Genomic DNA, 57671 nt, shown 5'->3' with positions numbered 1-57671 from the left:
AAGGGAGCAACATTTACTGTTGCTCCCTTTTCATATGTAGATTTAATTGTAAACGAGAATATGGTGGAGTAATTTTGTAGTGTATTTCTTGGTTGCGTTAACTTAAATTTATCTATGTATAAAAAAGCGCTGTATACAGCACTTTTTAAAAGGTGCATGAATTGTATCATTACTAACTAAATAACTATGCATGGCCAAATGTTGCTTCTTATTTAGCCAATTGTCATAAGGATCTATACAATTACTTATTTTTATTATTATTAATTTTTTCAGTGTATAGAACTTGCTCTTTATAGTGCTTCTTAATTGGGAAGTTATGTGTACCTGTGCCGTTCTTGAATTTTTTGTCAATGGGGTTCTTTAGAGGAACTGTTGTAGTTTCAGTAAATTCATATGGGTAATTTATTTTAGATTTATCTTCAAACATGAAAATGCCTCCTTTTAGGATCTCCTAAATTCTTTACTATAACATGATATGCATATAGATATTTTTTGGACTAGTTATTTATATAGGTTAATGGAATTTAATTACATAACTACTGAAACATTTTAAAGGAAAACAATTTGAGAAAGAAATGGTATGAATAGATGTTGGCTCCTATTGTTGTTTTTTGTTTGACAGCACAGTGAATTGCGCATATAAATTCATTATAGATTGTTTTTATAATATGGTTTATATGGGGTTTTCCTGATAATATAATGTGGAATATTATAGTGTTATTAGGTTATTAGGAACATTTAATGCTGTTTCATAACTGAAAGGGAATTGAAAAAAAACTGAAACTTTTCTCATAAAAATTCAATCTAACTTGAAAAATGAAAGGAAAATGAAATTTTCCAAAAGATATTCTTTGTTAAGATAAAAAGCATACATACAAAAAGCATTGACATATCTTAAAAATGTATTTTCAAGATATAGTGGGGGAAAAGATGAGATTAGAAAAACAATTAATAAAAAAGGTGTATTATGAAACATTCCTAATGGAGAATGAAACAAAGTCAATTCTTGACGTACTTGGACAAGCTTATGTAAACGAAGAACGAAATGAGATTTCTGATGGGTCTTATATTCGTTTTGCACAAGGTGAATTTTATTATCGTCATCAAGATTTTGAAGCAGCTATTTTTAAATGGGAGAAGGTTAGTAATGAATTAGCACCATGGGCACAAAAAAATATTGCGGATGCTTATTTCGAACTTAATCAATTACCATATGCTGAAAATATTTATACTTCCATTACTACTGATAATAAAATATTGATGACCGAAATTAGATTACAACTACTTTCTCTTTACATTGAGCAAAATAATTTTGATTCAGCTTTCGGTGTTATTAAAGAAGCAGTTTCTTTAAATCCTGATTATCCGAACGTCACAAAAATTGCCCGTTCCTTTTATGAGGAACAGCAAGATTTTGATAGTGCAGTAGAGCTTGCTGTGAATGAGTTAATTCGAATAGAGTCGTATCCGTGGTTTGAGGTGTTAAAAGGATATATCGATAAAGGGTTTACTAAACATATTTCACCAGACTATTTTTATGATGCATTAGCTACATTAAATAATGTAGATCAAGTACAATTTACACAAATGGTTTCATCACTTTGGAACAGTTATAAAGATGAACCAAATTATTTATTATGGCTTAATACAATAAATGAATTTTTCTTACATATTGAAATACATTCGTCCGATATATGGAACAAAGTTTCTGCTCTTTACGAAGAAACGTACTTTACATTAATTCAAGGTCAATATACGCTTAGACAATTAGACGATATCATACCAAATCTGTTAGCAAACTGGTTAAAGGTAGTCAATCCATCTTATGCTGTATTTCCATCTGCAGCTGTATTGGCATGGGATGAGATTTTCCCTTCCAAAATAGATTCAGCAAATATAGAACATGCGGAAAACTTACTGTCACATTCTATTAATCATGTAAATGGCTTAGAGTACAGCTTACACCTTTTTGAATCTATTACACAGTGGGCACAAAAGCAGAATATAGAAATAGGTCACCGATTTAAATGGTTAGTTGACGAGCTCGCAGATTTAAGAACAAATCGTATTTTAGTAACGGGAACTTCAGGGAACGGAAAAACTACATTTATTAACTCTATATTAGGAGAAAATATATTAGAAAAATCAATTTCAAATGTAGTAGTTTTAAAAAATGATGCTCATATAGAAATAAACGCTATAACAGACTCAGCAATTACAACAACGGAAGATATCACTGATTACCATAATATGATGTCTCAGCACCATCAAACATATAGAGATAGAGCGTGTGTTGAATTTAAATTACCATGCAAATTTTTAAATGAAAATAAACTTACATTTGTAGTGACACCTGGCTTTAATAGAAATAACGACACTAGAGATGAGATATTCGAATATTTAAATTCTGTAGACGAATTACTGTTCGTATTGAATGCGGATTCACCTTTTACTGATAAAGAACGTGACATTCTATTAAGTATTCAAGAACATACGCCAAATTTACAAATTCATTTCTTATTAAATAAAATCGATAACATTTACAGTGAAGCAGAAGTGAAAAGGGTATTACATGATACGGCAACGAGAATAAATACATATTTCCCGTATGCGAGAATTTCCCCTTATTCCTCGTTATATACAAGTAGTCAACAATTAAATGGTTTAATCGAGTTTATTCATTTTAACTTTAATCATAAAAATATCGATGCAGAACGTACTGAAAAGTTATTATTTTTCATTCGAAAAACAATTACATATCTTTTGGAGAAACGTGTTGAGAAAGAAAATAACCTGGTGGATGCTATTAATTGGAATGAAGATATGCTAGTGAAACTAAACGGTAGCATTAATAACCTTACTGCATTTGAAAGGGAAAAAATTCATTTCATTACACAATCATATCGTTCAATGAAGACTGAAATTACAAATGATCTTACCGAAAATATTCCGAAGATATTAAAGAGCTGTTCTAATTTAATTAGTGAAGAAAGTGATTTCGGGCACATGGATACGGAACTAAATAAAGCAATGAATGAAAGAGTGCATAAATATTTAGAACAAACTGTATTACCTAATCTTGCTCTTTCTATGCAAAATTGGATTGCAACTTCTAATAATGAGCTTCTTCAAAGTCAAACGTATTTAGAAGAACTTAGTGAAGGGCTTAATTCACTATTTGGAGAAAATAAAATACAGTTAGAATGTGACTTTAAAGTGCTTGATGACTGGCGCAGAGATACTGACAGGATGACGACTAGAATACAAATGGATGAAGTAAATATTTTACGTCGATTTACGCCAGCACAATTTTTACTAAAAAGTGCCGGTAAATTATTTGGAGTTCTTCCTAAAAATAAATCTATGCTATATAACAAATATAAACAGTATGTAGAAAATGAAGATTATACTGAAGTAACGGCTTCTATTATGAAGAAATTTTTCTTGCAATTTGAGCTGTTTGAAAACACACAAGAGAGGGATATTCATATATTCTTTAGGAATCCATTTAACTCCTTAAAGCAAGCTGTAGAAAATACGCAATTAGAAATACAAGAAAAACAAGAGATGTTACATAAAATGAAATCAAATCCTGAAGTTTATCATGATTCTATCATGCTCTTTGAATTGAGATTGCGTCAATGTGAAGTAATTTTAAATATAGGTGATGATAATACCTATACAGATGTAGCTTTAGAAACAAGTGTAGAATAAAAGTAAAAGGGAGCAACTGTAATAAGTTGCTCCTTTTTCATATAGATTATTTTTCTGTTTCTTTAATTTTAGTTTGTACTTCGCCAGTTTTAATTTTATTGCTTTCTGAGAAACGTAATAAATCGCCTTCAATAATTTTGTCAGACATTCGTAATTCATTTTGTGCACGTTTAATGAGGGCTTGAGCTTCTTTTTTTGGTAAATCTACAATTTCACCTGTTATACGGTCGTAGAAAGTGTTGTTTTTGTATGCATACTTATCTGTAACGAAGCTACCATCACGTAAAACAACAAAGCCAGTATATTCATCTGAAAACATATCATGGCCAAAACGGATATCATTCGTAGAATCAACACCTAATAAATTTAGAATCGTAGGTTTCATATCGATTTGTCCCGTAGGCTTTGAAATAGTTTGACCTTCTGTTTGTCCAGGAATATGAATATATAAAGGTGTACGTTGTAAATTTAAAGTATCAAATTCTGTTATTTGATCTTTTTCTAAAAACTGTGCCATTGCACGATTATGTTTTTCGGAAATTCCATAATGATCACCGTATAACACAATAATAGAATTATCGTAAAGCCCCTCGGCCTTTAGACGTTCAATAAATTTTTTAATGGATTCGTCTAAGTAACGTGCTGTTACGATGTAACGATCAAATACGCCATTACCAGAGTTGTATGGTTCAATGAATTTTGTATCTTCATCATACGTAAATGGATAATGGTTTGTTAAAGTAAGGAAACGAGCATAGAATGGTTGATTAACAGTTTTTAATATATCTACTGATTGATCAAAGTATTCGATATCTTTTAATCCCCAATTTAAATTTGTTTCTGGTGTGATTTTGTAATCAAGTTCATTATAGTAACGGTCATAACCAAGAGCGGAGTACATAATATTACGATTCCAAAATGTTGCGTTATTCGCATGAAATACAGAAGTGAAATAACCTTGTTGACGTAAAATTTCTGGAGTTGCAGTATAATCATTGTTACCGTGTGTGAAGAATACAGCTCCTCGATTTAATGGATACAACGACGTATCGATTAGAAATTCTGAATCGGATGTTTTCCCTTGACCAGTTTGATGGAAAAAGTTATCAAAGTAATAACTTTCATTTATGAATTCATTTAGGAATGGTGTAACTTCTTGCCCGTTCACTGATGCGCCTATTAAGAAGGTCTGCAAGGATTCAAGAGTGACGACAATTACGTTTTTTCCTTTCGCTGCACCAAACATATTAGGGTTTGGCTCGCTTTGATTTGCTTTTACGTAGTTTTCAGTTTCTTGTAATTTACTACTATCAGCAAGTGCTTTTTGTGACCCAGCTTTTACTTGCAGTGTTAAGTCATATACTTGGTGAGTATATAAGCCTAAATTTTTGACAAGCATGACTCGGTCGAATGATCTTGTTAATAATTCAGGGCGCTCTTTTTCTGCAAGATGTAGATTCGCAAAGAATACACCAATCGTTAAAAGAAAGTATAACAAGCGCGTAGAATGAGTTACACGTTCTGTTTTAAAGACCAATGATTTCTTTTTTAATAAAATAAAGAAGAAAACAATGTCTACGAATGCGAGTATAATTTTGTAGTTTAATATTTCTATAATACTGCCGCCTAATTGGCCAAAGTTTGAGGTTTGTCCAAGTACTGGTAATGTAACGAAATCACTATAAAAATCATAGAACATTACATTTCCAACAAGCACGATTGTTAATAAGAAATTAATACAGAGCGCTATATAATTTCGCTTTTCACCAGTTGCAAATAATGCTAATCCAACAAATGCTAATGATGCGGCTAGAGGGCTAATAAACAAAATGAGCTCTTGCGTTGAAGACTCGATTTTTAAATCAAAACTGAATCGCGTAATAAGATATGTTTTTAACCATACTGCTAAAGCCATTATTATAACAAAACTTATATTTTGCATTTGTAAATTTATTTTGTTCTTCATTTTTACACCTTCTTTATATAATTTATTTAACTAAAGTTATATATTATGTTTTTATAACTATTAGACTGTAATGAACCATTTAGACTTTGTTTTCTAAAGGGAATAATTTGAAGTATTCATATATATACAATGGGGATTTTTAAAGCGTAGTAGCATAAATATAACTCTTTTTTGAGAAACAGGCAGAAAAAGTCATAGTTGTAGTGAAATTGACTTATAGACATCCTACCATATTAAACACTATGATGATGTTACAAAATATCGAACAAATAAAAGTGAAAATGGATAGAGACTTTTAAAACTGTTGACATTCAATTTATTAGAATTGAATGTCAATCGTTTTAAATATACAGTTATATTACATATGTATTTTGTAAAATCCCGATTTTTTGTCGGTTAATCATTAGCAGGGAAGGATAGGGGTCTTATTAATATACTTTTACTATATATAAGTAAAGTGTTTTGAAATTGAAAATATTTGACTGATATTTTAATGATAGAAATTAAATGTCAGATAAGTACTTTCCAACATACAGACCACTTGCAGCTGCTTGAGATAATGAATGCGTAACGCCTGAACAATCTCCAATTAAAAATAGCCCATGTATACTAGTTTCAAAATGATTATTAATTTTTATCGTAGGAGCATAGAACTTTCCATCAATTCCATATAGTAAAGTATGTTGATCGATAGGCTCCTGTATAAATTGTTCTAAGCGTAATAAAAATTCTTTGAGCCCTTCAATATATAATTGAGGAATTTCTTGATTCAAATCTCCATAATCCCCCTGTAGTGTAGGCTGTATACGATTATGCTCCATGCTGTTTTCCACCGTAGGTTGTTTCTTTAGTAAGTCCTCTAAGCGCTGTATAACAATCCGATCTCGTCCTTGGTTAATGCCTTCAATAATTGAACTTGCGTATGCATTTGCTTCTTTGAGAGTTGGAAAATAGCGAGGAATAAATAAAGTGAAATTTAAGTTAGAAGTGCCAGTTCCTTGTTCCCGAAAATTTTGACCGTCAGGCATAACTAAACCTTCTTCGTACTTTCGAATGATGCGGCCTTGTGGATTCATACAGTAAGTAGTTGCTGTGAAATGCTCACCTTGATAAGAAAGTTTTGTTTCAAAAGTATCTTTTAATATAGAACGTAATTGATGTTCTTTCATTTCTACTCTAATTCCTAAATCTACACGTGTTTGCTCCTGAGAAATATTTAGGGAACTGCATATTTCTTTTAACCAATCGGCCCCAGAGCGCCCAGTTGCAAATACAAGTTGCTTAGTTTGAACTGTTCCTTGATTTGTCTCTATTGTAAAATGATCTTCCTGTTTCAGAATATGTTGTACATCTATATGAAATTGGATCTTTATTTTCGTCAGTAAAAATTCATAGAGCTGCTGAAAAATGTTACTGGAAAGTGTAGTACCAAGATGTCTTACTTCTGTTGTTAGCATTTGTAAACCACACGCTTCAGCTCTCTTAGTGAGACTTGAATTTTCAGTAGAATATTTTGAAACCGAACTTCCACCAAACTGACATAGAATTTCATCTACTTCAGCCATGAGTTGTATAAAACCCTCTTTACCGACTTTTTTCTCAAGTTCTCCGCCAAATCCGTTTGTATAATTAAATTTCCCTTCAGATTTTCCTAAACCACCAAACCCGAAATATTTATCACATGTAGTACAATTACACACTTTTCCTTCGTCTAAAGGACAATGGCGATCTTCTAGCGCTTTACCTTTATCAAGAATTAAAACTTTTTTGTTACTTTTAGCTAGTGAATAAGCCATAAAAATGCTACTTACTCCAGCGCCGATAATTGTAACATCATACATATTCTTCCACCTGCTAACGAATAGTTTGTTTTTTATTTTTCTAGTGTATAACAATTTTATGAAGTTAAGAAATAGCTTTTATTAATAAAGTGGGAGTTTTTGAACTTGATGCTTTATTAATTTCTACGAGTGGCGGAGTAAATACAAAAATTTTTATTTGAAAGAAGAAATAGTTTAAAAAATAACTATGTCATATGATTAATAACATCTTACATAGAAAAAAAACAGACCTTTTAAGTGAAGAGGTCTGTTAATGATTTTAAATCTTATTTAGCAAACACATGATTACCAATTACTGCTACTGTCTGACGTGTCGTAATCCACTTGTCTGTTGATGTTTTTGGATTGTAGAAATAAAGCCAGTCAGAATGTACTCCATTTGTGGAGATAGCCTCTTCTACAGCCATTTTTGCTTCTGCGCTTGCAGGCTGATTAATTCTTCCATCTGTAACAGGAGTAAATGCATATCCGTATTTAATAGGTTCATAAATAACGCCTGTTATTGTATTTGGAAAACCTTTTGCATTTACACGATTTAGTATAACTTTCGCTACTGCTACTTTTCCTTTATAGGATTCGCCACCTGCTTCAGCGGTAACTAAGCGTGCCATTAAGTCTTTTTCTTTTTGTGAAATACTTGAGTTGATTTTTAAATGTTGTCCTGTATAAAGCTTGTTTCCGACTGTATTGTTAATTTGTTTTATAGATTGGACAGTGACATTGTAACGCCTTGCTATCGTTTCTAATGAATCTCCCGGTTGTACTTGATAAATAATTTGTCCAGAAATGTTCGCAGGCTTGGCGTTTTGAGGAACAGTGATTTCATTTGATTTCACGGACCCTGGAATATGTAACTGTTCGCCAATAAAGGTTTGATCGTTTCCTTTATTATTAGCCTGTTTAATGGATTGTATTGAAACTCCGTATTGTTTACTAATGCCCCAAAGTGTATCGTTCTTTTTTACTGTATGAATGGTAGAAGCTTCAGCTGTGCTTTGACTACATACGAATGTAATTGCAGCTGCAGATAAAGGGATTATATGTTTTAGTTTTAGTAATTTCATTGTAAATCCTCCTAAGAAAAAATTAAGGTGAAACTATTAAGTAATGTAGTTTGAAATGTATATATGCGTAATATATTAATGTAAGTATATTAGCACATATAAAATAAATAATCACTATAAGTTTCATATTCGTGTAGTGTAGAGTCCGAATATGAAATATTGCATATGAAAATACATTGAAGTTCATATTTCTGATTACTATAATCTATTTAGTAGAAAGGGAATACGTTATAGAAACGAAATCATTATAGATTAATATAATGATTAATTATTAATAGGAGGATTAATGCAATGGAAATATTTCAAAAAATGTGTGCGTCAACTGTAATCATTACAACACTTTTAGGAACAGGGGGTACTATCAATAGTGTACATGCTGATTCTATAGAACAGCAGATTAAATCAGGGATAGAACAAGAAACAGATAAGCAAATCATTGTAAAATTTAAAGCGGATTTGGATTTGCCATATGAAGATGGTATTGAAAAACAAATACAATCTCAAACGAATGATAAAGTAATAAAAGATCTTTTGACAGAATATCCAGATGTAACATTTACTCGTTTATTCACATCTGTAAGCCCGGAACAAATACAAAACCTTGAAGTGAAAGCACCTAATCATGTATCTACAAGTTTATTAAACTACTATATTCTTCAAAATCAAAATAGTGGGTATGAAGAAGAAATAGTAGATAAGTTAAAGGCATCTTCTTTAATAGAAGATGCGTATATGAAGAAACAAGAGAAAATAATGCCACCTGAAGTGCAATCATCAAGTGTAGCTCTTAATCCTAGTAACAATCCTAGATTTAAAAAACAAGGTTATCTTGAAGCGGCCCCATACGGTATTAATGCGCCTTTCGCCTGGGGAATTCAAGGCGGTAATGGAAATGGTATCACTTTTGTTGATATGGAATACGGATGGTTATTAAATCATGAGGATTTATTACATCAAAAAATTGAGTTAATGTCTGGAAGAAATATAGATCAGCATGTCGGTCATGGGACGTCTGTACTAGGAATTGTATCCTCTGAGGACAATGAAGTTGGGAATATTGGGATTGCGCCAAAAGCGAAAGCAAAGGTTATCTCTCAAATAAGAGATAATGGACAGTATAATACGGCTGATGCAATATTAAGCGCTGTAAATCAGTTAGAAGCTGGGGATGTTTTATTGTTAGAGGCACAAGCATCTTTCGATGGATATGGTGATAAATATTTACCTGTTGAAGTACAACCAGATATCTTTGATGCAATTCGTGCTGGTACAGATAAAGGGATTGTAATTATAGAGGCCGGAGCAAATGGGTGGAATGATTTAGACCAGTTCAAAGATAGAAAAGGTAAGCAAGTCTTAAATCGTAATAGTAAAGATTTTAAAGATTCGGGTGCAATTATGGTAGGAGCTGGCTCTTCATCTTTCCCTCATGAACGTATGTGGTTTTCGAATTATGGAAGCCGTATTGATGTGTACGGATGGGGAGAAAATGTAGATACAACTACAGCCGAGCAAAGTAGAAGTGCTGTAAATCTTTATACTTCAAGCTTTAGCGGAACATCTAGTGCTTCGCCAATTATTGCTGGGGCAGCGACTTTAGTACAAAGCATTGCTAAAGAAAATTTAGGACAACCATATAGACCAAGTGAACTAAGAGCAATATTAAGTAACCAGAGCACAGGAACAAAATCTAAAGATCCATATGCAGATAAAATTGGTGTTTTACCAGATTTGAAGTCTATACTAGCAAACTTAGGCTATGAACAAAGAAAACCAAACGGTGGGAATGAATTACAAGTAACAGAAAATGAACCAAATAATGAGCCTAGACAGGCAAATAAAGTTAACTTTCATACACCGGTGAAAGGAACGCTACATAATAGTGATAGAGTAGATGTATTTACTTTCCAAATTGATTCGCCGGAAAATATTAATATTTCTCTACTAAATGAACAAAATATTGGAATGACATGGGTACTTCATCATGAATCAGATTTAAATAACTATGTAGCATATGGTGAAAATGAAGGCAATGTAGTTAAAGGAACTTATAATGCAAAGCCAGGTAAATATTATTTATACGTCTATAAATATGAGAATAAAAATGGTTCATACGTATTGAACATAAAATAATTTAGTATATGTGAATGATTTTTTAACTTTACTTCTATGCAATATTTCATATTGATGAAATGTTATTTATTTTTTCTGAGCTAGCTTATATTATATTCAATAAGTTTGATATAAAAACAGAAAGAGAGAGGGATAATAATGAGCAATAAGAAGTTAATTTTGAAATTATTCATATGTAGTACAATATTTATCACATTTGTATTTGCTTTACATGATAAGAGAGTAGTTGCAGCTAGCTCTGTTAATGAGCTTGAAAATTTGTCAAAATGGATGCAACCTATACCTGATAATATCCCGTTAGCACGAATTTCAATTCCAGGAACACACGATAGTGGGACGTTCAAGTTGCAAAATCCGATTAAGCAAGTATGGGGAATGACGCAAGAATATGATTTTCGCTATCAAATGGACCATGGAGCTCGCATTTTTGATATAAGAGGACGTTTAACAGATGATAATACGATAGTTCTTCATCATGGGCCATTATATCTTTACGTAACACTGCATGAATTCATAAATGAAGCGAAACAATTTTTAAAAGATAACCCGAGTGAAACAATTATTATGTCTTTAAAAAAAGAGTATGAGGATATGAAAGGGGCAGAAGATTCATTTAGTAGCACGTTTGAAAAAAAATATTTTGTTGATCCTATTTTTTTAAAAACAGAAGGAAATATAAAGCTTGGAGATGCTCGTGGGAAAATTGTACTACTAAAAAGATATAGTGGTAGTAATGAACCTGGAGGATATAATAATTTTTATTGGCCAGATAATGAGACGTTTACCACAACTGTAAACCAAAATGCAAATGTAACAGTACAAGATAAATATAAAGTGAGCTATGATGAGAAAGTAAAATCTATTAAAGATACGATGGATGAAACGATGAACAATAGCGAGGATTTAAATCATCTATATATTAATTTTACAAGCTTGTCTTCTGGTGGTACAGCATGGAATAGTCCATATTACTATGCCTCTTATATAAATCCTGAAATTGCAAACTATATAAAACAAAAGAATCCTTTGAGAGTGGGCTGGGTAATTCAAGACTACATAAATGAAAAGTGGTCACCATTATTGTATCAAGAAGTTATAAGAGCGAATAAGTCATTAATAAAAGAATAAAGATGATGAGAGTAAGAAGCGATAAAATATATCGCTTCTTTTTCTTTTCCAATAACCAACAATATAAATTGTACTTTTATAATAGAAAAAAATAAAAACATAAGATATAATCATACATATAAAATTTGTACCTATAAATTTTATATGTATGATTGAATTTGATTTGTTGTAATGAAATGGAGGTATATACTATGAAGTTTCCACATGATTTTTTATTCGGAGCTGCTTCAGCTTCTTATCAAGTAGAAGGTGCATGGAATGAAGATGGAAAAGGTGTTACGAATTGGGACGAGTTTTCAAAAATTCCTGGCAAAACATACAATGGAACAAATGGTGATGTAGCTGTTGATCATTATCATCGATATAAGGAAGATGTTCGCTTAATGGCTGAGATGGGATTAGAATCGTATCGTTTTTCTATTTCTTGGGCGAGAATATTGCCGACTGGAGATGGAAAGGTAAATGAAAAAGGGATTGAATTTTATAACAACTTAATTGATGAATGTTTAAAATACGGGATTGTGCCGTTTGTCACTTTATATCATTGGGATTTACCATTACCGTTAGAAAAAGATGGTGGATGGACGAATAAAAGAACAGCAGAGGCTTTCGTAAAATATGCAGAAACTTGTTTTAAGGCATTTGGTGACAGAGTTAAGCATTGGATTACTTTTAATGAGACCGTAATGTTTTGTGGATTAGGTTATTTAAAAGGTGCACATCCACCAGGAATACAAAATGATGTTCCAAAGTATTTTCAAGCTACTCATTATGTATTTTATGCACACGCGAAAACAGTTGCGGTGTACAAGCAGCTGAAACAATATGGTGAAATTGGGATTACACATGTTTTCTTACCAGCTTATAGTGTGGATGATCAAAAAGAAAATATACAAGCAGCAAATCATGCGAATGAATATGAAACGTATTGGTATTATGATCCAATTTTAAAAGGCGAGTATCCGTCTTATGTTGTACAACAATTAAAGGAAAAAGGATGGACTCCTAATTGGACGGTTGAAGAATTAGAAATCATTAAACAAAATGCAGAAGAAAATGATTTTATTGGCTTGAATTATTATCAACCAATACGAGTAGAAAGATACGATATGGATATAAAGAGTGAGGAACATTCTCGAGAAAACTCAACGCTTGCTCCAGGTAACTCTTCTTTTGATGGTTTTTATCGAACAGTTAAAATGGATGATAAAACATATACAAAATGGGGATGGGAAATATCTCCCGAAGGTTTCTTAGAGGGATTGCATATGTTGAAAGCGCGTTACGGTGACATAAAGATGTATGTAACGGAAAATGGACTTGGTGATGAAGATCCGATCATTGACGGAGAAATTGTAGATGTTCCGAGAATTAAATTTATTGAAGCGCATTTAAAAGTAATGAAGCGTGCAATTGAAGAGGGAATTAACTTAAAAGGTTATTATGCATGGTCAGTGATTGATCTTTTAAGTTGGTTAAATGGATATAAAAAGCAATATGGCTTTATTTTTGTCGATCATAATGATAACTTAAAACGTAAGAAGAAACTTTCGTTTCATTGGTATAAACGTGTGATCGAAACGAGAGGGGAAGAGTTATAACAGATAAAAGAGTATTTTAGGAGAAAGTGTATGAGTGCAAAGTATAAACAAATTGCAGATGTGTTAGAGCAAAACATTCGAGATGGGCTTTTTAATGAAACGAAAAAACTACCTACAGAAGAAGCGTTGATGAATCGATTTGAAGTAAGCCGTAATACGATACGTAAAGTAATTAGTCAGCTTGTGAATAGAGGTTATATTTTTCAAGTGCAAGGTAGTGGCATGTTTTTACGCGAAACTTCTGTAACAGATTACATTAATTTAGGAAGTTTACGTGGATTAACGAAAAATCTTGTTTCACAAAATATTGAAACGAAAGTGTTAGAGCTTGAAGTAATAGATGCGGACGAAGAGATAGCAAAGCAGATGCAATGCGAAGCTGGAACTAGGTTGTATTTTTTGAAGCGCTTAAGAATTGTAGATGCTAAACCATTCTCTATTGAAGTAAGTTATTTCAAAAAGGATATTATTCCATATTTGAACGAAGAAATAGCATTAAGCTCTGTATACAGTTATTTCATTGAAGATTTACGATTAAATATTGGTTTTGCTGATAAAGTTATTAGTTGTGAAAAAGTAAATAAAGAAAATGCACAGCTTTTAGAATTAAATGAAGGTGATCCGGCGCTTCTTATTGAAAATACAGTGTATCTTGTAAATGGAACAATTTTTGAGTTATCTCAGTCGATGTTTCATTATGAAAAGGCGAAACTTTTAAATCGAATTAATTTTAAATGAAAAATTATTGTGTGAAAAAAGCAACTGGTCCTAAGTGATCAGTTGCTTTTTATTTTTTAAGTGGATGAGCAAAAAAACACGAAAGTGGTTGGTCCGCTTTTTGCAAACATCTATTATGATAAGAGAAGAAAGGTAGTATGTTATCAACGTTTTAAAGAGGAAGGTTTTTATGTAAGTTCTTTAATTAAAATAGATGGGTCTTAGAGAGGTGAAAAGACAATGAGTTTTGCAATTTCACTAGTCGTTATTATTGTAATTGTATCGCTATTTGGGACTGTAATAGTTGCAAGAAACGTGGAGGAGAATTACGGTAAGTCTACAAAAAGAAATGTGAAAAACTTATCTGCAATCTATATTCTTCTTCTTTTTGTTCTACTAGTTGGGGTAACATGGTATGCGGTAATGATTTAATAGTTTGTAAAAGAACTGAAATGAGAGTATGAAGTTGGAATTTCAGAAGCTATTGAGTAATCAGAAAGAGAACCATTTTGGATATATCCATTTACGGATAAGAAAATGTGACTAATTAATACTATTTTTACGGTGAATACTGTTAGTAAAAAATGAGGATAGTTCGTTTTGAAAGGAGGGAACTATATGGAATGGAAACCAAATCGTGCAGATAAGACACCTGTATATAAACAAATTGCAGATTATATTGAAAGAGGCATTTCTTCAGGCGAATTTCCTTCTGATAGTAAGTTACCTTCTGAGCGTATGTTAGCAAAGGAATTACAGGTGAACCGGAGTACAATAGTAGCTGCGTATGAAGAATTAAAATCACTTGGAGTAGTAGAACGGCAAAAGGGAAGCGGAACACGGGTCAATACAGACATATGGGGTGTCTCACATAAACGAATACCGAACTGGGGTAGGTACGTGGAGGATGGATCGTTCTTACCTAACGTACCACTCGTTCAACAAATTCGAACGGAAACACAAAAAGATGATTTAATTAATTTAGCAAGTGGTGAACTGTCACCAGAATTAATTCCAAGTGACAGATTTCGAACAATTTTGTCGGAGAAAACATTTATGGAAAATCTCGGCTATGACCATCCACTTGGAAATGAGATGTTGAGAAAAACAATTGCAGCACATGTTCAGCAATATAAACAAATTGAAGCAGATTCAAGCTCTATTCTTATTACATCTGGAGCACAACAGGCACTTAATCTTATCGTTCAATGTTTATTAAAACCTGGCGATGCGATTGCGATTGAAGATCCTTCGTATTGTTTTTCGCTTCCAATGTTTAAATCGGCCGGTTTAAACATATTTCATTTACCTGTTGATGAGCATGGAATGAATCCAGATGACTTAATCGATTTGCACAAAAAGCATCGCATTCGTATGGTATTTTTGAATCCAGATTATCAGAATCCGACGGGTACTGTGCTTTCATTAGCGAGACGTAAAAAAATTTTAGAACTGTCTTCTGAGTTCGGTATACCAATTGTAGAAGATGATCCGTATAGTTTAATCTCTTTTAATGGAGAAGTGAACCCAACATTAAAATCAATGGACCAAAATGGAAATGTTCTTTATATAAGTTCACTATCAAAAATTGTTGCATCAGGATTACGTATTGGATGGGTAATTGGTCCTACACGCGTAATTGAGCGTTTAGCAGATGCAAAGCAACAAGTTGATTTTGGCCATAGTGTATTTACGCAGTGGGTAGCAAATCAATTTTTAGAATCAAAGGATTTCCATACACATATTACGATACTTCGTGGACAATTGAAGCAAAGAAGAGATGAATTAATTGCAGAGCTTGAAGGAACATTGGGAGAACGAGTTGAATGTTTCGTGCCAGAGGGTGGAATACATGTATGGTGTAAAGTAACAGGAAAGTTTGATGAATATCACTTATTAGGTGAATCTATACGGAATGGTGTCGCATTTGTTCCGGGCAGTGTTTTAGGTTCGAAAAATGAATATATACGATTTACGTTTGGTAGAGCGAATATAGAACAAATTCAACTTGGAATTAAACGGTTTGCCGACACGCTAAATGAGATTTCATAATATGGATGTGTGATAGTGAAATGAGGGAAAGAAATGAAGTACGTGACGCTTTTACTTCAAGTAGGCGTGCTATATGTATTTAGCCTAGTGGGTACGTGGATTCAGGAAATATTCCATCTATCAATACCAGGGAATTTAATAGGGATGTTAATACTGTTCCTGCTCCTTTCCACTCGCGTTTTACCGTTAAAATGGTTTGAGTTAGGTTCGGAAAAGTTAATCGTATTTTTACCGTTATTTTTAATCCCTTCGACAACAGGGCTCATGGAATACGGGTCTTTTCTTTTCAGTAAGGGAAGTATTATATTCCTTTTAGTAGTTGCAAGCACTGTAGTAACTTTGATTGTTTCAGGGTATATAAGTCAATTATTAGTCACATCAAAAAAATAAAATCGACAAGGTGCACGATTCAAATGGTCTTAATTATTATTACTGTAGCAATTTATTTCTTGGCGACAAAGCTATATAAAAAATTTACGTTTGCATTTACGTTACCAGTGTTAACAGTTACGGCAATTATGATTTGTTTATTTTTGATTTTTGGTATTTCTCATCATGAGTATAGGGAAAATGGGGGAAACATTCTTTCAAGCTTATTGAGCCCTGCAATTGTAGCATTGGCCATACCTCTATTTAAAGAGCGAAAGATACTGATGAAAAATTTTTCATCGATACTAATCGGAGTAGTGATAGGTATAGTGGCTGTAACGAGCATGAATGTAGTGATTGGCGGAATTTTAAATATAGATAAGGAACTTATATTAACTACTTTACCACAGGTAGCGACAATGCCAATTGCCCTTTCAATAGCGGATCAAATTGGTGGTATTCCATCTATGACTTCTAGTTTTGTAGTTGTTGCAGGAATAACAGGTGCTATGATCGGACCAACAGTACTTAAGTTTTTCCGTATAACAAGTACGATTGGAAAAGGAGTTGGAATGGGCTGTGCATCACATATTATCGGTGTGAGTCGTTTAGTGAAAGAAGGCGAGAAAGAAGCGACTATCGGTTCGGTAACGATGATTGTAACTGGAATACTTATTAGTATACTAATACCGTATGGAACGAAATTTATTTTTTAAATGTAATGGAGATGATAACAATGACAACATGGTTTATAGTTACATTATTTGTTTTTGGAGCTATTAAAGTATTAGTTTCTAGCATGCCCACTTCTGTTGTAGAATCAATTATTAGTAGATTTGAATTGCATCAAAAGCTTGAGGCGGAAAATACTTCTATATCGATAGATGGAAAAAATATAGAGGGAGAAATGAAACTACAAGTTATTCATGAATTTAATGAGGCGTTGTTTTTAGATAAACATTATTTCCCGCCGCACGGAGAAGGGACACCAATAGTCATTGATACGAAGAAAGGGAGTAAAGAGATTAGATTTTCGCTATATAGCTATGAGGAACATGTTGATGTCATTAAGCAATATAAGAAGAAAGTCGTTGCCTATCGTTTACGCTCTAAAAGCCTTCAAACATTGACACCATTAGTAATAACGGAAGAGTATGCTTAAGAAGAGACCTATAATGGTCTCTTTATTTTTTTATCCAATTATATACGTTCCAAATAAAAGAATGAAAAATTATATAACCAAATAAAGAATATGTATGGTTCCAATTCGCACTATGTACAAATAAACCTAAACTTTCAGCAATCTGTTCAAAAAGGCTAGCACAAATACCGATTGAAATAATAAATGAAATTCTAGAAACTTTAGATAATTTTTTTGAAATGTGTATAAAGATAACTGTTAAAATCGGCAGTACGAACAATGTAAAAGCTATATTAACCGAAAATGTGGATGAGAAGGGCCTAGCCGGAAAGGAATATATTTGTTTATGAACAAAAAAGGCATCTAAGCAAGTTGCAATAATAGAAGAGAGAAAGATTGTAACTACTAATGCTAGAAACTCATTCTTCTTCTCGGAGGAGGACATTTTTCTTTGCGAGAATGGCGATTTCAATTTTTTCGAGTGTTTTGCAGTAGTCTTCTGTAATTTGTCCATTTATATTTTCCTCCTTATCAACTAAGTAATTTACAACTTGCCAATCGGTAAACCAATCTTCACTGTCAACTTCTTCATGCTTCATATCTCGCCATGCATAGATGAGTGCAGGGCTGTATATACGATAAGCGCCATTTCGTAACTGGCATTTCTTAATTCGGCGCTTATAAAACTCACGGGAAAAAGATTCATTTACACTTGAAAATAAATGGGGCCAGTAATCTTTCCTAGATCCTGTATGTGGATGGTGTTGAGCCCAGCTTATTATTTGAGATAAAACATGTGTATCTCGAAATAATAATGAGTACAATCTTTTTCCAATTAATATCCGTTCATGTAAGGAAGTGAAATGTTTCATTGTATCACCAAATAGTAATACTTTTTGTTTCTTATCATTTTCGTAGAATGGGAAAAGGATATGATTAAACTGAAAGAAATCAAAGAGTTTAAATCCAATACTATTTAGTACAGTCTTTTTAAATTGTACATTTTGAATTACTCTTTTTTCTAAGTAGTTTTGTTCATTAATAATAGTTGCAATTGCTAAAGTTTTTTTGTTACCTGTTTTCCAAAAATGGTTCCACATCGTTTCCATAAATGTAGAAACATTTAGGTGAGGGAGAAGGTGAAATAACTTTTGTGATCTCTTTACACTTTGTTCGTAAAGTAAAAATTGAGGGTATACATCTTGGAAAATAAGCCAATTCCCTCTTTCTAAAAAAGAAAAAAATATGAATTGATCTTTCTCTGATAAAATTCTCGTATATAAATCGCCCTTTAAATCAGTCATATTCCAACCGCCGTTACGTGATACCATATGCCCAAGCAGTGCCCAATGTATTTCTGGATATTGAATGTAAAATTGGTAGTATGCGCGTGTTCTTGTAACATTATTTTTATTTAGTTGTTCTGTTTGTATTTTTATTTTGTTGATGATGAGTTGTTCTTCTTTCGTTAATTTATACATGGTGTCAGAAGGAATAAGTTTGCTTTTTTGTTTCAATTCATTTTTTACGTCGAATAGGGAGAGAGGCAGTGCTTTGGAAGGTCCGTTATATGTATGATTTGAATTGCTTCGGTCCATTCCGTTACCTCCCTTTTTCATAAATTTAAACATGATTATTGGCTATGAATCATTCTATTTATTTTATTACGAGTATAAGAAATAAATGAGCGGTGTTTTTTTACAAGGAATTTATTTATCATGCAAACAGTATAAAAAATCTTACTGTTGTGAGATGAAATGAAAAACAGAAACTACGTTTAATAGTTTCTGTTTTTTTATTTTGTCAATTAAATGTAACAAACGACGATTATGATTTGAATCAATTGAAAATAATTCAATAAATATTATTTAAATTGAGATGTTTCGTAGGAGGAAGAAGAATGTTAAATAAAATAATTTTAATTACTGGTGGTACAGGTTCGTGGGGGCATGAACTTATAAAACAACTATTAGAAAAATCACCGAAAGAAATTAGAATTTTTTCAAGAAATGAAACGGTTCAGTTTGAAATGCAGCAGCAGTTTATAAATGATGATAGGTTAAAATTTATTATTGGAGATATTCGTGATAAAGATCAACTAGTCTATGCTTGCCAAGGTGTACATTATGTGTTCCATCTTGCAGCTTTAAAACATGTTCCAGTATGTGAGTATTATCCTTATGAAGCTATAAAAACCAATATACATGGTACGCAAAATGTAATTGAAGCCTCTATACAGATGCAAGTTGAAAAAGTTATATATGTTTCAACTGATAAAGCAGCTGATCCATCAAATACGTATGGGATGACAAAAGCAATTGGTGAAAAATTAATGGTTCATGCGAATATACAAACGAAGAAAACAAAATTCATTTGTGTTCGTGGTGGAAATGTTTTAGGAACGAGTGGAAGTGTAGTACCACTTTTTAAACAACAAATTAAAAAATCTTCACAAGTAGGGATTACCGATGCGAATATGACTAGATTTTTCTTAACAGTTGAAGATGCTGTTGGGTTGTTATTTAAAGCCGTATCTCAAGGTAGAGGCGGGGAAATCTTTGTTATGAAAATGCCGGCATGTAAAATAACAGATTTAGCAGAAGTATTAATTGAAGATTCTGGAAAAGAAAATGTTAAGGTAAAAGAGGTAGGGATAAGACCGGGTGAAAAATTAAGTGAAATGCTTCTATCTGAGGTAGAGAGTAAAACAAGTATAAGTTTTGATCAAAATTATTTTGTGGTACTACCGACTATTCCTATACAAGGACTTCAACAATATTATTCAAGCTATCCTCTAGTGGATGTGAAGAGTTTTAGTTCTCAACAAGATTTACTTGCAAAACATGAGGTGAAACAAATGCTATTAAAAGGAGGGTTTTTGCGATGAAAAAAAATGCGAGCCTTTTAATAACTGGTGCAAATGGTTTCACAGGACGCCATGCTTGCCACTATTTTTTACAGCAGGGCTTTCATGTAATTCCTATGTTTCAAAATCGTGCATATGGAGAAAAAATTAGAAATGGTATTACTTGTAATTTAACTAATAAGAGCGAAGTAATGAAGGTAATGAAACAAATAAAGCCAGACTACGTATTGCATTTAGCAGGAAGGAATTCGGTTATAGAATCTTGGACAGCTGCCCTTGAATATATAGAGGTTAATGTAATAGGAACATTATATTTATTAGAAGCAATTAAGCAAGAAGCCTCGCATTGTAGAACATTAGTTATAGGATCTGCTTTGCAAGCAGATAGTATGAACGAAATAAAAATTTCAAATCCATATAGTTTAAGTAAAACGATGCAAGTTATTATTGCAGAGGCTTGGGGAGGATTAATGGATTCAAATATTATCATTGCAAAGCCCTCAAACTTAATTGGTCCAGGGGAATCGAATGGCATTTGTTCGATTCTCGCAAAGAAAATGATAGATATAGAATCAGGTAGAAGTAAAGCCATTATTGAAGTAAACAGTTTGAAAGATAGTAGAGATTTTCTAGATGTACGTGATGCGATTAAAGCGTATCATGTGTTATTACGAGATGGAATAAATGGAAAACAATATAATATCGGATCAGGAGTAAAACGATCTTTGTTAAATGTACTAGAACAATATAAAGAATTAACACAGCTAAATTTTTTTATAGAGGAAACAGAGAAAAGTGGGAGCGACTCAAATGAGAGTTTAGCAATAGAGGAAATAAAAAGGTTAGGTTGGATCCCAGAAATTGAATTTCATCAATCATTAAAAGATGTACTTGAGTATGCGAAGTGTAGTGACATCTGCATGCAATGAAAAACAAAAAAGGGTGTAAGAAATATATGAATGATTATGAAATAATAGATAATCAAAATACGCTATTTCTTTCAATTGTTGATGCGTTGGATTGGAGAGATGAAGAAGCGCATGTATTGCGTCTTTATGAGGCAATACATAAATATCAAGCGTATGTAGAAGAAAAAAGGGTTAATCAAATAAAGTCAGCATTAGAGACGGAAACTAGATATGTGATTCAAATCTTTGCTCAATACGAGTGTAGTGAGTATGGAAATGATTTTTATGAACTCATTAAAGATCTTTTACAAGATATAGAGGTGGAGTTAAAGATTTATATAAAAAATAATAATTTTATTTACATTTAAAAGGTAAATATAAAGCTAGATTTTTAATAATAAAGGTGGGTATAAGTTATGAGCAAAACGATTCTTTTTACTGGGGGCGGTACAGCCGGACACGTTATGATTAATATTGTATTAATTCCTAAATTTATAGAGAAAGGCTGGAGAGTCGAGTATATTGGATCCAAAAATGGAATTGAAAAATCATTAGTGCAAAATGTTAAATACAATAGTGTTTCAACGGGCAAGCTTAGGAGATATTGGGATTGGGAAAATTTTAAAGATCCTTTTAAAATTATACGAGGTTGTTTACAAAGTTATAAATTAATTAAGAAAACAAAGCCTGACGTTATCTTTTCAGCAGGAGGATTTGTTTCAGTTCCTGTAGCTATAGGAGCATGGTTAAATCGTGTGCCTATAATTATACGTGAACCAGATAGCACATTAGGACTTGCCAATAAAATAGCATTACCTTTTGCTACAAAGCTATGCACAACATTTCCTCAGACAGGAGAAAATGTAAGTAATGAGAAGAAGGTTTATGTAGGACCAATTGTAAGGGAAGAAATTGAGAAGGGTAACGTATTACGAGGAAGAAGATATTGTGAATTTCAGCAAGATAAACCAGTATTATTAATTATGGGTGGGAGTCAAGGTGCTAAGTGGATAAATGATATGGTAAGGGAATGTTTAGATACAATGCTATTAAACTTTAATATTATTCATATATGTGGTAAAGGGAAGGTAGACCCATCTATTGGCATGGAGGGGTATATGCAATTTGAATATATAGGCGACGAGTTGCCGCATATACTAAATATGGCAAGTGTTGTAGTTTCCAGAGCGGGTTCTACTGCTATTTCTGAATTGTTATTTTTGAAGAAACCGATGTTGCTTATCCCGTTAACTAACAGTTCCAGCAGGGGAGATCAAGTTTTAAATGCTGAATATTTTTCACGGCAAGGATATGCGGAAGTTATACTCCAAGACAGAGTAAGTACGAATACATTTATACATGCAGTAAATAAGTTGTATACAAATAAGGAGAAATATATTCAAAACATGAATGGATATAAGAAAACAAATGATGAGGGAATTCATCAAATAATAGATATAATAAATGAAGTGGTGGAGTAATAGAAATGTAAATAGAAAAACAAAAGGAAAGAAGGTATCTTCTTTCCTTTTTACTATATTTGTTCAAATTCATTATTATTTATTCTAATTAGTTATGTACTATCGGTGAATGCCGTTTTCTAATAGCTCAGTAAATGCATGAATATGAATAGGTTTACTGTAATAATAACCTTGAATAAACTGACATTTATTTTTTTGAAGGAAATTTACGTGCTCTTTCGTTTCTACACCTTCAGCAATGACAGACATTCCTAATGTATTTGCTAATGTGATGATCGTTTTAATAATTTCCATTCCATCATCACATGTTTCAGACATTGTAATAAATTCTCTCGGGATTTTTAACGTATCAATTGGATACAAAGGTAAGTAGGCTAGCGAAGAATAACCTGTACCAAAATCGTCGATAGAAATGTGAATCCCTAAACTTTTTAGTGTACGCAGTTTTATCAATGTTTCTCGCTCATCCATCATTGCAATTCGCTCTGTTAATTCAAGATCAAGAGAGCTTGCTGGTAAACCTGTATTTGTTAAAGTAGAAGAAATAGATTTTACAAAATCTTCTTGTTCAAATTCTTTAGCAGATAAATTTACACCTATTTTTAAATGTGAATATCCGAGTGCGTGCCAACGTTTCATTTGCTTGCAAGCCTGCTCTAATGTCCATTTTCCTATTGAAATAATTTGTAGTGTTTCTTCTGCAATCGGAATAAACTCGTATGGAGAAATAATACCTAATTCAGGATGATTCCACCTAATTAAAGCTTCTGCACCGATAATTTTATTAGATTCACTATCAACTTGAGGTTGATACAAAAGGAACAATTCTTCATTTTGTAGTGCGTTTGGTAAATCTTTTTCTAATCGTAATCGTCTTTCAATTTTTTTAGCGATTACATCGTCATAAATAGAGACAGAGTTAAGCTCTTTTGCTTTTGCATCATACATTGCAACATTAGCGTTTTTCAGAAGTGTAGCGGTATCGATTCCGGAATGTGGATAAATAGCGATGCCGATACTCAGTGATAAAGTTAATTTATGCTCATGTATGATAAATGACTTTTTCATGCATTCAAATAATTGGTTACATAATTGGAATAAGTAATCTTCGTCAATATAGTTTTCAATTATGATTGTAAATTCATCGCCACCGATTCTTGAAAGATGAGTATGTGATGGAAGACATGATTGGAATCGCTTTGCTACTTCTTCTAATATGTAATCTCCTGATGAATGTCCAAGTGTATCGTTAATTGCTTTAAAGCGATCTAAATCTAAATATAATAATGCAAACTCGCTTTCTGTTATTTTAGCATTTTTTATAACTCTCTTTAATTTCTTATGGAAAAAGGCACGGTTCCCAATTTTCGTTACAGTGTCATGGAATGCTAAATATTTTATTTCTTCTTGCTGTTTTTTTAGTGCAGTAATATCTTTCACCATAATATAGCTTCCTGAAATTTGTCCGTCTATTATAATAGGAATGATTGTAACGTATAAAAAATAAGTAAAGCCATCTTTATATTGAGAACTAAGTTGTAAGAATGCCGATTCTTGTTGTTTCACTTTTTCTAATGCCAATGCTAGCTTATGCTTATCTTCATCTAAAATGATCGAAAAACAAGTTTCACCTAGTAACTCATCCGTTGGTGCCCCAAGTAGTACACTCCCAGCCTTATTTACATTTAAGAATATTCCATTTAAATCAATGGTGAAGATAGGGTCAGGATGATATTCATATAATGATTTAAACTTTTGCTGTTTTTGAGAAAGAGCCTCTGATTTATGAACTAAATCAGACGTCCGTAAAGTAACTTTTTCTTCTAGTTGGGCATTAAATGCCTGCAAACGTTTTGTTAAGGAATTGTTTTGCATACGTACGATAGAATGACGAATGAGTACGAAAATAAAAGTAATACAATTTCCTGTAATGAGAGTTGAAGAGGATGTTTGTTCTTTTAATGTAAACCCGATTAGTATTGCAACAGCAAGATAGGGAAATACAACTAAAGCTTTTTTTCCTATTATAGGGTTTACAAGGAAATAATTTTTATGGCTATTATGATCTTCTGAAATAGAGCCAGCTATTGCAATAAGTAATATAGGTATTCTATATAAAAGACGTAATAATATTATAGTTTCAGTTGATAAGTGGTTATTTAAGTAAAAATAAATATAGTTAAAAGTTGCAGAACTTATTAATACAAAAATAAAGATATAAATTTTCCGTTTGGAATTAAAAATTGTTGGACGGAAAAAGAGACTAACACCTAGCAGTAGAAATAATAAATCTGCAATTGGGTATAAAAATGAAAGGAAAACATCTCCTAGTGAAAGAGCGAATATATTTAAATTTGGTTGATTAAATAAATACCATTCTAATGTGAATATGGAAGTAAGCACTATGCATATATCACAAATAAAGAACGCTTTTTCCCATTTATTGCATTCCTTTAAGATTTTATAGCAGAAAGCGATAAGACAGAAAAATAGAAAAACCATGTAAAATACATCAGAAACCGTAAAACGATGTATTGGAATTTCGAAGAAGCTATCTTGATATGTATATACTATTTTTCCTAATAAAAAACTACCAATTGCTATTGTAATACATATCCAAAACGGATTTGAACTGACTTTCTTAGAATATATAGAGTAAATCAGTGATACAAATGTAATGGCTTCAACGACAAGTGAAGCGAAGCGTACATCTGAATTTGAAAAATGAGTAGGGAACAGATAGAAAAACATAAAATAGATTGAATAGCATATCAATGTTCCGATTAATATACATAATTGTAAATTTTTATTTAATTTCAATGAAATCACCTTCTTTAATTATGCACTATGTTCGTTATATCTATACATAATAATATTATTTAAGAATTGTATCAGATTTCCTTATAAAAATCATGTTTATAAGGAAAGTGTTAAAGAGTGTAAGTATTCTTAAGGTTGAAAAAATATTGCGGTTGATAGTATAGACTGTATCAAGACTTTAAATAGAAATTGTATATTTAGTCATCCTTTGAATTGTAAAGTTTTTTTAGTGATTTGTAAGTGGAGATGCAAAATTGCATATAAAATGATGTGTATCTTTTTTTGGTGAGATTTTTATTTTTGATCTGAAAATTAACATTTGTGAAAATGTTGAGAAAGGATATAAAATAAGAACGTGTATTCTTACAGAGTGGAATAGTATTGCCACTAAATAGGGAGGCTTTTTTATGATATATCGAATTAAAGATGCAGAAATATACTATGAAATTGTGGGAGAGGGTAAACCAGTCATTATCATACATGGCTGCTCCCCTGACCATAGGTTAATGATGAAATGTATGGAATCAGTATTTCAGAAGTATGAAGGTTATAAGCGAATATATATTGATTTACCTGGTATGGGAAAATCGAATGCTCCAAATTGGATAAATAGTTCAGATCGTATAGTAGAAGTGCTTATCACATTTATTGAGGAAATCATTTCTACTGAAAAATTTTTATTGGTAGGAGAATCATATGGAGGCTATTTAGCCAAAGGTATACTTGCAAAGATGTTTGAGAGAGTTAGCGGATTATTATTAGTATGTCCTGTTGTTGTAGCGGAGCCAGAAAAAAGGATTCTTCCAGATAAACAGGTAATTGTACAAGATGAGGAATTTTTAAATACGCTCACTTCCACAGAAAGAGAGGAATTTTGTGAGTTAGCTGTAATAGCAAATGAATATACATATAAGCGATTTAAAGAAGAAATTAAGCCTGGGTTAGATGTTGCTAATGATGAATTTATTGAAAGGTTGCAAAAGAATTACTCTCTTACTATGGATTTTCAGCGTAAAAAATATGAAAATCCCGTTCTTTTACTGACTGGAAGACAAGGTATATCAGTAGGTTATCAAAATATTATAGAAATTATTGAAGAATATCCAAGGGCAACATTAGCAGTGTTAGATATGGCAGGGCATAATTTGCAAATTGAGCAGCCTGAATTATTTGAGAGTTTAGTAGGAGAATGGATTAGACGAACAAATCAGCACAGTTTATAAAGTATTTTAGTATTACGCCTAAGTGTTGAAATGGGATAAATGAACGTGATTTATTAACTTATCTCGCTATTTGCCGGGCAGTAAGACCCCCACCTCAAAATTTAGCGGAAGCAAAGAAATTAGCTGGGGGCGGGCTGCCTGTAAAAGCCCGATTAGTGAGGGCTAATTAAAGTTTCACTTTATAAAAAATTTTAAGGAGAAATTATGAGCACATATATTTATATGGTTAGACATGGTGAATCACCAAAACTAGAAGGAAATGAAAGAATGCGCGGGTTAACTGAGAGGGGACATATGGATGCCCGTAGAGTAACTGACATATTAAAAGCGGAGAGGATTGATACTTTTATTTCCAGTCCTTATAATCGGGCTATGCTAACGATAGAGGAGTCAGCTAATTTCCATGAAAAAGAAATAGTAGTATATGAAAATCTTAAAGAGTGTATGTTTTCAAGTGAGGATCAGGTTATATCAGACAAAGAGGTGTATCCACTTGTACAGAAGATGTTCTCTAATCCGGACTTTGCACGAACGGAAGGAGAGTCATATGCAGATTGCCAGAGAAGAGTAGTGAAAGTATTAAAAGAAATCTTAATGGATTTTCAAGGATGCAAAATTGTAATTGGTACACATGGGCTTGTCATGACATTAATGATGAACTATTTTGATAAACAATATGGTTTTGAATTTTTAATGAATACGTCAAAACCGGATATATATAAGATGGAGTTTAAAGAAGAACAATTAATGAATGTAGAGAGATTATGGAAAGAGGAATAAAATTAGTTGCATGGATTTTGTTGTAAAAGTTACTTTTATAGCAAAGTCTTTTGTTTTGAATAGAAAGCATCTTTATCAACTATTTTTAGAATGTTAAATAAATAAGTAATTATTCAGTCTTTGAATAAATTATGGAGAAATTGGTTTAGGGAAACAATTTTAAATGTGTCAAAACTCCAAACGTTGGATTTATATTCAATAGGAGAAAAAGATGTAGAATTTTGTCTTACAGTCCCCGTTTACTTTTCATTTCATTACATATAGGCTTTGTGGTGTAAGGGAGGACATCACCTTTACACAAAATCTATAAGGAGGTCATTGTAATGAAACAGATTAAAAAGTTTGCGGGAGTTGCTTTAGCGGGGACGATTGGATTAAGTGGACTACTGTTTTTAGAACCAAGTGTAAGCGTTGCGGAAGCACAGCAAGTGAAAGTAGAAAATTTCAATATAATTGATGTAACGATGAATCTAAATGAATTGTATGTATTAAGTGGCAGAAGTATTGATATTCTTTCTGGAGATAAAGAAGCAATTCAGTTAAATAAATACACAATTAGTTTTAATAAACCTGGGAAGTATGTGATTAAAGTAAATGGCTGTATTTATGATGATGTATATACTTTTATTGTAAATGAGTAGTATATATTCTTAAATTGCGAGATAAAAACAGAAACACCCTATTTGCGATGAGAGTCGTAAATAGGGTGAATTTATTTGTATTAAGCTGTACTTTAAATATGTTCACTAATTTTCTTTTTGTTATGTAAAATATGTAAAAGTGTTAACAATGTAAATGAAATATACATCTTCACATTCAAAAAAGTTAAAATATTTCGTTTTAAGGATTATAATGGAGGGAGAAACATAAAAGGGAGTGAATGAACTTGAAACAAGAACTTATTGAAAGATTTACGAGATATGTAAAAATTGATACGCAATCAAATGAAGAAAGCCATACAGTACCAACAACACCAGGACAAATTGAGTTTGGTAAGTTATTAGTGGAAGAGCTAAAAGAAATTGGTTTAACAGAAGTAACGATGGATGATAATGGTTATGTAATGGCAACACTTCCAGCTAATACGGACAAGGATGTTCCTGTAATTGGATTTTTAGCCCATTTAGATACAGCAACAGACTTTACAGGGAAAAACGTCAAACCACAAATTCATGAAAATTTTGATGGTAATGCAATTACGTTAAATGAAGAGCTAAATGTTGTGTTAACACCAGAGCAGTTCCCGGAATTACCATCATATAAAGGACATACCATTATTACAACTGATGGTACAACACTTCTAGGAGCAGATGATAAAGCTGGTCTTACAGAAATTATGGTTGCAATGAACCATTTAATACATAATCCGCAAATTAAGCACGGGAAAATAAGAGTAGCATTTACACCGGATGAAGAAATTGGTCGTGGGCCAGCGCATTTTGATGTAGAAGCGTTTGGTGCATCATTCGCTTATACGATGGATGGAGGCCCATTAGGTGGTTTAGAGTATGAAAGTTTTAATGCTGCAGGTGCTAAGTTAACGTTTAACGGAACGAATACACATCCTGGAACAGCGAAAAATAAAATGCGCAATGCTACTAAACTGGCTATGGAGTTTAACGGGTATTTACCAGTAGAAGAGGCGCCAGAATATACAGAAGGCTATGAAGGATTCTATCATTTACTTTCTTTAAATGGTGATGTTGAGCAAAGTAAAGCGTATTATATTATTCGAGACTTTGATCGTGAAAATTTTGAGGCGCGTAAAAATAACGTTAAAAATATTGTGAAGACTATGCAAGAAAAGTATGGCGAAGATGCAGTCGTTTTAGAAATGAATGATCAATACTATAACATGCTTGAAAAAATTGAACCGGTAAGAGAAATTGTTGATATTGCATATGAAGCAATGAAAAGTTTAGACATTGAACCAAATATTCATCCGATTCGCGGAGGCACAGATGGATCACAATTATCATATATGGGATTACCGACGCCGAATATTTTCACTGGTGGTGAAAACTATCACGGTAAATTTGAATATGTTTCGGTAGATACTATGGAAAAAGCCGTTCAAGTTATTGTGGAAATTGCAAGACGTTTTGAGGAGCAAGCTTAAAAAAGAACCAAGTAGTACGAATGTGCTACTTGGTTCTTTTTAATATAGTACTCGCCACAAATAAAAAGTCGCATAAGACTCCCAATTAGCCCAGTTTGCCGCGAAACCTTTTATTTCATTTTTAGTCGGTTTATTTTCGGAACCTGTTATAAATTTAATTGCATTATGCAGACCAACATCATCAATTGGAAAAGCTGAAGGAAATCTTAAACAACGCATTAAAACATAGTTGGCAGTCCATGGCCCTATACCATGGATAGCAGTTAATTGTTTCTCAGCAACCTTTACATCTTGTGTTTGCAGTAAATCCTCTTTTGATAGTTTTCTCTCTGTAATAAGCTTCGCAATACCGATTAAATATTCACATTTTCTAGTCGTCATTTTTAATTGTTGGAGATCTTCTACATGTAGATTTGCAATTGTTTCAGGTGATGGGAATATCCAATGCTTTCTACCGTCCCATTCTACATAACTGCCAAATTGCTCAACTAATCTTCTTTTTAGCGTATAAGCATATGTTAAGTTAATTTGTTGACCGATAATTCCCCAGGAAAGTGCCTCAAATAAGTCTGGAATACCTAAATTACGAAGGCCATAATATTGTTCAATTGGTCCTTGAAGGAGTAAATCATGTTTAGCTAATGTATAAAAGGGAGCTAAATCAGTAGCTAAATCAAACCATTCTTTTACATAGTTAGCTACAGCTTCACGTATCGATTTTTCAGATGTATATGATTCTTCTAAACAACGTATTTGAATATTGCCATCTGTATTCACACTAATTTCAACTAAAGGATTTACATCTTGAACAGGGATAACTTTATAAATTTTGTTATCTTCAATATGAAACATACATTCATTGTTAGAACGTGATAGATAACGTAAATTTTCTTGGAAACAAAATTCTTTTGGAACTGCTATAGATAATGCGCTATTATATTCTGCTGTCATATGAATTCCACCTGTAACTTTTCTAATGTAAGCAATTTTTTCTTCATTTCTAATCCACCCCTAAATCCGGTTAGTTTCCCATTCTTCCCAATAACACGGTGACAAGGAATAGTAATAAGGAGAGGGTTAGCAGCAATAGCAGAAGCAACGGCGCGCACAGCTTTAGGTTTTTGAATTTTTTCAGCAATTTCTGTATAAGAATATGTCTTTCCATAAGGAATTTCACGTACCGTATTCCAAACAGATAATTGAAAATTAGTTCCATAAGCATCGATAGGAAATGTAAAAGTTTCTCGCTTGTTTTCTAAATACTCGATAACTTCTTGCGTATATATTTGCAAGTAATCTGGACTATGAATCAATATATGTTGGGGCAGTTTTTTTCTAGCCCATATATTTAATTCTTCAAAGTTTTCGTCTTGTGATCCAATGAAACATAGTCCATTTTCAGTTGCAGCAATATGAAATCGCCAATTTTTATGTGTAAGTAGCGTCCAATATATATAATTATTTTTGTAGGAATTCATTATCGTATCCCTCTTTCATCTCGTTCTTTTTTCGATATTCAGTAGGAGTAAAGCTGGTTTTCTTTTTAAATAAAGTTGCGAAATACTCTGGGTTTTCTATCCCGACAGCAGTACTAATTTCTTTAATAGATTGATTTGTGTGTAAAAGGTATTTGGTTGCTTTAAGAATTCTGAATTGTTGTATATATTCTATAGGAGTTAGCCCTATTATTCTTTTGAAAGTACGTTGTAAATGAAAAGGGCTACCGTGACACATTCCCGCAAGCATGTCGAGAGTTAAGGATTTGTCATAATGCTTTTCGATATAGTCTTTAATTTGTTCTACCCACTCTTCATTAGGTAAAGTGATCCCATTTGGCTTACAACGTTTGCACGGGCGAAAGTTTTCACTTAATGCTTGCTCTGCATGATGAAAAATTCGTACATTGTTTCTATTTGGTATTCTTGATTTGCATGATGGCCTGCAAAAGATTCCAGTTGATTTCACAGCATAAAAGAATTTGCTATCATAGGAAGAATCGTTATGAATAATTGCTTGCCAATACTCATTTGTTAATGTAACTCCTTCATTGTGCAAAGAACATCACCTCTGAAATTAGTATAACCTGAATAAAGTGCGTATGTATGTATTCATAAATGTAAGAGCAAGATTACAAAGGTGAAAATATCGGATGGCGTTTAGATTATTTTGTTGTTTCGGAAAGAATGAAAGACCAGATAACAGAAGCGAAAATTAATAGTGAAGTGATGGGATCAGACCATTGTCCAGTTGAATTACATATAAATTTCTAAAAAAAGAAGTATCTCCCTAATATTAGGGAGATACTTCTTTTTTTAATTCAGTTTGTTAAAATTTTTCAAATCATTCTTGAAATAATTTCATATTAAATATATACTTAGTAACGATAATCATTATCAGTGAAAATGATTATCAAGTGATGAAGACGTAAAAGAATTATAGTCTAGGGGAAGTGAACGTGAATGAGTTCTGGATAAAATTATTAATCTAATGAAATATATATATGGAATAAGATTCATATAGTTAAATTCTATTGAGAATATAGTTTGAAAATTTGAGAGGAGACATATAAAGATGAACAAGAAATTATTTACTTTAGGGATGGTTACCGTTTTAAGTGTAGGTTTAGTGGCATGTAATAGTGCGGATAAAACTTCAGGCGAGCAAAAACAACAGACAAAAGCTACGGAAACGAAAAAAGATGAAAAACGAAAAATTACATATTTAGGTAAAGAATATACAGTGCCAGCAAAAGTAGATAAAATTGCGACAGCTAGTTTAGAGTCAATGGAAGATGCGGCAGTACTTGGAATTAAACCAGTTGGTGCCATTACTGTAGGTGGTAAACTACCAAAATACCTGGAAAAAGAGTTAGAAGGTGCGAAATCTGTTGGTGAGAAAATGCAACCCAATTTCGAAACATTACTACAATTAAAACCAGATGTGATTACATCAAGTACGAAATTCCCAGCAGAAACAGCTGAAAAGTTTACGAAAGTAGCTCCTACATTCCCGGTATCACACGTTTCAACAAATTGGGAAGATAACTTAAAGTTAATGGGAGAATTAACTGGTAAAAAAGATAAAGCAGAAAAAATTATTAAAGACTACAATTCAGACGCTGAAAAAGCAAAAGCAAAACTAGGAGATAAGTTAAAAGATAAAAAAGTACTTGTCATTAGACTAAGAGCAAACGAATTATTCCTATATCCAGAAGGAGTATACTTCAACCCTGTAATTTATAAAGATCTTGGACTAACTGCTCCAGAACAATTGAAAACTGTAAAAGCACAAGAGAAAATTTCATTTGAAAAACTTGCTGAACTTAACCCAGATTATATTTTCTTACAATATGAGGCAAGTGAAAATAAAAATCCAAAAGTGTTAGAAGAAATTGAAAGTAATCCAATTTGGCAAAGTATGAATGCTGCGAAGGAAAAGAAAGTATTTGTAAACGTTGTAGATCCAATGGCGCAAGGTGGTACTGCTTGGAGTAAAACTGCCTTCTTAAAAGAAGCAGTGAAAAATTTATCTAAATAATACAATAAGTAAGGTGCGTTGAATGATATGCAGAAAACAAATGCAGTACCAGTAACTATATTATGTATAGCACCCATACTCATCTTATTTACAGTTATACTTTCGATTTTGTATGGGGCGAAAAGTATTGATGCTGAAACAGTGTGGAACGCATTATTTCATTTTGATTCAAGTGATGTAAATCATAATATTATTATTACTTCACGTTTACCAAGGGTAGTTGCAGCTCTTTTAGTCGGAGCATTTCTAGCCATATCAGGAGCACTTATGCAGGGGATGACAAGAAACTATCTTGCATCCCCTTCTATTATGGGTGTGACGGATGGTGCTGCCTTTGTTATTACACTTTGTATAATTTTTCTTCCAGGAATGTCATCAATTGGTATGGTTATATGTTCAATGATTGGTTCTGCACTCGGAGCCGGTATCGTGTTTGGTTTTGGTTCGCTCCTTCAAAATGGCTTATCACCAGTTAGGTTAGCGATTATAGGAACAGTTATTGGAACATTTTTAAGCAGTGTATCGGCTGCAATGGCTTCGTATTTCCAAATTTCTCAAAATGTTAGTTTTTGGTTTAATGCAAAGTTAGATCAAGTAGATCCTAATATAATTAAAATCACGATACCGTTTGGGATAATTGGAATAATTTTAGCATTGTTAATATCAAAATCTATTACCATTCTTTCATTAGGCGAAGAGGTTTCTATTAATTTAGGACAGCGTACAAAACTAGTTAAAGCGATGGCAATTTTATCGGTAATTTTTTTAACAGGAACAGCAGTTGCTTTAGTGGGGAAAGTTGGTTTTGTAGGTTTAATTATTCCGCACATTACCCGCTTTATAATTGGGGTAGATTATAAGTGGATTTTGCCATGTGCAGGTGTTATTGGTGGCGTTTTCTTAGCGTTATGTGACGTTTTGAGTAGATTTGTAAACTATCCATTTGAAACACCTATTGGAGTCGTTACCTCCTTAATTGGAATTCCTTTCTTCCTTTATTTAATCCGTACTAGAGGAGGAGAGAGACATGCTTAAAAGTTCAAGTCAACGTTTCGGAATGACGATGGGGATTATTATATTTTTAATACTATGTGCTATCTATATTAGTTTAACAAATGGTACGTTCGACATTACGATTACAGATGTATTTAAAACACTTTTTAGAATTGATCCAGTACCAGAACATGATTTAGTTATTTTTGAGTTTCGTCTTCCGCGTATCGTAATTGCTGGATTAGTAGGATTAGGCCTTGGTGTTGCAGGTGCTGTTATTCAAGGGATTACGAGAAATGGATTGGCGGACCCAGGTATTTTAGGAGTAAATGCCGGAGCGGGAACAGCGATTGTCATTTTTATGTTTTTCTTTCAAGGACAATTAAAAACCACAGACTGGGTTTCTATTATGATGATGCCAATGTTTGGTTTAGTAGGTGGATTAGGTGCAGCTATCATCATTTATCTGTTTTCTTGGAAAAACGGTAAATTAGATTCGCAGCGACTTTTATTAACAGGGATTGCAATTGGATCGGGATTTGGAGCTTTTTCTATGTACTTATCACTCAAAATGAAGTCAACTGATTTCGAGATGGCTGCAGTGTGGGTGTCTGGAAGCATATATAGTGCGAACTGGAAGTATATTGTGGCTATGTTACCATGGCTTATTATCTTAATTCCACTTATACAAAAGAAAGCTTATTTATTAGATTTATTCCAATTGGAAGAAACGAGTATTACAAGTTTAGGTGTTTCAGTAGAAAGAGAGAAATCGATTTTATTATTAAGCAGTATCGGGCTTGTGAGTGCATGTGTTGCTGTTTCAGGGAGTATCGGTTTTATTGGCTTAATGGCACCGCATATAGCGAAAAGACTTGTTGGTATTCAACATAAGTATATAATTCCTACGTGCGGCGTAATCGGAATGTTTCTTGTAATTGCCTCAGACTTTATTGCAAAAACAGTTTTCACACCTGTAGAGTTACCAGTTGGAATCGTTATTTCTATTGTCGGTGTACCGTATTTCTTATATTTACTTTATAAGGCGAAAGCGTAAGAGGAGGAATAAAAGTGAGTATTTTAAGTGCAAAAAATTTAGAAACAAGTTATGAAAAGCTTACAGTGTTTCGCGGTTTAAATGTGGAAATACAAGAAGGAAAAGTAACGACAATTATAGGTCCAAACGGTTGCGGTAAATCGACATTGTTAAAAACAATGGGAAGAATTTTAAAACAAAAAAGCGGAAAAGTATATTTGCAAGGGCAAGATTTACATACAATTTCAACGAAAGAAATTGCGAAGCAGTTAGCTTTACTCCCGCAAACTCCAATTGCACCAGGTGAACTTAAAGTGGAAGAATTAATTTCTTATGGACGCTATCCACATCGAAATAACGTAAATAAGTTAACGACAAAAGATAAAGAAATGATTGATTGGGCATTAAATATAACGAAAACTTCTGAATTTCGAACGAGACAAATTGCAAATTTATCAGGTGGTCAAAGACAAAAGGTATGGCTAGCGATGGCATTAGCACAAGAGACAGAAGTGTTGCTATTAGATGAGCCAACTACATACCTTGATATGTCTCATCAATTAGATGTATTACAAATTGTGGAGAAGTTAAATAAAGAACATAATTGTACGGTTGTTATGGTATTACATGATATCAACCATGCAGCAAGATTTTCAGATGAAATTATTGCAATGAAGGAAGGAGAAATTGTTACAACTGGTAGCCCAGAAGAAATCATTACAAATGAAGTATTAAAAGAAGTATTTCATATTGATGCACGTGTCATGATTGATCCGTATAACGGGGCTCCTGTTTGTTTCGGTTATGATAGCGTTGTATCTCAAGAAGAAAAAATCGAAATATATGTAACAAGTTAAAAAGGGGGGGATAGGGTGAATACTACAGTTGAAAAACAGCAGATTATAATATCTAATACAGAACAATGGAAAATGTATTCAAAATTAGAAGGTAAGGAATATCAAATTCATATTTCAAAGCCGAGGCAACCAGCACCGGATTCAGGATATCCTGTCATTTACGTATTAGATGGCAATGCCTTTTTTCAAACATTTCATGAAGCAGTTAAAATACAATCAGTAAGAGCGGAAAAAACTGGTGTTTCACCAGCTGTTATAGTAGGAGTGGGTTATCCAATTGAAGGCGCATTTTCAGGGGAAGAAAGATGTTATGATTTTACGCCTAGCGTAATTTCAAAAGATGCCCCTTTAAAACCAGACGGTAAACCGTGGCCTAAAACAGGAGGAGCACATAATTTCTTTACTTTTATTGAAGAAGAACTGAAACCACAAATTGAAAAGAATTTTGAGATTGATAAAGGTAAGCAAACGTTATTTGGGCATTCTTTAGGTGGATTATTTGCTCTCCATATACTATTTACAAACTTAAATGCTTTTCAAAATTATTTTATTAGTAGTCCATCTATATGGTGGAATAATAAATCCGTACTTGAAAAAGAAGAGAACCTTATAAATGAATTAAACAATGCTAAGTTTGAAACAGGAGTGTTCCTTACAGTTGGGTCACTAGAACGAGAGCATATGGTTGTAGGTGCAAATGAATTATCAGAGCGCCTTCTCCAAGTAAACCACGATAAACTTAAATTTAAGTTTTATGAAGCTGAAGGGGAGAATCATGCATCTGTTGTGCCGACGTCTTTAAGTAAAGGGTTGAGATTTATTAGTTACATATAGGAAAAAAGGTTATGGATGAAACATTCCATAACCTTTTTTGATATGTAGAATTGTCCTTTTTGAAAGTTTTGTTTCAACTTTTCGTCTAAAGAGACAAAAAGTTGTCACAAAACGGTCACAATTAGCATAAACATAAAATAGACGAAATGAACTTATTTCCAAAAAGGCTCGGTTTATTCCGATCATGATTTGTAGAGCTGAAAAAGTATGGATTAAAAGTTCACTATATTCCCAAGGAGGTAGATCGTATGAAAACTATTCTTGCTATCGCTGGACTTATTTGGGTTCTATCGCATGGCATCCCAATTTATGAAGGAGAACAAATTCGCAGTGCTCTGAATAAAAATTTTAATGAATATCATATCATTGACCGGCAAGATAATGTTGTAACAGTTCGAGTAAATGACTGTTTTCATACGGTAACCGTTGAAGGAACTTCAGTAGTGAATGATACAAAAGTATGCGATCAGCAATAATCATATATGGAAAGAAAAAACTCTTGGATTAAATAGCTGAAAATTAAGTTTTTAATATTATAGACAAAGAATAAGCGGGGGGCGGGTAATCCCCGCTTATTCTTGTTTCATTTTATTGAACTTTGATGAGAGATATAATGATTTTTTTGAAAAAAAGAAAGGGTATACTGAAAATTGAGATTAAGAAGCTAATGCGTTGTTAAGAATAATCATAAAGCGGAAATATACTCATATGGGGTATCATACATAGATAATTAATGCTATAATTGGTATACTCGTAAAAGCAATTGTTTTATTGGATGAAGAGAAACTTTAAGAAGGTGATAATATGGGTCATAAAGAGCATGAAGCGGTAACACATAGATCAGAAAAAGAAAAAGAACAAATTATAAATAGATTAAAGAGAATTGAAGGACAGGTCCGCGGTATTCAAAATATGATTGAAAATGATCGTTATTGCGTGGATATTTTAGTGCAAATTTCAGCGATTAATGCAGCGATGAAAAAAGTAGGAATGGGTGTATTAAAAAACCATACAAGTCATTGTGTTTCAGGTGCTATTAAAGATGGCAATGGTGACGAAGCAATTGAAGAATTAATGACTGTATTTGAACGTTTTTCAAAAGCGTAAAAACAAGCTAGTATGTCACTGGCTTGTTTTTTTTTGTTTACCTTCATAATAAGGTTTCGGGGTATTGATGTGAAAAAGTGTGTGTAAAATAAACTTTTAGAAAATAATTGAAAAATCATGATACAAAACCATTGATTACCTTAGGGGGGTATGGTAAGATGTAATTGTGATTAACAAAGAATGAAGAAACAAGAGGAGGATTTTAAATGGAACAGTTAACATTACAAGTTGAAGGTATGTCTTGTGGACATTGTGTAAATGCTATCGAAAGCAGTGTGAAAGAGCTAAACGGTGTTGAACAAGTGAAGGTTCAATTAGCAGAAGGAACTGTTGAAGTTACTATCGACTCGTCTGCCGTAACATTAAAAGATATCGTTGCTGTAATCGAAGACCAAGGATACGATGTTCAATAATTATTTTTAGATATGGAAATAAATCGTACTTTAAATGAAGTACGATTTATTTTGCTAATAATTATACCTCATAAGGGTATATAGAGGTGAGAGACATGAATGAAAAAAAAGAGGCCAATCTTCAAATATCAGGAATGACATGTGCGGCATGTGCAAATAGAATTGAAAAAGGTCTAAAAAAAGTAGAAGGTGTTCATGAGGCGAATGTAAATTTTGCACTTGAAAAAACAAAAATAATGTACGATCCAACTAAAACAAATCCGCAACAGTTTAAAGAAAAAGTTGAATCGTTAGGATATGGAATTGTAAGTGATAAAGCTGAATTTACTGTTTCAGGAATGACATGTGCAGCATGTGCAAATAGAGTTGAAAAGCGTTTAAATAAGTTAGATGGTGTGAACAAAGCGACAGTAAATTTTGCTTTAGAATCAGCTACAGTAGACTTTAATCCTGATGAAGTTAATGTAAATGAAATGAAGAGTGCGATTACGAAGCTAGGATATAAATTAGAAGTGAAACCAGATGATCAAGATGCATCAACTGATCATCGATTACAAGAAATTGAAAGACAAAAGAAGAAGTTTATTATTTCGTTTATTTTATCTTTCCCATTATTGTGGGCAATGGTTAGTCATTTCTCATTTACGTCGTTTATTTATTTACCGGATATGTTAATGAACCCTTGGGTGCAACTAGCACTTGCAACCCCTGTTCAATTTATCATTGGTGGACAGTTTTATGTTGGAGCTTATAAAGCGTTACGTAATAAAAGTGCGAATATGGATGTTCTCGTGGCGCTTGGAACGTCGGCCGCGTATTTCTATAGTGTATATTTAAGTATTCAATCTATTGGTTCTTCGAAACATATGACAGATTTATATTTTGAAACGAGTGCGGTACTTATTACATTAATTATTTTAGGTAAATTATTTGAAGCGAAAGCAAAAGGGCGCTCATCAGAAGCAATTAAAAAATTGATGGGTTTACAAGCGAAGACAGCTACAGTTGTGCGAGATGGAACAGAAATAAAAATTTTGATTGAAGAAGTAGTAGCTGGTGATATCGTCTATGTAAAGCCTGGTGAAAAAATACCAGTAGATGGTGAGATTGTAGAAGGAAAGTCAGCAATTGATGAATCGATGTTAACGGGTGAAAGTATTCCTGTTGATAAGTCAATTGGGGATGTAATAATAGGTTCGACAATAAATAAAAATGGATTTTTAAAAGTGAAAGCAACTAAAGTAGGAAGAGATACTGCATTAGCTCAAATTATTAAAGTAGTAGAAGAGGCACAAGGTTCAAAAGCTCCTATTCAAAGGGTAGCAGATCAAATTTCAGGTATTTTCGTACCGGTTGTAGTTGTGATTGCGATTATCACATTTGCAGTATGGATGATATTTGTTACACCTGGTGATTTTGGCGGAGCACTTGAGAAAATGATAGCAGTACTTGTTATCGCTTGTCCATGTGCATTAGGTCTTGCAACGCCTACATCTATTATGGCAGGATCAGGAAGATCAGCAGAGTATGGTATTTTATTTAAAGGTGGAGAGCATTTAGAAGCAACGCACCGATTAGATACGGTTATTTTAGATAAAACGGGTACAGTGACAAATGGGAAGCCGGTGTTAACAGATGTAATTGTAGCAGATGGATTCAATGAAAATGAACTGCTTAGATTAGTAGGGGCAGCAGAAAGAAATTCTGAACATCCACTTGCAGAAGCGATTGTAGAAGGAATTAAAGAAAAGAAAATTGATATCCCAAGTTCAGAAACGTTTGAAGCGATTCCGGGATTTGGTATCGAATCAGTTGTAGAAGGAAAACACTTATTAATTGGTACACGTCGATTAATGAAGAAATTCAATATTGATATTGAAGAAGTTTCTAAATCAATGGAAGCGCTAGAACGAGAAGGAAAAACAGCAATGCTTATTGCAATCGATAAAGAATATGCTGGTATAGTTGCCGTTGCAGATACTGTAAAAGATACTTCAAAAGCAGCTATCGCAAGACTGAAAAAAATGGGTCTAGACGTTGTGATGATTACAGGAGATAATACACAAACTGCTCAGGCAATTGCAAAGCAAGTTGGTATTGATCACGTAATTGCAGAAGTATTGCCAGAAGGAAAAGCAGAAGAAGTGAAAAAACTGCAAGCAAATGGTAAGAAAGTAGCGATGGTTGGAGACGGGATAAATGATGCTCCTGCTCTTGCTACAGCGAACATTGGTATGGCAATTGGAACGGGAACGGATGTAGCGATGGAAGCAGCGGATATAACGTTAATCCGCGGTGACTTAAATAGTATTGCTGATGCGATCTTTATGAGTAAAATGACGATAAGAAATATTAAACAAAATTTATTCTGGGCATTAGCTTATAACGCGTTAGGAATTCCAATTGCGGCATTAGGTTTCTTAGCCCCTTGGGTTGCTGGAGCAGCGATGGCATTTAGTTCTGTATCCGTTGTATTAAATGCATTACGATTACAAAGAGTTAAATTAAAATCTTAAAGAGCTACATTAAGTAATTGAATAGAATTAAAAAACAATACTTTGAATAAGTATTGTTTTTTTGTTCGTATAGAAATTAAAACGATATAATAAAGCAGAAATATAGAATCGTATGTAGTAGAAAAGTTAAGAGGTAGTTTCGTAAGGAGACTTATATATGTTAAAAGATATTATAATTAGAACATTCCAGAAAGAAGATTTAGATCAAGTATTACAATTGTTCTATGAAACAGTTCATACGGTTAATGCAAAAGATTATAATGAGTTACAGCTACAGGCGTGGGCACCGGAGCGACTAGATAGAGAAAATTGGTTACAGTCTTTAGAAAAGAATATTAGCTATGTAGCGGATCATAAAGGTGTAATTGTGGGGTTTGGGGATTATAACGATGATCGTTACGTAGATCGTTTATTTACGCATAAAGATTATCAAGGGAAAAGAGTAGCTTCATACATACTACAGAAGTTAGAAAAAGAAGCAGTGAACCTAGGGCATAGGGAGATATATACAGAGGCGAGCATTACCGCAAAACCTTTTTTTGAAAGTAAAGGTTTTATTTGCATAAAAGAACAAAAGAAACAACATAATGGTCAGATTTTTATTAATTATGTTATGAAAAAAATATCCTTCTCATAAATGAGAAGGATATTTTTCATTATTTTACAGCTTCTTTTAGTTCTTTACCAGCTTTGAAAGCAGGTACTTTAGAAGCTGCGATTTGCATTTCTTCACCAGTTTGTGGGTTACGGCCTGTACGAGCAGCTCTTTCACGAACTTCGAATGTACCGAATCCGATAAGTTGTACTTTTTCACCAGCAGCTAAAGTGTTAGTGATTGATTCTACTACAGTTTGTACAACTACAGTAGCTTCTTTTTGAGAAATCTCAGCATTTTGTGCTACGTTTTTAATTAATTCTGTTTTGTTCATGTTTTTCACCTCATATGTAAATAATGCTATTTAAGTTGTTATTATAACGTATAAAACATTCGAGAACAAGTGTACGTACATATATTCGCAAAAAAAATGAAATTTGTAATATTTTTTAGGGCACTTTATAGACATTCCATTTAAGCGGACAGAGATTTGTTCTTCATTTCAGTCTTCTCTTGATGAGCAGGTAGTTTCTTATTATAAGATATGAAGTAAGGTAGTGCTACAAATAACATACCTCCTACTAAATTTCCAAAGAAAACAAAAATAAAGTTTGGAAAATATTCAGCCCAAGTGAAATGACCGGCAAAAATGGCGGCTGGGATGACAAACATATTGGCTACAACGTGTTGAAATCCAATCGCAACAAAAGTCATAACCGGGAACCAAATACCGATAATCTTTCCGATAAATTCTTTACTTCCCATACTGAGCCAAACAGCTAAACAAACGAGCCAATTACATCCGATTGCAGAAATAAATGCTTGCAATGGTGTATCTTGTAGTTTCGCTTGAGCGATAGAAATAGTTTTTGCTAAAAAAGCTCCTTCAGTTAAGCCAACGATATGACCGAAAAAGTAGGCTACAAATACAGCCCCTATGAAATTGCTAAATGTAACAATAACTAAATTTCGTATGAAATAAAATAAAGTAATTTTCTTTTGAAGCCAGGCCATAGAAACTGTCATCATGTTACCAGTTACTAGTTCACCGCCTGCAAGAATAACGAGAATAAGGCCAATAGGGAATACAGCAGCGCCTAGAAAACTAGTAAATGATCCCCAAGCCTTTGGCATTGTTCCAATAACATGAATATCGAGTAAATACCCTAATGCTATAAAAGCACCGCCAAAAAAACCGAGAATTAACATAGGGAGTAATGATAAATGAGCTTTTTTTCTTCCGGAATTAGCAGCAAGTTCCGTAATTTCTTCTGGTGTAAATACAGACATGAATAACCCCTCCGTAATAAAATGATGGAATGAATAGAAAAAATTTCGAAAATCTATGTATTATAAAAATATGTTATGACTTCTGTATAAAATTGTCAAAGTGAATAGAGAGGGAATTACATATTGATAACATTGTTCATGTTGTCACATGAATGTAACAATAAGGATTTAAAGTGTTTATAGAGGTGAAAACATGAATACGAATCATGTAAAAAAAGAACGAAAAAAATCAATCGTAAAGATATTTATTATTAGTTTTATAAGTATATTAATGATACCAGTAAGTTTGTATTATTATGCGACAGAAATAGAACGAAAACTAGTAACAGTTACGTGGAATGAAATAGAAGCTTCTACAATTCCTAAAGAGTTTAATAATAAAAAAATATTGCAGTTTTCAGATGTACATTTAGGACCAGAGTTTACACTGAAACAACTTGAACATTTAGTGGAGAAGATGAATGAATTACATCCAGATATAGTAGTTTTTACCGGAGATTTAATAGATAAATTTGGGTCTTATAGTGCGGAAAGAGAAGAAGCGAAGGTTATTTTGCAGAAAATTTACGCTCCCTTAGGGAAATATGCTGTGTTTGGGAATCATGATAGGGGCGGGGGCGGTAGTTTATTTTACAAAAAATATATGGAAGAAGCTGGTTTTTCTGTATTAGTAAATGAAGTGCAGAAAATTAAAGTGGAAAACGGCAAATATATTATAATATCAGGTTTGGATGATTTTCTATTAGGGAAGCCGCAAATAGATTCAACTTTAAAAAACTTGAAACAAAATGATTTCAACATGTTATTAGTACATGAGCCGGATGTTGTAACCAAAATAAATCGTTACCCAGTTGATCTTCAACTGTCAGGACATAGTCACGGAGGACAAGTCCAAATTCCTTTTGTAGGTCCGTTAATTACTACCAAACTAGCTGAGCACTACGTTGAAGGTATGTATGAAGTAGAGGGGAAGAGTAAGCCGTTATATTTATATGTAAATCGTGGCATTGGGACTACTAGGATGCCTGTTAGATTTTGTAGTGTACCTGAACTTTCAATTTTTGTGTTGAAGCAAAATAGTAACTAGAATATTTAACAATATGATTCCAAGGAACGTGCGATGTTGGTCGATGGAAAAGAGTTTCTTAAAACTTTAGATGTGACAAAGTAATTTTCATAAGTAAAAAACAACAATAGGACCTATAAAGGGACCTATTGTTGTTTTTATCCTGCATTGATTGCCCATAAATGTCCGATTGATGAGGGCTAATTATAGTTTTACTTTGTTATTTTTGCAAGGAAAGACCATCAAAATATGTTCTATAGTTACTAGAGAATTCAAAGTTGTTTTTTGCATCCCAATTAATAGACCAAGACATTAGGCCGCGGAATGCAGGATAGCCACTCTGGTTAGAAAGTTTATACTTTCCTCCGAATGGAACTCCTTTAATGATATAATTTAAAGCTTTTTTCATTTCAGTTGGCGAAATGTATCCACCACTTGGAGCTGCCGCTGGTGCTGCTGGAAGCCCAATCATGACTTGATCTGAACGAAGAGCTGGGAAAATGTTATTTGCATTACCACCTACAGGAAAACCATGTAAGAGCATATCTGCCATAGCGACCTCGTAGTCTGCAGTACCTTGATTGTAGTTATTACCGTCCATTCCAATCCCGCTACCAGCGTTGTAGTGTTGAACGTGAATGTATGTTAGTTTATCTTTCACTCCGTAAATAATTGGTAAATATGCACCCCATATGCTTCCATATGCGCTATATCCGCCTTGAACATAAGCTGTTTCAGGGGCCATGCTTAATAGAAAATCTGGACCATAATGATCTGAGATTGTTCGAATAGCTGAAATAAGATTTACGATTTGAGGGGTAGTTGGGTTTTTGAAGTTAGTGTCATTTCCGTTTAAGTAAATACCTGATTCAAGGTCAATATCTATTCCGTCAAAACCGTATTTATCGATCAGAGATTGTATGGAATTAATAAAACGATCCTTAGCGGCATTGTCAGGAAGTAAAACGACCCCATTTTGTCCACCTATTGAAAGAACTACTTTCTTTCCTTTACTTTTTAAATAAGAAATATCTGATTTGAATTCTGCATCTGTACCATACACAGGAGAAAATTCAACAGTGGAACGATCACCACCAGTTTCACCAAAAGATACATTGATTACATCCCATTTTGGTGAAACGTCTTTTAATTTAATAATGCCAGTACCGTTATCAAAATTATGCCAGTATCCAACGAGTAATTTTGAACCTAAATTGTTTGCTGCTTGTGCTTGGAAAGGGGATAACGGTAGAAGTAAGAACATTACTAAAATACAACAAAAAAATTTGAACTTGTTTAACATATCAACACTCCTATACAAAAAGTTGTCTAGATGTATAATCTTGTTTATTTAATAATATCTGAAAATTCTTTCTTTTGTAAAGGGACTATAATTTTCTCAACAATTGTGTATGGGAAAGTATTAAACCTAATGTAATAATTTTTGAAGGAGGTTGAATTTTAATTGTTGAATTCAGAATATTTTGATATATTTTAAAGTATAGGACAAAATCTTTCGCACAGTACTCTTACATAAATTTCAAAATTTAGTTTGGAAGGGGATGTACAAGATTTGGATAAAAATCTAAAGAAAGACCTCAAAATACGCCACATTACAATGATTTCAATTGGCGGTGTAATAGGGGCTGGTTTGTTTGTTGGAAGTGGTGCAGTTGTACATTCGGCAGGACCAGGTTCTATCGTTTCATATGCATTAGCAGGACTTCTAGTCATTTTCGTCATGAGAATGCTAGGAGAAATGGCAGCTGTTAATCCGACAAGTGGTTCATTTGCAACGTATGCAAGAGAAGCGATTGGTCCTTGGGCGGGTTATACAATAGGCTGGTTATACTGGTTTTTTTGGGTAATTGTTATTGCAATAGAAGCCACAGCAGGTGCTGGTATTATCCAATATTGGATTCCACAAATACCGCTTTGGTTATTAAGTTTAATATTAACAATTTTATTAACGCTGACGAACGTTTTTTCGGTGAAATCATTTGGAGAGTTTGAATATTGGTTTTCTTTTATTAAAGTAATAAGTATTGTTTTGTTCCTTTGTCTAGGTCTTGCTGTTATTTTAGGATTTATTCCAGGAACAGAAGCACCCGGCACTTCGAATTTAATTGGACAAGGTGGATTTATGCCAAACGGTATAAGTTCGGTACTGCTTGGAATTACTGTCGTTATATTTTCATTTATGGGATCAGAAATTGTAGCGGTAGCCGCAGGTGAATCTGCAGAACCTGTAAAAGCAGTAAAAACAGCAACAAACAGTGTGATTTGGCGTATTCTTGTATTTTTTATTGGGTCTATAGCGGTAGTTGTTACGCTACTGCCATGGAATTCAGCAAACATATTAAAAAGTCCATTTGTAGCTGTATTGGAACATATAGGAATACCAGCTGCGGCACAAATTATGAATTTTATCGTTTTAACAGCTGTACTCTCTTGTTTAAATTCGGGTTTATATACAAACTCAAGAATGCTTTTTTCGATGGCAGAAAGAGGAGATGCTCCAAAGGCGTTTTTGAAATTGAACAGTAGTGGTGTTCCAGTTCGGGCCGTTTTATTTGGAACTTTCTTCGCTTATATTGGCGTTGTGTTTAGTTACATTTCTCCAGATAAAGTCTTTTTGTTTTTAGTGAATGCATCTGGCGGGATTGCGTTACTAGTTTATCTCGTTATTGCAGTTTCGCATTTAAAGATGCGTAAAAAAATGGGGAAAGTGGAACAACAAAATTTGAAAGTGAAAATGTGGCTTTTTCCGTATGTAACGTATGTTACAATTGTTGCTATTATAGCAGTTTTAGTTGCGATGTTCGCAATTGATACTTTACGTTCACAAGCACTTTTAACAATGTTTGTTACTGTTCTTATCATACTTTCTTATTTTATTTTTAATAGAAATAAAAATAGCACAGTTTTGAATCCTAAAAGTAAGAATGAGGAATCTGTTCGATTCTAATTTTCTAATTTTCTAATTTTCGAAGAGAGTTACACCCAGTCATTGCTATAAAAGAATCATATATAATCATAGAAACAAGTAATTACTATTGTCATAGTGGATATAAACTTTTTTCTTGACTTTTTATACGAAGGCGAGCAAAATGGTAAAAAAGGAAGGGGGGGATGATAATGGAAGAGTACGTATTAGAGCTGTATAACCTGTTATATACGACAGAATGGCAAGATATTGTTTCGTTTCTAGGAATCGTATTTTGCATGAAAATTGTAATTGTATATATGGAAGAGCAAGGTATGTTCTATTCCTTCTCATCCCCGTTCGATATGCAGCGCGAGCCGTTGCTAAACTATGCCAATGTGAATTACGAACAAATTCCTTTTGTTATTTTCTTTATGATTCGATTTATTACAGCAATTGTAAGGAAAAAGGAAAGTGACGATGAAGAGTGCCACTCAACTTGTAATATAGCGAATGTTTTTTAAGCTAAATACAAGGAGGAGATTTATATGTGGTTTCGATTTCTTATGATTGGTTTCTTTTCATTAACAGCAATTTCTTTAATGGGATATCAAGTGTCTGAAATTTTTCAAGCATATAGCGATACATTTTTTAACAAAAACTAATCGCGTTGCTATTTGAATAATAAAGCGATAAAATCCTTCTTAAGAAGTTTTATTAAGAAGGATTTTTTCTTTGTCTTATCTTGCTGTGTCAAACTATTGTCACATTTACACTGTGAATAGTATGTTAAAATAGTGAGGTTACGTATACATATTTGAAGGAAGAGGGAGTGACCATTTTGGTGGATCAATCAACAAATCAGAAAAGCTATGCTCCTATTGTGATAACGCTTTCTGTAATTGTAAATGCGATTATTTTATTTTTGTTCTTTGGACCTGTTGGCTATGAAGGAGAATTACATTTTGATGTAACAATTTTACCAATGTTAAATGCAATTTTTAATAGCTTTACGTTCGTATTCTTATTAGCAGCTCTATACTCTATTATTAAGAAGAATGTGAAAATGCACCGTGGTTTCATCCTGGCAGCATTTACAACGACGTTGCTATTTTGTGTTTCTTATTTATCTTATCATTACTTAGCGCCAGCAACACATTTTGGCGGAGAAGGATTCATTAAATATGTGTATTTCATCATTTTAATTACACATATTATCCTGGCGGCAATTATTGTACCGCTTGCATTGTTTGCACTTGTATTTGGTTTTACAAATCAATTAACACGTCATCGTAAAATTGTACGTTGGACGATGCCGATTTGGTTATATGTAAGTTTATCTGGTGTTATTGTTTACTTAATGATCTCACCGTATTACCAATAAAAAATCTCAGCCTGTAGGCTGGGATTTTTTTATTAAGCAAATATTTTTGTGAAATGAAAAAAATATGGTATACAAAAGTATAGTTGCTTTTCATATAGAAGGGATGGTAAAGGAATATGCAAAATTTTGTATTTCGTAATCCAACGAAACTTATTTTCGGTAAAGGTCAATTAGAGCAGTTAAAAACTGAAATTCCACAGTTCGGTAAAAAAGTTCTTCTCGTATACGGGGGAGGCAGCATTAAAAGAAACGGTATTTATGATAATGTAATTTCTATTTTAAAGGATATAAATGCAGAAGTATTTGAATTGACAGGTGTTGAACCGAATCCACGTGTATCAACTGTAAAGAAAGGGATTCAAATTTGTAAAGAAAATGGTGTTGAATTTATTTTAGCAGTTGGTGGAGGAAGTGTGATCGACTGTACGAAGGCAATTGCAGCTGGTAGTAAGTACGATGGAGATGTATGGGATATTGTAACGAAAAAAACATTTGCTAATGAGGCATTACCATTTGGTACTGTACTTACTCTTGCAGCAACAGGATCTGAAATGAATGCAGGCTCGGTAATTACAAACTGGGAAACGAATGAAAAGTATGGATGGGGTAGCCCAGTTACTTTCCCGCAGTTTTCAATTTTAGATCCAGTTCATACTACTTCTGTACCGAAAGATCAAACCATTTACGGTATGGTAGATATTATGTCGCACGTATTAGAACAATATTTCCATCATGGAACGAATACAGAACTACAAGATCGTTATTGTGAAGCTGTTTTAAAAACAGTAATTGAGACAGCACCTAAGCTTTTAAGTGATTTAGAAAATTATGAGCATAGAGAAACTATTTTATATTGTGGTACTATGGCGTTAAACGGCATTTTAGCGATGGGAGTAAAAGGAGATTGGGCGACTCATAATATTGAGCATGCAGTTTCTGCTGTTCATGATATACCACACGGGGGTGGCCTTGCGATTTTATTCCCGAACTGGATGAAACATGTTGTAGAGGAAAATGTAAGTCGTTTTAAACAGTTCGCTATTCGTGTATTTGATATAGAAACAGATGGCAAAACAGATAAAGAAGTGGCTTTAGAAGGAATTAAGGCACTGCGTCAATTTTGGACTTCAATTGAAGCGCCAGCAACATTAGCTGATTACGGTATTGGAGAAAATGAAATTGATATAATGGCTAATAAAGCGATGGCGTATGGTGAATTTGGTAACTTTAAAAAATTAAATAAAGATGATGTTTTAAGTATATATAAAGCTTCTTTATAAGTGAATTTAGAAAAGAAACCTATTTGATTGTTTAATCGAATAGGTTTCTTTTTGCTGTTTATAAATGTTTATGGGTGTTTTTGATTATTTTTGATTGTTTGTGGTTGATTTTTGTGACCGTTTTCATTATACTGTAATCAAAGAAGAGGTGAATAAAATGTTAACTCCTGAACGTCATCAAATGATATTGCAACTTGTAAAAGAACAAAAAGTTGTAAAATTACAGCAATTAGTTGAAAGAACAGAAAGCTCTGAGTCGACAATTCGCCGTGATTTAGCACAATTGGAAAAGCAAAGGTTATTAAAAAGAGTTCATGGTGGTGCCGCTGTTTTAACAGGAAAAGGGCAAGAACCAACGATGGTTGAAAAATCATCCAAAAACATTCAAATAAAACAACAAATTGCTAATTATGCGGCTAGCGTTATTGAACAAGGTGATTGTATTTATTTAGATGCAGGAAGTACAACATTTGAAATGATTCCATTTTTAATAAATAAAGATGTGACTGTCGTTACAAATGGACTTATGCATATTGAAGCTTTAGTTGAAAATAATATTCGTGCGTATTTACTAGGTGGAATGATGAAGAGTAGGACGAAAGCTTTAATCGGTGCTATGGCACAGGAAAGTATGCAGAAGTATCGTTTTGATAAATGTTTTTTAGGTGCAAATGGTGTACATGAACAGCTTGGCTTTACAACGCCAGATCCAGAAGAAGCGCTCTTAAAACAAATGGCATTAACATTAGCAAACGAAGGATATTTCTTAATTGATGAAAGTAAGTTTTCAGAAGTTGCATTTGCGAAAATTGCAAATGTTGAAGAAGCAAATATTATTACAAACCATTTAGAAATTGATTTAGAAAAATATAAAAGACAAACCAATGTAATTGAGGCTGATAAACAATGATCTATACAGTTACTTTAAACCCATCTATTGATTATGTAGTACAAGTTAATTCCTTTGATTTAGGCGCAGTCAATCGAGCAGAGAAAGATATGAAGTTTCCTGGAGGAAAAGGGATTAATGTTTCTCGCGTTCTCCATCGTTTAGGTGTGGAAAATATAGCACTTGGATTTACTGGTGGATTCACCGGTCAATTTATTAAAGGTGTATTACAGGCGGAAGGCGTAATGACAAACTTCATCCAAGTAGACGGAGATTCCCGAATTAATGTGAAAATAAAAGGGCAAGAAGAGACAGAATTAAATGGGCAAGGTCCTAATGTGACAAATGAGCAATTTGAACAATTAATGAAACAAATCGAAAGTATGAAGCAGGGAGATTGCGTTGTGCTAGCTGGAAGTGTACCTGCATCTATCCCAACTACCTTTTATGAATCAATCGCAGCGCTCGGAGCTGAAAAAGGTATTCGAGTAGTAGTCGATGCGAGTGGAAGTGCACTGCAGCATGTAATTAAAAATAAGCCATTTTTAATTAAGCCAAACCATCATGAACTTGGTGAGTTGTTTGGAGTGGAGCTTTCAACAGTAGAGGACGTTTTACCTTATGGAAGAAAATTAATTGAACAAGGTATAAAACACGTTATCGTATCGATGGCTGGAGAGGGAGCTTTATTATTTACGGCAGAAGGTATATATGAAGCGACTGTTCCAAAAGGTGTTGTAATTAATTCAGTTGGGGCCGGAGATTCTCTTGTTGCAGGGTTTGTAGGCAAATATGAACAGACAAAAGATATTGAAAAGGCATTTCAATACGGCGTTGCAACAGGGAGTGCAACAGCATTTTCAGCTGATTTATGTAAGAAGGAAAAAGTAGAAGAATTATTGTCGCAAGTAATTGTAGCTAAGCGATAGGGGGAAGCAACATATGAAAATTACAGAACTATTAAAAAGAGATACAGTCATTATGGATTTGACGGCTTCAAATAAAGAAGCTGTCATAGATGAATTAGTTGAGAAATTAAATGGGGCAAATCGTTTAAGTAGTAAAATGGAATTTAAAGAAGCTATTTTAAAGCGGGAGTCCCAAAGTACGACTGGAATAGGGGAAGGTATTGCAATACCTCATGCGAAGACAAAGGCTGTTAAACAACCATCGATTTGTTTTGGTAGAAGTGTAAGCGGTATCAATTATGAGTCGCTTGACGGACAGCCAGCACACTTATTCTTTATGATTGCTGCAAGTGAAGGAGCGAATAATACTCATTTAGAAACGTTGTCTCGTTTATCGACATTATTAATGGATGAAGGATTTCGCAAGCAACTATTAGAAGCAAAGGATGAAAGTGAGCTTCTTCAACTATTTGATGAAAAAGAGAATGAAAAAGAAGAAGAGATTGAAGTCGCAAAACCAGAAGTAAATGAACCGTACGTACTTGCTGTTACAGCTTGTCCAACTGGAATCGCTCACACATATATGGCAGCGGATAGCTTAAAAGCAAAAGCGACAGAGTTAGGAATAGCGATTAAAGTTGAAACAAACGGATCGACAGGTATTAAAAACGGTTTAACGAAAGAGGATATTGAACGTGCAACAGCTATTATTGTTGCGGCGGATAAACAAGTAGAAATGAATCGTTTTGCTGGTAAACATGTCATTCAAGTACCAGTCGCTGATGGGATTAGAAAAACGGAAACACTTCTTAATCGAGCTGTAAAGCAAGATGCACCAATCTTTAAAGATGTAAAAGAAGATGGAAAGGCAGAAAGTACGGAAAAAGAAAAAGGATTAGGAATTTATAAGCATTTAATGAATGGCGTAAGTAATATGCTTCCGTTCGTTGTTGGCGGCGGGATTTTAATAGCGCTAGCGTTTTCGTTTGGTGGTATAAAGGCGGAAGGTCCTTTAGCTGAATTGTTCATGTCAATTGGTGGAGGAAAAACAGGTGCGTTTTTATTCCTTGTACCAATTTTAGCTGGATTTATTGCAAGTTCTATTGCTGATCGTCCTGGTTTTATGCCTGGTGTTGTAGGTGGATTTTTAGCGGCGAATGCGAATGCTGGCTTTTTAGGTGGATTAATTGCTGGTTTCTTAGCTGGATATGTTGTTTTAGGGTTGAAAAGATTATTTTCAGGACTACCAGTACAATTAGAAGGAATTAAACCTGTTTTGTTATATCCAGTCTTTGGATTATTGATTACAGGAGTTGTAATGCAAAAAGCAGTGATTCCGCCTGTAGTAGCATTAAATGAAATGTTGACAGGGTGGTTAAATGGTTTAAACGGTACGAATGCTATATTACTAGGTCTTATTTTAGGTGGTATGATGGCAATTGATATGGGTGGTCCAATTAATAAAGCGGCGTTTACGTTTGGTATTGCTGCAATAGAAGCACAGAATTTTGGAGTGCACTCAGCAGTTATGGCTGGTGGTATGGTACCGCCACTTGCGATTGCATTTGCAACTACATTCTTTAAATCAAAGTTTACAGAAGCGGAACGTAAATCTGGTTTAACAAATTATATTATGGGAGCATCGTTCATTACAGAAGGTGCGATTCCGTTTGCAGCTGCAGATCCGGTTCGAGTAATCGTAAGTTGTGTTGTTGGTTCAAGTATTGCAGGTGCGTTATCTATGTTATTCCAAATTACATTACCAGCACCGCATGGTGGATTATTTGTAATAGCGTTAGTAAATAAACCGTTACTATATATTTTCTCTATATTAATTGGAACGATTGTCTCGGCTATTATGCTAGGTGTTTGGAAAAAGAAAGTTCAATAACAAATGAAAAGAGAGCAGCTTTTAGTAGCTGCTCTCTTTTTATTACAAAAAAATAGGTTAACAATTAAATATTGATGTTTTTTGGTAAAAGATGTAACGAATTGTGAATTTTTTGTAACAAAAAAGTAACACTGTAATTTTTTCTGGAAAAAAGTTCTTGTGCTCGTATATGAAAAATATATGAAAACCACTGGAGATTGTATGAGAAATACATTTTATTAATATGGAAATTTATGTTACAACTCGTTAATCGTATATTACGAATGCTTTGTAATTGTGTGATTTCTAAAAATTCTAAAAATCTGTTGCTATAATGAAAATACGAAAACAAAGCAAATGGAGGCTATTCATGAAAAAATTATTAGGTATAGCAACAGCAGCAGTTTTTGGTCTTGGGATTTTTGCGGGTTCTGCTAAAGCGGAAACAATTGTAACAACAGACGTATTAAATGTTAGAGAAAACCCAAATGTAGAGTCAAAGCTTGTAGGTAAAGTGTTAAGTGGGAATACACTAGATGTTATAAATACAGAAAATGGATGGACAAAAATTAAGTTGAACGGTAAGGAAGCGTTTGTAAGTGCCGATTTTACAAAGAGCACATATTATGTAACGGCGGGCGTATTAAATGTTCGTGCTGGAGCGAATACTGATTCTGAAATTTTAGGTAAACTTAATAAAAATGATGTGATTGAAACGACGAATCAAGTTCAAAATGAATGGTTACAATTCGACTACAATGGAAAAGTTGGATATGTTCACGTGCCATTTTTAACAGGAACAGCCCCTGTAATCGAAAAGAAAGAGGTTGTAGCTCAAGAAGAAGCGCCAGCTAGAACAAATACGCCGGTTAAAAATAATACAGTAGTTAAGAATAAAGAGTCTGTTAAGAGTAACGATTCTATTAAGAATGTAGAATCAAGTAAACCTGTGGTAAAAGAAAAACCGGCTGCAAAACCAGTTGCAAAATCTACTGAAACAAGTGCGCCTACTGGTGGTCGTGAAATTACAGTAGAAGCGACGGCATATACAGCAGATCCGAGTGAGAATGGTTCGTATGGTGGTCGTGTATTAACTGCAATGGGGCATGATTTAACAGCAAATCCAAATATGAAAGTAATTGCTGTTGATCCGAAAGTAATTCCGCTTGGATCAAAAGTATGGGTAGAAGGATATGGAGAAGCGATTGCTGGAGACACTGGTGGTGCGATTAAAGGAAATCGTATTGATGTATTAGTCGGTTCAGATGGTAGTGCTAATAGCTGGGGGCGCAAATCTGTAAAAGTGAAAGTTATACAATAGGTTATCGATATTAATATAAAAAGCGGTTGCTTGAAATTATGTAAGCAGCCGCTTTTTATGGATTATTGAAATGGATAAATAGTTTTACCTGTAATAATTTTATATGCACTGCAAAATTGCGTTTGTATATATTCTGTATTTTTATTTTCTGGATGTAATGTTGTTTCATGGAGGGTAGAATGAAAAGCCCGTAGTAAACAATTTAGGGCGAAGTATAATTCCTCTTGTGAACAATTTTGTTCTTTTATAGAAGTAGCTAAAATGAGGTCTTTTGTCAAAGATGAAAAATTGATGGTGGATTGTTTCATAGTTAACTCATCCTCTCGAAACTATTTTTATCATGTATATGCAGAATTGGCCAAACTATGTTCTTTTTTCTGTATAATTTCATGTACCGAAATGAAAGAACTTGCAATCATGCCGTTAAAATTGGTAAGATTGGGTATAATCAATAGATGGAGTATATTACATAAAGAGAGTTGAATGATATGGGAGAAGTGCAACGTGAAAAAGTTGCTGTCATCATTGGACCAACTGCTGTTGGAAAGACGAATTTAAGTATCAATCTTGCCAAAGCGTTGAACGGTGAAATTATTAGTGGTGATTCCATGCAGATCTATCGAACGATGGATATTGGAACTGCAAAGGTAACAAAAGCAGAGATGGACGGAATTCCACATTATATGATCGATATAAAAAATCCGGAAGATTCATTTTCTGTCGCGGAATTTCAAGAACGTGTTCGCAAGCATATTCGAGAAATTACAGAACGTGGTAAATTACCAATTATAGTTGGTGGGACCGGTCTTTATATACAATCTGTTTTATTCGATTATCAGTTTACAGATGATGCTGGTGATGTGATATACCGAGAGCAAATGGAAAAGTTAGCTTTAGAACGCGGTGTGGAATATGTACATAAAAAATTGCAAGAAGTAGATCCAGAAATTGCGGAGCGTATTCACGCAAATAATGTACGACGTGTCATTCGGGCGTTAGAAATTTTCCACACGTCGGGTGAAAAAATGAGTGAACAAATTGAGAAACAAGAAAAAGAGTTACTCTATGATGTTTCATTAATTGGCTTGACAATGGATCGAGAAATGCTATACGATCGCATTAACTTACGAGTGGATTTGATGATGGAACAAGGCCTATTAGAGGAAGTAGAAGGGCTGTATAATAGAGGGATACGAGATTGTCAATCTATTCAAGCGATTGGATATAAAGAAATCTATGATTATTTTGAGAATCGAGTTTCTTTAGAAGATGCGGTATCACAATTAAAGACGAATTCGCGTCGTTATGCAAAGCGTCAATTAACGTGGTTCCGTAATAAAATGGATGTCACGTGGTTTGATGTTACAAACGGTGAAAAAACGTCAGAAATTTTACGATACATAGAAGGAAAGTTACAAGTAAAGTCGAATAATAGTAAGTAGAGAAAAAGAGGAGGATTCGACATGAAGCAATCAATCAATATTCAAGATCAGTTTTTAAATCAACTCCGTAAAGAAAATACGTTTGTTACGCTGTACTTATTAAATGGTTTCCAGCTTCGTGGATTAATTAAAGGATTTGATAATTTTACAGTCCTGCTGGAAACAGAAGGTAAGCAACAGCTTATTTATAAACATGCAATTTCTACATTTGTACCACAAAAAAATGTTTCAATTGAATTAGAATAGTAATGAATTATTGTACATAACAAAAAAGAGCGAGTTTCCTCGCTCTTTTTTTATTTGTCATAAACAATATATAGTGAAATTTAAGCGATTCTAAATACAGTAAGGCGGATGTTAGTATTTCCTGTTGCAGGGATCGTAATCTCATTAAGTGTAGATTGGACAGAGATTCTTGCACCAGCTGCTAATGTTTCTATTGTAGTAAATGAAAGTGAGTCGCCTATTAAATTTGAAGAGAAATTATCAGTTGCGACTGCTCCATTAATTGAAATTCCTACTCCGAGTGGAGCGCATCCTGGCGCAGTTGTAGAAATGGATACGCTAATTACATAAATACCACCGTTAATAACAGTAACTGTATCTGTGCCGTTGAAGATAATATTGTTTACGTTAATTGCAGTACTAAAAATAAAATTATTAAATTGCAGTACTGTTTGCTGAATATTGTTTGTTACAACAATTGTTGCTATAGGGAAGCTAGGTCCAGTAGGCCCAGTAGGCCCAGTAGGTCCGGTAGGTCCACCAGAAGGTCCAGTAGGTCCAGTAACTCCTATGCCAGTAGCGCCCGTGTTACCTTGAGGTCCCTGAGGTCCAGTAGCGCCAGTAGCACCTGTGTTACCTTGAGCACCTTGAGGTCCAGTAGCGCCTGTGTTACCTTGAACACCTTGAGGTCCAGTAGCACCAGTAGCACCTGTGTTACCTTGAACACCTTGAGGTCCAGTAGCACCTGTGTTACCTTGAGCGCCTTGAGGTCCAGTAGCGCCAGTAGCACCTGTGTTACCTTGAACACCTTGAGGTCCAGTGGCACCAGTAGCACCTGTGTTACCTTGAACACCTTGAGGTCCAGTAGCACCAGTAGCACCTGTGTTACCTTGAGCGCCTTGAGGTCCAGTAGCACCAGTAGCACCTGTGTTACCTTGAGGTCCCTGAGGTCCAGTAGGTCCAGGAGGCCCGCCAGAAGGTCCAGTAGGTCCGGTAACTCCTATACCAGTAGCACCCGTGTTACCTTGAGGCCCAGTGGCACCGGTAGCGCCAGTAGCGCCCGTGTTACCTTGAGGCCCAGTGGCACCGGTAGCGCCAGTAGCGCCCGTGTTACCTCGAGGCCCAGTGGCACCGGTAGCGCCAGTAGCGCCCGTGTTACCTTGAGCACCTTGAGGTCCAGTAGCGCCGGTAGCACCTGTGTTACCTTGAACACCTTGAGGTCCAGTGGCACCAGTAGCACCTGTGTTACCTTGAACACC

54 protein-coding genes and 1 pseudogene are annotated in these 57671 nt (G+C 33.7%); 40 read left to right on the top strand and 15 right to left on the bottom strand.

Going from position 1 to position 57671, the window contains the following annotated elements; genetic code table 11:
* Positions 1-241: 241 nt before the first annotated feature.
* Positions 242-427 (bottom strand): hypothetical protein, encoded by a 186-nt coding sequence (locus QO049_RS10625; protein WP_000461138.1) that lies wholly within the window; start codon positions 425-427, stop codon positions 242-244.
* Between the two features lie 503 nt (positions 428-930).
* Between QO049_RS10625 and QO049_RS10620 the strand changes: the two genes are divergently transcribed.
* The gene (locus QO049_RS10620; protein WP_246960997.1) at positions 931-3714 is read left to right on the top strand and encodes a dynamin family protein; all 2784 of its coding nucleotides are present in this window, start codon (positions 931-933) and stop codon (positions 3712-3714) included.
* Between the two features lie 46 nt (positions 3715-3760).
* Here the strand turns inward: QO049_RS10620 and QO049_RS10615 are convergent, their stop codons facing one another.
* The 3 genes from QO049_RS10615 to QO049_RS10605 all read right to left on the bottom strand — a co-directional run bounded on the left by QO049_RS10615 (position 3761) and on the right by QO049_RS10605 (position 8585).
* A complete protein-coding gene (locus QO049_RS10615; RefSeq protein WP_000791028.1) occupies positions 3761-5680 on the bottom strand; it encodes an LTA synthase family protein in 1920 nt (639 codons plus the stop codon).
* A gap of 503 nt (positions 5681-6183) precedes the next feature.
* Entirely contained in the window at positions 6184-7521 is a 1338-nt protein-coding gene (locus QO049_RS10610; RefSeq protein WP_098330807.1) for an NAD(P)/FAD-dependent oxidoreductase, read from the bottom strand.
* 266 nt (positions 7522-7787) lie between these two features.
* The gene (locus QO049_RS10605) at positions 7788-8585 is read right to left on the bottom strand and encodes a cell wall hydrolase (protein WP_000771174.1); all 798 of its coding nucleotides are present in this window, start codon (positions 8583-8585) and stop codon (positions 7788-7790) included.
* 291 nt (positions 8586-8876) lie between these two features.
* On the opposite strand from QO049_RS10605, the gene QO049_RS10600 reads away from it, so the two are divergent.
* From QO049_RS10600 to QO049_RS10560, 9 genes are all read left to right on the top strand, one after another.
* Positions 8877-10718, top strand: coding sequence for a S8 family peptidase (locus QO049_RS10600; protein ID WP_000402321.1), 1842 nt, complete (start codon positions 8877-8879; stop codon positions 10716-10718).
* Positions 10719-10856: 138 nt separating this feature from the next.
* Positions 10857-11846, top strand: coding sequence for a phosphatidylinositol diacylglycerol-lyase (gene plcA / locus QO049_RS10595; RefSeq protein ID WP_000066292.1), 990 nt, complete (start codon positions 10857-10859; stop codon positions 11844-11846).
* Between the two features lie 191 nt (positions 11847-12037).
* A complete protein-coding gene (locus QO049_RS10590; RefSeq protein WP_000671630.1) occupies positions 12038-13447 on the top strand; it encodes a glycoside hydrolase family 1 protein in 1410 nt (469 codons plus the stop codon).
* A gap of 30 nt (positions 13448-13477) precedes the next feature.
* Positions 13478-14185, top strand: coding sequence for a GntR family transcriptional regulator (locus tag QO049_RS10585; RefSeq protein WP_001274909.1), 708 nt, complete (start codon positions 13478-13480; stop codon positions 14183-14185).
* Between the two features lie 219 nt (positions 14186-14404).
* Positions 14405-14596: a hypothetical protein gene (locus QO049_RS10580; protein ID WP_246960994.1), complete on the top strand. Its 192-nt coding sequence runs from the start codon at positions 14405-14407 to the stop codon at positions 14594-14596.
* Between the two features lie 186 nt (positions 14597-14782).
* The gene (gene pdxR, locus QO049_RS10575) at positions 14783-16216 is read left to right on the top strand and encodes a MocR-like pyridoxine biosynthesis transcription factor PdxR (protein WP_000454966.1); all 1434 of its coding nucleotides are present in this window, start codon (positions 14783-14785) and stop codon (positions 16214-16216) included.
* A 33-nt stretch (positions 16217-16249) separates the two neighbouring features.
* Positions 16250-16606: a CidA/LrgA family holin-like protein gene (locus tag QO049_RS10570; protein ID WP_000878485.1), complete on the top strand. Its 357-nt coding sequence runs from the start codon at positions 16250-16252 to the stop codon at positions 16604-16606.
* A gap of 23 nt (positions 16607-16629) precedes the next feature.
* Positions 16630-17301, top strand: a complete 672-nt coding sequence (locus tag QO049_RS10565; protein WP_000242946.1) for an LrgB family protein — start codon at positions 16630-16632, stop codon at positions 17299-17301.
* 20 nt (positions 17302-17321) lie between these two features.
* Complete coding sequence (locus QO049_RS10560; RefSeq protein WP_000214645.1) at positions 17322-17747, top strand: YfmQ family protein; 426 nt, start codon at positions 17322-17324, stop codon at positions 17745-17747.
* A gap of 22 nt (positions 17748-17769) precedes the next feature.
* Here QO049_RS10560 and QO049_RS10555 read toward each other — a convergent pair whose 3' ends face one another.
* Both QO049_RS10555 and QO049_RS10550 read right to left on the bottom strand, forming a co-directional pair.
* Complete coding sequence (locus QO049_RS10555; RefSeq protein WP_033667178.1) at positions 17770-18171, bottom strand: CBO0543 family protein; 402 nt, start codon at positions 18169-18171, stop codon at positions 17770-17772.
* Positions 18146-19324, bottom strand: coding sequence for a DUF2515 domain-containing protein (locus QO049_RS10550; RefSeq protein ID WP_000376162.1), 1179 nt, complete (start codon positions 19322-19324; stop codon positions 18146-18148). The genes QO049_RS10555 and QO049_RS10550 overlap by 26 nt, the downstream gene beginning before the upstream one ends.
* 302 nt (positions 19325-19626) lie before the next feature.
* Here QO049_RS10550 and QO049_RS10545 point away from each other — a divergent pair, with 302 nt between their 5' ends.
* From QO049_RS10545 to QO049_RS10530, 4 genes are read left to right on the top strand one after another with little or no spacing between them, the layout of a single operon-like run.
* Positions 19627-20613, top strand: coding sequence for a UDP-N-acetylglucosamine 4,6-dehydratase family protein (locus tag QO049_RS10545; RefSeq protein WP_000932591.1), 987 nt, complete (start codon positions 19627-19629; stop codon positions 20611-20613).
* The gene (locus tag QO049_RS10540) at positions 20610-21521 is read left to right on the top strand and encodes an SDR family oxidoreductase (RefSeq protein WP_000739083.1); all 912 of its coding nucleotides are present in this window, start codon (positions 20610-20612) and stop codon (positions 21519-21521) included. Before QO049_RS10545 ends, QO049_RS10540 begins: the two co-directional genes overlap by 4 nt.
* The gene (locus QO049_RS10535; protein ID WP_002101267.1) at positions 21518-21868 is read left to right on the top strand and encodes a DUF6572 domain-containing protein; all 351 of its coding nucleotides are present in this window, start codon (positions 21518-21520) and stop codon (positions 21866-21868) included. The genes QO049_RS10540 and QO049_RS10535 overlap by 4 nt, the downstream gene beginning before the upstream one ends.
* Positions 21869-21916: 48 nt before the next feature.
* Complete coding sequence (locus QO049_RS10530; protein WP_246960991.1) at positions 21917-22981, top strand: undecaprenyldiphospho-muramoylpentapeptide beta-N-acetylglucosaminyltransferase; 1065 nt, start codon at positions 21917-21919, stop codon at positions 22979-22981.
* 99 nt (positions 22982-23080) lie between these two features.
* Here the strand turns inward: QO049_RS10530 and QO049_RS10525 are convergent, their stop codons facing one another.
* Positions 23081-25801, bottom strand: a complete 2721-nt coding sequence (locus QO049_RS10525) for a putative bifunctional diguanylate cyclase/phosphodiesterase (protein WP_246960989.1) — start codon at positions 25799-25801, stop codon at positions 23081-23083.
* A 407-nt stretch (positions 25802-26208) separates the two neighbouring features.
* Here QO049_RS10525 and QO049_RS10520 point away from each other — a divergent pair, with 407 nt between their 5' ends.
* The 4 genes from QO049_RS10520 (at position 26209) to pepT (ending at position 29923) form a co-directional block, all read left to right on the top strand.
* Complete coding sequence (locus tag QO049_RS10520; protein WP_246960986.1) at positions 26209-27024, top strand: alpha/beta fold hydrolase; 816 nt, start codon at positions 26209-26211, stop codon at positions 27022-27024.
* A 204-nt stretch (positions 27025-27228) separates the two neighbouring features.
* A complete protein-coding gene (locus QO049_RS10515) occupies positions 27229-27804 on the top strand; it encodes a histidine phosphatase family protein (protein WP_000109178.1) in 576 nt (191 codons plus the stop codon).
* 323 nt (positions 27805-28127) lie between these two features.
* Complete coding sequence (locus tag QO049_RS10510) at positions 28128-28445, top strand: hypothetical protein (RefSeq protein ID WP_000809493.1); 318 nt, start codon at positions 28128-28130, stop codon at positions 28443-28445.
* A 245-nt stretch (positions 28446-28690) separates the two neighbouring features.
* Positions 28691-29923: a peptidase T gene (gene pepT, locus QO049_RS10505; protein ID WP_000807014.1), complete on the top strand. Its 1233-nt coding sequence runs from the start codon at positions 28691-28693 to the stop codon at positions 29921-29923.
* A gap of 39 nt (positions 29924-29962) precedes the next feature.
* Here pepT and QO049_RS10500 read toward each other — a convergent pair whose 3' ends face one another.
* From QO049_RS10500 to QO049_RS10490, 3 genes are read right to left on the bottom strand one after another with little or no spacing between them, the layout of a single operon-like run.
* A complete protein-coding gene (locus QO049_RS10500) occupies positions 29963-30874 on the bottom strand; it encodes a DNA-3-methyladenine glycosylase 2 (RefSeq protein ID WP_246960983.1) in 912 nt (303 codons plus the stop codon).
* Positions 30871-31401, bottom strand: a complete 531-nt coding sequence (locus QO049_RS10495) for a methylated-DNA--[protein]-cysteine S-methyltransferase (RefSeq protein WP_001089838.1) — start codon at positions 31399-31401, stop codon at positions 30871-30873. Before QO049_RS10495 ends, QO049_RS10500 begins: the two co-directional genes overlap by 4 nt.
* Positions 31382-31978 carry a bifunctional transcriptional activator/DNA repair enzyme AdaA gene (locus QO049_RS10490; protein WP_098450559.1) on the bottom strand — a complete coding sequence of 199 codons (597 nt, stop codon included), beginning with the start codon at positions 31976-31978 and terminating at the stop codon, positions 31382-31384. The genes QO049_RS10495 and QO049_RS10490 overlap by 20 nt, the downstream gene beginning before the upstream one ends.
* Positions 31979-32055: 77 nt before the next feature.
* Between QO049_RS10490 and QO049_RS10485 the strand changes: the two are divergent.
* From QO049_RS10485 to QO049_RS10435, 11 genes and pseudogenes are all read left to right on the top strand, one after another.
* Positions 32056-32193 (top strand): annotated as a pseudogene (locus tag QO049_RS10485) (exodeoxyribonuclease III); the annotation flags it as partial.
* A 301-nt stretch (positions 32194-32494) separates the two neighbouring features.
* Positions 32495-33460, top strand: coding sequence for an iron-hydroxamate ABC transporter substrate-binding protein (locus QO049_RS10480; protein ID WP_246960981.1), 966 nt, complete (start codon positions 32495-32497; stop codon positions 33458-33460).
* A 27-nt stretch (positions 33461-33487) separates the two neighbouring features.
* Positions 33488-34495, top strand: coding sequence for a FecCD family ABC transporter permease (locus QO049_RS10475; protein WP_001173051.1), 1008 nt, complete (start codon positions 33488-33490; stop codon positions 34493-34495).
* Entirely contained in the window at positions 34488-35510 is a 1023-nt protein-coding gene (locus QO049_RS10470; protein WP_284489271.1) for a FecCD family ABC transporter permease, read from the top strand. The genes QO049_RS10475 and QO049_RS10470 overlap by 8 nt, the downstream gene beginning before the upstream one ends.
* A gap of 14 nt (positions 35511-35524) precedes the next feature.
* On the top strand, positions 35525-36346 hold the full coding sequence (locus tag QO049_RS10465) for an ABC transporter ATP-binding protein (RefSeq protein ID WP_246960976.1): 822 nt from the start codon (positions 35525-35527) through the stop codon (positions 36344-36346).
* A 15-nt stretch (positions 36347-36361) separates the two neighbouring features.
* Positions 36362-37180, top strand: a complete 819-nt coding sequence (locus QO049_RS10460) for an alpha/beta hydrolase (RefSeq protein ID WP_001098697.1) — start codon at positions 36362-36364, stop codon at positions 37178-37180.
* Positions 37181-37428: 248 nt separating this feature from the next.
* Positions 37429-37656 (top strand): hypothetical protein, encoded by a 228-nt coding sequence (locus tag QO049_RS10455; protein ID WP_000849103.1) that lies wholly within the window; start codon positions 37429-37431, stop codon positions 37654-37656.
* 328 nt (positions 37657-37984) lie between these two features.
* The gene (locus tag QO049_RS10450) at positions 37985-38287 is read left to right on the top strand and encodes a metal-sensing transcriptional repressor (protein ID WP_000509876.1); all 303 of its coding nucleotides are present in this window, start codon (positions 37985-37987) and stop codon (positions 38285-38287) included.
* Between the two features lie 206 nt (positions 38288-38493).
* Complete coding sequence (copZ, locus tag QO049_RS10445; RefSeq protein ID WP_000436973.1) at positions 38494-38700, top strand: copper chaperone CopZ; 207 nt, start codon at positions 38494-38496, stop codon at positions 38698-38700.
* A gap of 95 nt (positions 38701-38795) precedes the next feature.
* The gene (locus tag QO049_RS10440) at positions 38796-41216 is read left to right on the top strand and encodes a heavy metal translocating P-type ATPase (protein ID WP_284489270.1); all 2421 of its coding nucleotides are present in this window, start codon (positions 38796-38798) and stop codon (positions 41214-41216) included.
* Between the two features lie 157 nt (positions 41217-41373).
* On the top strand, positions 41374-41853 hold the full coding sequence (locus QO049_RS10435) for a GNAT family N-acetyltransferase (protein WP_000910158.1): 480 nt from the start codon (positions 41374-41376) through the stop codon (positions 41851-41853).
* Positions 41854-41872: 19 nt separating this feature from the next.
* Here QO049_RS10435 and QO049_RS10430 read toward each other — a convergent pair whose 3' ends face one another.
* Positions 41873-42145, bottom strand: a complete 273-nt coding sequence (locus QO049_RS10430; protein ID WP_001043904.1) for an HU family DNA-binding protein — start codon at positions 42143-42145, stop codon at positions 41873-41875.
* A 140-nt stretch (positions 42146-42285) separates the two neighbouring features.
* Positions 42286-43101, bottom strand: a complete 816-nt coding sequence (locus QO049_RS10425) for a formate/nitrite transporter family protein (RefSeq protein ID WP_000110530.1) — start codon at positions 43099-43101, stop codon at positions 42286-42288.
* A 193-nt stretch (positions 43102-43294) separates the two neighbouring features.
* On the opposite strand from QO049_RS10425, the gene QO049_RS10420 reads away from it, so the two are divergent.
* On the top strand, positions 43295-44188 hold the full coding sequence (locus QO049_RS10420; protein WP_001095345.1) for a metallophosphoesterase: 894 nt from the start codon (positions 43295-43297) through the stop codon (positions 44186-44188).
* Positions 44189-44387: 199 nt separating this feature from the next.
* Here the strand turns inward: QO049_RS10420 and QO049_RS10415 are convergent, their stop codons facing one another.
* Positions 44388-45470 (bottom strand): chitinase, encoded by a 1083-nt coding sequence (locus QO049_RS10415; protein WP_000932440.1) that lies wholly within the window; start codon positions 45468-45470, stop codon positions 44388-44390.
* A gap of 270 nt (positions 45471-45740) precedes the next feature.
* Between QO049_RS10415 and gabP the strand changes: the two genes are divergently transcribed.
* The 8 genes from gabP (at position 45741) to entD (ending at position 54745) form a co-directional block, all read left to right on the top strand.
* A complete protein-coding gene (gabP, locus tag QO049_RS10410) occupies positions 45741-47135 on the top strand; it encodes a GABA permease (RefSeq protein WP_246960972.1) in 1395 nt (464 codons plus the stop codon).
* A 164-nt stretch (positions 47136-47299) separates the two neighbouring features.
* Positions 47300-47617, top strand: coding sequence for a hypothetical protein (locus QO049_RS10405; RefSeq protein WP_103595474.1), 318 nt, complete (start codon positions 47300-47302; stop codon positions 47615-47617).
* Positions 47618-47934: 317 nt separating this feature from the next.
* Positions 47935-48477: a DUF420 domain-containing protein gene (locus QO049_RS10400; protein WP_000228314.1), complete on the top strand. Its 543-nt coding sequence runs from the start codon at positions 47935-47937 to the stop codon at positions 48475-48477.
* Between the two features lie 116 nt (positions 48478-48593).
* Positions 48594-49757 (top strand): iron-containing alcohol dehydrogenase, encoded by a 1164-nt coding sequence (locus QO049_RS10395; protein ID WP_001179092.1) that lies wholly within the window; start codon positions 48594-48596, stop codon positions 49755-49757.
* 157 nt (positions 49758-49914) lie between these two features.
* Positions 49915-50667, top strand: a complete 753-nt coding sequence (locus QO049_RS10390) for a DeoR/GlpR family DNA-binding transcription regulator (RefSeq protein WP_000957286.1) — start codon at positions 49915-49917, stop codon at positions 50665-50667.
* Positions 50664-51575 (top strand): 1-phosphofructokinase, encoded by a 912-nt coding sequence (pfkB, locus tag QO049_RS10385; RefSeq protein WP_000640830.1) that lies wholly within the window; start codon positions 50664-50666, stop codon positions 51573-51575. Before QO049_RS10390 ends, pfkB begins: the two co-directional genes overlap by 4 nt.
* A 13-nt stretch (positions 51576-51588) precedes the next feature.
* On the top strand, positions 51589-53445 hold the full coding sequence (locus QO049_RS10380) for a PTS fructose transporter subunit IIABC (RefSeq protein ID WP_246960970.1): 1857 nt from the start codon (positions 51589-51591) through the stop codon (positions 53443-53445).
* Positions 53446-53794: 349 nt separating this feature from the next.
* A complete protein-coding gene (gene entD, locus QO049_RS10375) occupies positions 53795-54745 on the top strand; it encodes a cell wall-binding protein EntD (RefSeq protein WP_000734613.1) in 951 nt (316 codons plus the stop codon).
* 62 nt (positions 54746-54807) lie between these two features.
* Here entD and QO049_RS10370 read toward each other — a convergent pair whose 3' ends face one another.
* Positions 54808-55053, bottom strand: a complete 246-nt coding sequence (locus QO049_RS10370) for a hypothetical protein (RefSeq protein ID WP_000814426.1) — start codon at positions 55051-55053, stop codon at positions 54808-54810.
* 180 nt (positions 55054-55233) lie between these two features.
* Between QO049_RS10370 and miaA the strand changes: the two genes are divergently transcribed.
* Both miaA and hfq read left to right on the top strand, forming a co-directional pair.
* Entirely contained in the window at positions 55234-56187 is a 954-nt protein-coding gene (gene miaA, locus QO049_RS10365) for a tRNA (adenosine(37)-N6)-dimethylallyltransferase MiaA (RefSeq protein ID WP_246960967.1), read from the top strand.
* 21 nt (positions 56188-56208) lie between these two features.
* The gene (gene hfq / locus QO049_RS10360; protein ID WP_000813896.1) at positions 56209-56433 is read left to right on the top strand and encodes an RNA chaperone Hfq; all 225 of its coding nucleotides are present in this window, start codon (positions 56209-56211) and stop codon (positions 56431-56433) included.
* Between the two features lie 80 nt (positions 56434-56513).
* Here hfq and QO049_RS10355 read toward each other — a convergent pair.
* The coding region (locus QO049_RS10355) for a Gly-Xaa-Xaa repeat protein (protein ID WP_284489269.1) at positions 56514-57671 on the bottom strand (1158 nt) is incomplete at its 5' end.

Source organism: Bacillus sp. RB3 (genome assembly GCF_030164735.1).
GTDB lineage: Bacteria > Bacillota > Bacilli > Bacillales > Bacillaceae_G > Bacillus_A > Bacillus_A cereus.
Note: the sequence above shows the minus strand (reverse complement) of the source record. Positions and strands in the feature narration are given on the sequence as shown.

Excerpts from the sequence above, each read along its gene's own strand:
- copZ (WP_000436973.1), top strand. The coding sequence starts at position 38,494 with ATGGAACAGTTAACATTACAAGTTGAAGGTATGTCTTGTGGACATTGT.
- QO049_RS10470 (WP_284489271.1), top strand. The coding sequence starts at position 34,488 with ATGCTTAAAAGTTCAAGTCAACGTTTCGGAATGACGATGGGGATTATT.
- QO049_RS10455 (WP_000849103.1), top strand. The coding sequence starts at position 37,429 with ATGAAAACTATTCTTGCTATCGCTGGACTTATTTGGGTTCTATCGCAT.
- QO049_RS10370 (WP_000814426.1), bottom strand. The coding sequence starts at position 55,053 with ATGAAACAATCCACCATCAATTTTTCATCTTTGACAAAAGACCTCATT.
- QO049_RS10515 (WP_000109178.1), top strand. The coding sequence starts at position 27,229 with ATGAGCACATATATTTATATGGTTAGACATGGTGAATCACCAAAACTA.
- entD (WP_000734613.1), top strand. The coding sequence starts at position 53,795 with ATGAAAAAATTATTAGGTATAGCAACAGCAGCAGTTTTTGGTCTTGGG.
- QO049_RS10610 (WP_098330807.1), bottom strand. The coding sequence starts at position 7,521 with ATGTATGATGTTACAATTATCGGCGCTGGAGTAAGTAGCATTTTTATG.
- QO049_RS10530 (WP_246960991.1), top strand. The coding sequence starts at position 21,917 with ATGAGCAAAACGATTCTTTTTACTGGGGGCGGTACAGCCGGACACGTT.
- QO049_RS10545 (WP_000932591.1), top strand. The coding sequence starts at position 19,627 with ATGTTAAATAAAATAATTTTAATTACTGGTGGTACAGGTTCGTGGGGG.
- plcA (WP_000066292.1), top strand. The coding sequence starts at position 10,857 with ATGAGCAATAAGAAGTTAATTTTGAAATTATTCATATGTAGTACAATA.
- QO049_RS10430 (WP_001043904.1), bottom strand. The coding sequence starts at position 42,145 with ATGAACAAAACAGAATTAATTAAAAACGTAGCACAAAATGCTGAGATT.
- QO049_RS10585 (WP_001274909.1), top strand. The coding sequence starts at position 13,478 with ATGAGTGCAAAGTATAAACAAATTGCAGATGTGTTAGAGCAAAACATT.
- QO049_RS10550 (WP_000376162.1), bottom strand. The coding sequence starts at position 19,324 with ATGGACCGAAGCAATTCAAATCATACATATAACGGACCTTCCAAAGCA.
- QO049_RS10510 (WP_000809493.1), top strand. The coding sequence starts at position 28,128 with ATGAAACAGATTAAAAAGTTTGCGGGAGTTGCTTTAGCGGGGACGATT.
- QO049_RS10600 (WP_000402321.1), top strand. The coding sequence starts at position 8,877 with ATGGAAATATTTCAAAAAATGTGTGCGTCAACTGTAATCATTACAACA.
- QO049_RS10450 (WP_000509876.1), top strand. The coding sequence starts at position 37,985 with ATGGGTCATAAAGAGCATGAAGCGGTAACACATAGATCAGAAAAAGAA.
- QO049_RS10570 (WP_000878485.1), top strand. The coding sequence starts at position 16,250 with ATGAAGTACGTGACGCTTTTACTTCAAGTAGGCGTGCTATATGTATTT.
- QO049_RS10580 (WP_246960994.1), top strand. The coding sequence starts at position 14,405 with ATGAGTTTTGCAATTTCACTAGTCGTTATTATTGTAATTGTATCGCTA.
- QO049_RS10380 (WP_246960970.1), top strand. The coding sequence starts at position 51,589 with ATGAAAATTACAGAACTATTAAAAAGAGATACAGTCATTATGGATTTG.
- QO049_RS10565 (WP_000242946.1), top strand. The coding sequence starts at position 16,630 with ATGGTCTTAATTATTATTACTGTAGCAATTTATTTCTTGGCGACAAAG.
- QO049_RS10540 (WP_000739083.1), top strand. The coding sequence starts at position 20,610 with ATGAAAAAAAATGCGAGCCTTTTAATAACTGGTGCAAATGGTTTCACA.
- pfkB (WP_000640830.1), top strand. The coding sequence starts at position 50,664 with ATGATCTATACAGTTACTTTAAACCCATCTATTGATTATGTAGTACAA.
- QO049_RS10495 (WP_001089838.1), bottom strand. The coding sequence starts at position 31,401 with ATGAATTCCTACAAAAATAATTATATATATTGGACGCTACTTACACAT.
- miaA (WP_246960967.1), top strand. The coding sequence starts at position 55,234 with ATGGGAGAAGTGCAACGTGAAAAAGTTGCTGTCATCATTGGACCAACT.
- QO049_RS10590 (WP_000671630.1), top strand. The coding sequence starts at position 12,038 with ATGAAGTTTCCACATGATTTTTTATTCGGAGCTGCTTCAGCTTCTTAT.
- QO049_RS10440 (WP_284489270.1), top strand. The coding sequence starts at position 38,796 with ATGAATGAAAAAAAAGAGGCCAATCTTCAAATATCAGGAATGACATGT.
- QO049_RS10435 (WP_000910158.1), top strand. The coding sequence starts at position 41,374 with ATGTTAAAAGATATTATAATTAGAACATTCCAGAAAGAAGATTTAGAT.
- QO049_RS10535 (WP_002101267.1), top strand. The coding sequence starts at position 21,518 with ATGAAAAACAAAAAAGGGTGTAAGAAATATATGAATGATTATGAAATA.
- QO049_RS10415 (WP_000932440.1), bottom strand. The coding sequence starts at position 45,470 with ATGTTAAACAAGTTCAAATTTTTTTGTTGTATTTTAGTAATGTTCTTA.
- hfq (WP_000813896.1), top strand. The coding sequence starts at position 56,209 with ATGAAGCAATCAATCAATATTCAAGATCAGTTTTTAAATCAACTCCGT.
- QO049_RS10500 (WP_246960983.1), bottom strand. The coding sequence starts at position 30,874 with ATGACAGCAGAATATAATAGCGCATTATCTATAGCAGTTCCAAAAGAA.
- QO049_RS10395 (WP_001179092.1), top strand. The coding sequence starts at position 48,594 with ATGCAAAATTTTGTATTTCGTAATCCAACGAAACTTATTTTCGGTAAA.
- QO049_RS10405 (WP_103595474.1), top strand. The coding sequence starts at position 47,300 with ATGATAATGGAAGAGTACGTATTAGAGCTGTATAACCTGTTATATACG.
- QO049_RS10625 (WP_000461138.1), bottom strand. The coding sequence starts at position 427 with ATGTTTGAAGATAAATCTAAAATAAATTACCCATATGAATTTACTGAA.
- QO049_RS10615 (WP_000791028.1), bottom strand. The coding sequence starts at position 5,680 with ATGAAGAACAAAATAAATTTACAAATGCAAAATATAAGTTTTGTTATA.
- QO049_RS10520 (WP_246960986.1), top strand. The coding sequence starts at position 26,209 with ATGATATATCGAATTAAAGATGCAGAAATATACTATGAAATTGTGGGA.
- QO049_RS10480 (WP_246960981.1), top strand. The coding sequence starts at position 32,495 with ATGAACAAGAAATTATTTACTTTAGGGATGGTTACCGTTTTAAGTGTA.
- QO049_RS10425 (WP_000110530.1), bottom strand. The coding sequence starts at position 43,101 with ATGTCTGTATTTACACCAGAAGAAATTACGGAACTTGCTGCTAATTCC.
- QO049_RS10475 (WP_001173051.1), top strand. The coding sequence starts at position 33,488 with ATGCAGAAAACAAATGCAGTACCAGTAACTATATTATGTATAGCACCC.
- QO049_RS10555 (WP_033667178.1), bottom strand. The coding sequence starts at position 18,171 with ATGTCCTCCTCCGAGAAGAAGAATGAGTTTCTAGCATTAGTAGTTACA.
- pdxR (WP_000454966.1), top strand. The coding sequence starts at position 14,783 with ATGGAATGGAAACCAAATCGTGCAGATAAGACACCTGTATATAAACAA.
- QO049_RS10605 (WP_000771174.1), bottom strand. The coding sequence starts at position 8,585 with ATGAAATTACTAAAACTAAAACATATAATCCCTTTATCTGCAGCTGCA.
- QO049_RS10560 (WP_000214645.1), top strand. The coding sequence starts at position 17,322 with ATGACAACATGGTTTATAGTTACATTATTTGTTTTTGGAGCTATTAAA.
- QO049_RS10390 (WP_000957286.1), top strand. The coding sequence starts at position 49,915 with ATGTTAACTCCTGAACGTCATCAAATGATATTGCAACTTGTAAAAGAA.
- QO049_RS10420 (WP_001095345.1), top strand. The coding sequence starts at position 43,295 with ATGAATACGAATCATGTAAAAAAAGAACGAAAAAAATCAATCGTAAAG.
- QO049_RS10620 (WP_246960997.1), top strand. The coding sequence starts at position 931 with ATGAGATTAGAAAAACAATTAATAAAAAAGGTGTATTATGAAACATTC.